Below are 55,140 nucleotides of genomic sequence, written 5' to 3'. Positions count from 1 at the left end.
AACATCACGCGCGTGGTCTCGCCCCGTGCGGGCGCCGGACGCACCGCCACGGGAGAGGCGCCGTCGCCGACGTACTCCTCCGCCGCGGTGATCTGGTCGGCCAGGGGCAGCGCCGCCAGCGTGGACCCCGCCGTGAGCTCGTGCGCGTAAAGGGCGCGCTCGATCTGCGGCGTGACCGCGTACAGCGCTCCGCTCACCGCCGCCACGAGGATGAACGGCCCGATGAGCACTCCCGCGAAGAAGTGCAGCCGTCGCAGCAGCGCGGCGAACCACCCTCGGCGGCGCGGCGGAGCGGATGCCGCCCGGTCCGGCTCCGCGGCCTCGACCCGCTCGATCACGTCGGTCATGTCAGGATCCCTTCTCCGATGAAGCCGTTCTCCGCGCATCCCGGCGGCAGGGCGAAGACCGCCGAGCCGATGGGGGTCGTCCATTCGTTCAGCAGGTCGAGCTCGTCGAGGCGCCGCTGGATGGGGACGAACTGCCGGTCGATGTCGGCCTGGAACGAGACGAACAGCAGGCCGGCATCCGAGACCAGGCCCGCCGGCGGCGTCTGGTCGTAGTTGTAGCCGCGGCGGAAGATCCGCTGCGAGGGGTCGTCCGGCCGGGACCGGCGCAGGTGCGAGAACTCCGCGATGACGGGGAAGCCGAGCGCGTCCTTCGCGTTGAAGTCCGGCTCGTCGAACTCGTCCGTCCCGGTCAGGGGCGCGCCCGTCGCCTGGGTCCGGCCGACCGCCTGGTCGCGGCCCGGACGGTCCAGGTGGTCCCACGTGTCCAGGTCCATCGCGATGCGGCGGACGACCATGCCGGTCCCGCCGGCGAGCCAGCCGTCGCGCGCCCACACGACCTCGTCGAAGTCGCGGGTGCCGGGCACGGGGTTGGCGGTGCCGTCGACCTGGCCGAAGAGGTTGCGCATGGTCGTCCCCGGCCGGACGGTGCCGTGCGCCCGCCGGAACCCCTGCTGCACCCACCGCGGGGAGGCGAAGGCGCGCGCGTCCTTCAGCAGCATCCGGGTGGCGTGGGCGACGGTGACCGGGTCGTCCGCGGCGATCTGCAGCAGCAGGTCGCCGTCGCCGTACTCAGGGCGCAGGCGGTCGATCGCGAACGCCGGGAGCGGCCGCAGCCAGTCCGGTGCCGTCGCCCCCGCCCGAACGACGAGGCCCGGTCCGAAGCCGAACGTCACCGTGAGCCGGGCCGGGGCGACGGCCAGCTCGGGCTCCGTGTCGGCGAGCGCCCCCTCCCCGCGCGACAGCCGGACGGCGTCGTCGGTGAGGGTCCGCAGCAGACGGCGCAGCCCGTCCCGGTCCACGTCGGCGGCCAGGTCCAGCGCCACGAGGGTCGCGTGCGCCTGCGCGTCGGTGTCGATGCCGGCCTGGTGGGCACCGTGGAACGGCACGACGACGTCTCCGTTCAGGGGCGTCGAGGCCGCGGCATCCGTCCCCCCGGCCGAGACGGCCGCGTCGAGGCCGACGGCGGCCACCGCCCCCGCCCCGGCGACCGCGCCGCCGAGCAGGAACTGGCGCCGGGTGGCGCCGGCGGACCGCGGTCTCACTGGTCGCCGCCCTCGTAGGTCTCGTTCGCCCCCGCGAACTCCTTGACCGGGGCGGTGATCTCGGCGGTCGAGTCGTCGGAGAAGGTCAGCGTGATGGTGACCTCCTCGCCGGCGAGCAGCGGCGCGGTGGCGCCCATGATCATGAGGTGGTCGGCACCGGGCGCGAGCTCGCGGGTGCTGTGCGCCGGGATGGTGAACCCGCCCTCCACCTCCCGCATCACGCTCTGGCCGGACTCGTTCTGCACCGTCTCGTGCAGCTCGATCATCGACGCGGCGGGACTCGTCGCCGAGACGACGGTGATGTCGTTGTCGCCGTCGTTGACGAGCTCGCCGAACGCGGCCGTCATCTCGTCGGCCGGGGCCGCCTTGACCCACGCGTCGGTGGCGTGGAAGGCGGCCGCCTCGGGGACGGGCGTGGTGGACGCCTCTCCCCCGGCGCACCCGGACAGGGCGAGCGCGGCGACGACCGAGACGGCGACGGCGGGGAGGACACGGACGGACAGGGTGCGCAGAGACATGGGGAGAGGACCTTTCACGAGCGGCGTCCGCGCGCGGCGCGGCGGACGAAGAGGAGGACGAGGAACGCGACGACGGCGACGACGGCACCGGCGGCACCGACGAGGACCGGACGCGGGATGCCGCCGGCGTCGGCGGGAACGGACGCGGCGTCGTCGGCAGCGGCGGCGGTGGGGCTCGCCGCGGTCCGTTCGAGGGGCGCGCCGTCCCCCACCGTGAACGGGATGAGGCCGGAGATCGGGTGGCCGTCGCTGGAGACGACGCGCCAGCGCACCTCGTAGCCCGCGTCGGGCATGCCTTCCTGCAGCGGGACGGAGACGACACCGGATGCCACGACGGGATCCCCCGCGACCCAGTCGGTGCCGTCGCCGTCGGCGACCACCACCTCCGCGCCCATGTCGAGCACGTCGGCGGAGTAGGTCAGGGTGATCTCCTCGGGTGGGGAGGGCAGGTTCTCACCCGCGACGGGTGAGCTGGACAGGAGTTCGTCATGGGCGGATGCCGGGGCCACGGACGTCAGGACGACGACGACGGCCACGGCCATCCCGCCCAGGAGGGGACGGAGACGGTTCATGAATTTCGCTTTCGGACGGGGTCACCCGGGGCCGCTCGTCGTCCCACGCGGAGGACCGGCGGAGCGGCCGCGCGGCGGCACGGGGACGGTCGACGGGACGGGACCGCGTCGAGCGGTCGCCGGTCCGCACCGCACCGTCACACGTACGCCGTGGTGGCGCGGACGGTCAGGACCGTCGCGGACGCGGGCGGACGAGGCCGGCGCGCCGCGCCGGCGGGTGGAGGAAGGGGGATGCGACGGCGTCACGCCGAGGAGGGATCTCCACGGTCGTGCGGCCCGGGGGACGTCGGTCCGCGGGGGGACGGACGAGCCCGCTCGGACGCGCGTCAGCGGGCGCGCGTCGTCAGTGCGCGAGCGCGGGGGGACCGCGGCGGTCCGCGGTATCGGCCAGCAGCACCGCGACGGGGCGCAGCGGGGCGACGACGTCGGCGAGGACGCGACGAGCCGGGGCGGGTCCGAACGGCACGGTGACGCGCACGCGGGCGCGGAGCCAGGCGACGGCGCGCACGGCGAGGACGCGCAGCAGCGCGAGGGTGCGCTCACCCCGGTGCAGCGCGAGAACGGTCACCGCGGCGGCGACGGCGTGGCCGAGGAGCATGGCGGCATCCATCGGTCCGCTCGCGACCACCGGGTCCGTCGACACGGCCGCGACGCCGTGGACGTGACCGGCGGCGGCGTCGAAGCTGCCGAGGACGAAGAGGGTGTGGAAGAGCACCTGGCTCACGACGACCGCGAGCGAGTGACGCCACAGCGAGAGGCGGCGGCCGGCGAGGGCGCTGCACGCGACGAACGACAGCGCCAGGGGGACGGCGATGCCGACCCAGCCCGGCATCTCGCCGCCGGCCGTCACGTGCGAGAGCAGGGCGACGAAGGTGGCGACGGCTGCCGCGACGGCACCGCGAGCGACGCTCGTGACCCGGGCCTGTCGTCGCATGCGGTCCATTGTGTCAGTCCCGGGCCGGGATCGCCGCGCGGCGGGCGCCGCACCCGCCCCTAGGGTGGGCTCATGAACCGACCTCGCGCCGTCGTCGCCGGAGCCAGCGGATTCGTCGGACGCGCGGTCGTCGAGGCCCTCCGCGCCGACGGGTACGACGTCGACACCATCGGGCGGTCCGGCCCGGTGACCTGGTCCGACCCGGCGGCGATCGCCCGCACGGTCGACGGCGCGGACGTCCTCGTGAACCTCGCCGGCAAGATCGTCGCCTGCCGCTACACCGACGCCGCCCGCGACGAGATCCTCCGCTCCCGCGTGGACACGACCCGGGCGCTGCACGACGCCGTCCGCACCGCGGAGCACCCGCCCCGCGTGTGGATGAACGCGTCCACGGCCACGATCTACCGCCACGAGACCGAGCGTCCGAACGACGAACGGGACGGCATCCTGGGTTCGGGCTTCTCGGTCGACGTCGCGACGAGCTGGGAGCGCGCGTTCTTCGCCGGCGACCTGCCGGGCACCCGCCGCGTCGCGCTGCGCATGGCGATCGTCGTCGGCGACGGCCCGGCGACGCGCATGCTGCTGGCCCTGGCGCGGACCGGTCTGGGCGGCCCGCAGATCGACGGCTGGTGGTTCCCGCACCGCCGCTATCGCGGCATCGGCGCCCACCCGACGGGCCCGGTGCGGGCGCCCTGGTACCGGACCCGCGGCCGGCAGAGGTTCAGTTGGATCCACATCGACGACGTCGTGGCATCCCTCCGCTTCCTCCGCGATCGCGACGACATCTCCGGTCCGGTCAACCTCGCCGCGCCCGAGCCCGTCGACAACCGGACGCTCATGCGCGAGCTGCGCCGGGCGGTCGGGATGCCGGTGGGCCTTCCCGCCGGACGGTTCATGCTGGAGCCGGCGCTGGCCGTGCTGGGCGCCGAGCCCGAGATGGTCCTGAAGAGCCGCTGGGTCGTGCCCGGGGTGCTGCAGGAGGCGGGGTTCGCATTCCGCTATCCGCGTCTCGGACCGGCGTTGGACGCCGTCGTCGCCGCGCGCCGTCCCCGCCTGCGCGACCTGTTCTCGATCTGACCCGACCGCGGGCGCTCCCTCGCCCCCGCCCGCCGGCCGCGGGCTCCCCCGCCCGCCGGCCGCGGGCTCCCCTGCCCGCCGGCCGCGGGCTCCCCTGCCCGCCTCGTGTCAAGGCCTCGCTCCCGGAGGGGCCGCCGGGTCTACCGTCGGAGCAGGACACACCGGGAGGTCAGCATGGACCATCACGAAGCCGACGGGCACGGAAGCCACGACGCACACGAGCACGCGCCCGAGACGGGCGCGCACGGCACCGGACCGGACGAGGGCGCCTACACGGACGTCGAGCGCCCCGACGGCACCCGCGATCACGGCACCTCCGACCTCGCCGGCGAGTACGTCGACCGGGAGAACGCCGACGGCAGCGCCTCGCGTCCGCGCACGGACGAGCCCGGCGCCTACACCGACGTCGAGCTGCCCTCCGGCGACGAGGTCCGCGAGGACGTCGGCGACCCGGGCGAGTACACCGACCGCGACCGCTGACGCGTCATCGACGCAGCGTGTGCTCCGGATCGACGCGGTACGCCGCACGGTAGGCGGTCGCGAAGGCGGCGGCATCCGTGAATCCCCATCTCAGGGCGATCTCGGTCACCGTGGTCGCCCCGGGATCCCTATCGACGAGATCGGCGTGCGCCGCGCTCATGCGGGCGAGGGCGAGATAGTCCTCGGGAGTGGATGCCAACTGGCCGTTCGCCGCGAAGGCCCGGCGCAGCCCCGCCCTCGAGGTGCCCACCGCGGCGGCGGCGTCGTCGATGGTCACGGGCAGCGACGCGTGGTCGTCCATCCAGGCGGCCGCGGCGGCGTAGACGGAGGCCTGCTCCAGGGCGGAGGCGCGGCGCTCACGCGGATCCCCGACGAGGGGGAACGCCTCGAGGGTGGCGGCCGTGAGCGACCGGCGGACGTGGGCGCGGACGAGCGGCTCGTGCAGCAGGGGGGTCTGCGTCAGAGACCACCGCAGGGTGGCCAGCCAGTAGTCGCGCAGACGGCGCGAGACCGGGTGAAGCCCGTCGAAGCGCGCCTCCAGCTCGTCGTCGCCGTAGATGACGCGGGCAGCCTCGGTCAGACGCCGCGTGTCGAACGCGAGCAGCTGGATCTCGGTCCGATCAGGTCGGCCGATCATCTCGTGCCCGGGCTGGATGAGGGCGGGCTCGACGCTGAAGTCGCCGGAGTGCCGGCCGATGCGCCAGCCGTAGCCGGGGGTGGAGGTGGCGACGTAGAAGCGGTCCGCCTCGTACACGACCTCCGCGCGGCAGTCCCACACGAGGTTCCGCAAGGCGAACTCGTCGTCACCGACCGCCCGCTCCGCGAACGAGGCGGTGTCCGCCTGGACGTCGACGTGGCCGTAGGCCTGCTGCAACCACGTCAGCGTCTCGGTCACGTCGTCGGTGCGGACGTGCGTATCGAAGAACCCGGTCATTTCCCCCGCGCTCCACCGGCGTGGAGTCCGCACCGATAGTAATGGAATTGTCCGCCCCTCCCCGACGCGAGAGCAGCTCATGACCGACGACACCGAGATCCGCCCCATCCACCCCGACGATGCGGGAGAGGTCCTCACGATCCAGCGCGCCGCTTTCGCGAGCGAGGCGCGCATCTACGACGACGCCGACATGCCGCCCCTCACTCAGACGCTCGAGGAGCTCCGCGCCGAGCTCGTGGACAACCTCGGTTGCGTCGCCCTCGTCGGCCCGCGCATCGTCGGCGCCGTCCGGGCCCGGGCGGACGGCGACCTGCTCCTCATCGGCCGCCTCGCCATCGCCCCGGACCAGCAGGGCGGGGGCCTCGGCACGCAGCTGCTCGCCGCCGTGGAGGCGCGCGGTCGCGACGAGGCGGGGGCCACGACTGCCGAGCTCTTCACCGGCGGTCTCAGCGAGGCGAACCAGCACCTGTACGAGCGCGAGGGCTACGAGCGCAGCGAGGTCACCGACGACGGCGAGATCTACTACCGCAAGTCCCTCGCCTGAGCCCGGCGCCCGCCCCCGCGCCGCACACGCTCCCGCACCAGGCGGCGCGCCCGCGACAGGCCGATCCCCGCTCGATCCGCCTGTCCCCGTGGCATCCCCTGTTCTCGCCGGGCACGCGAAAGGGCCGCCGCCCGCGAACGGACGACGGCCCCGACGGCTGCGGCTTACGGCGTGGGCATGCCGCCGTTGACGTTGAGCGTCTCGCCGATGACGTAGCTGGACTCCGCCGAGGCGAGGTACACGTACGCGGGGGCGAGCTCGGCCGGCTGACCCATGCGGCCGAGCGGCGTCTCCTCGCCGAACTCGTCGACCTTCTCGTCGGGCTGACCGTCGGTGACCTGCAGCGGCGTCCAGATCGGTCCGGGCGCGACGGCGTTCACGCGGATGCCCTTCGGCGCGAGCTGCTGGCCCAGCGCCTTCGTGAAGGTGTTGATGGTCGCCTTGGTGGAGGCGTAGTCCACGAGGATCGGCGCGGGCGAGTACGCCTGGATCGACGTGGTGTTGATGATGGTCGAGCCCGGCTTCAGGTGCGGCACGGCCTCCTTGCAGATCCAGAACATCGCGTACACGTTGGTCTTGAACGTGTCGTCGAACTGCTCGTCGGTCAGCGTGGTGACGTCCTCGTTGAAGATCTGCTTGCCGCCGTTGTTCACGACGATGTCCAGGCCGCCGAGGCCCTCGACCGCCTCCTTCACGAGGGTGCGGGCGTACTCGCGCTCGCGCAGGTCGCCGGGGATCTGGACCACGGTCGCGCCGGCCTCGCGCAGGATGCCGGCGATGCGGTCGGCATCCACCTTCTCCTCCGGCAGGTACGACATCGCGACCGAGGCGCCCTCGCGCGCGAACGCGATCGCTGTCGCCGCACCGATGCCCGAGTCGGCCCCGGTGATGAGCGCCTTGCGGCCGGTCAGGCGACCGCTGCCTTCGTAGGTGTCCTCCCCGAGGGCCGCCTTCGGCGTGAGCTCGGCGTCGAGGCCGGGCTCCGGCTGGTCCTGCGCCTTCGGGTCGATGTCGGCATACAGTTTGGCCGGGTCCGTGAAGGTGTACTGGTTGCTCATGGCGAGTCCTTTCCTGGAGGGGGATGGATGCCAGGGCGAGAAGCCCCGGACGTGGTGGGGTCAGCGGTCGCCGAGCTCGGCGGCATCCACGAGCTCGCGGATCACCAGCGCGGCGTTGATCAGGGCGAGATGGCTGAGCGCCTGCGGGAGGTTGCCCCAGAAGGCCCCGTCGGACTCGGCGATCATCTCGGAGTAGACGCCCACATCGTTGCCCTGCGCGACGAGGGCGTCCATGGCCTTGACGGCCTCTTCATGGCGGCCGACGCAGGCGAGGGCGGTCGCTCGCCAGAACGCGCACGCGACGAAGGTCTGCTCCTCCTGGTCCATGCCGGTGTACCGGTAGAGCAGGTGGTTCTCGGTGCCGAGGCGGTCGGAGACGGCGTCGAGGGTCTTGGACATCCGTTCGCCACGGTCGAAGCCGGTCGGCGCGTGCAGGAGGACGGAGGCATCCAGGTCCTCGCTCCCGGGATGGATGACGTAGGACTGCAGCTTCTCGGACCAGCAGTGCTCGCCGACCCAGGCGTGGATGCGATCGCGCTCGGCGCGCCAGCGGTCGCCGTTGTCGGGGATGTGGCCGTTCTGCGCCAGCCACTGCGCGTCGTCGAGGGCCTTCCAGCAGCCCATCTTCGACGAGGTGTAGTGGCGCAGCTCGGGCAGCTCCCACATGCCGGAGTCCTCGCGGCGCCAGAGGTCGCACGTGCGATCGGCGACGTCGGCGAGGAGGCGCCCCGTCTGCGTGTCGAGGCGGTTGCCGGCCTCGACATAGGTGCGGCACAGCGCGATGAGGTCGCCGTAGACACCGAGCTGCAGCTGCCCCTGCGCGGGGTTCCCGGTGACGACGGGCTGGCTGCCGTTCCACCCGGGCACCTCGTGCTTCTCGAGGCCGATCTCGGCGTCGCCGTCGAGGGTGTACATCACCTGCACCTCGGGGCCGTTCTTGCGGATGGTCCGCAGGAGCCACGAGATGGCCGCGTGCGTCTCCTCCCGCAGGCCGAAGCCGACCCACGCGTGCGCGGTGTAGGCGAGGTCGCGGACCCAGGCGTAGCGGTAGTCCCAGTTCTTGCCGCCGCGGGGGTTCTCGGGCAGCGAGGTCGTCGCGGCCGCCGCGATCGCGCCGGTGGGGCTGAACAGCAGAAGCTTCAGGGCCAGGGCGCTGCGCTGCACGTCGTCGGCCCACGGTCCGTCGTAGGAGAACTCGTCGGACCACATCTGCCATCCGCGGATCGTGCGGTCGATGCCGCGGTCGACGTTCTGCGCGTTCGGGACGCGCAGAGGCTCCCCCTCGGTCGCGGCGATGACCAGCAGGTGCCGGGACCCCGTCGACGTCGTGAAGCCGCCGTCGATGCTCTCGTTGCCGGCATCCGGGTCGCCGTGGAGTCCGTGCTCGTGTCCGACGACGGCGAGCGAGACGTGCCCGACGCGCATGACCGAGAAGCCGTCGATGCGTTCGGTCCAGGGCGCGGCGGAGCGCAGCATGGTGCCCGGCTGCACGCACCACTCGAACTCGACCTCGCCCGAGACGCCCTCCACGCGGCGTGCGAGCTCCGCCCAGGGCAGTCGCCCGGCGATGCCGGTGACCATCGCGTCGGTCAGCGTCGCGACGCCCGTCTCGGTGGTGAACGTCGTCTCGAGGACGTTGGTCCGCGGGATGTAGCGGCGCGAGACCTCGTAGTCGCCGACCGGTGCGAGCTGGATGCAGCCGCCGGCCGACTCGTCGACGAGGCGCGCGAACACCGGACGCGAGTGGATGTTCGGCAGCGGCAGCCAGTCCACCGACCCGTCGAGCCCGATGAGGGCGACCGTGCGCCCGTCGCCGATGGCGGCGTAGTCGCGCAGCGGTCGGGACGGCTGATCGGGCTCGATGGGCACGTCTTCACGCTAGGAACGCCGTCGCGGGCCCGGGGCGGGGTTGTCGTTTGGGTTCCGAGAGGCTACGGGGCTCCGGATGCCGCCTGGTGTGTGTGCCGTGCGCCATGCGCGTGCCGTGCGCGTGCGCCGTGCGCCGTGCGCGTGCGCCGTGTGCCGTGTGCCGTGCGCGTGCCGTGCGCGTGCGCCGTGTGGGTGCCCGCCGCCCCTGACGCACCTGCGCGTCGTGCAGTCTGCAGGACGACCGGGCGTCCCGCCGCCCCATGCGCCCCACCCGCTGCCACCAGCCCCACCGGTCCTGCACACACGCGCAGAAGCCGGTCGACGGGGCCTGCCGACCGCGAGCGACACGCCCACGGCGGCGGCTACCGCGCGTCCGCCGGTCCCGCAACCCCCGGCCCAGGGAGAGGACGGCGACCTAACGTCGTGGTCGACCGCGAAGGAAAGGAATCCGCATGTCCACCACCCAGGAGTCCCCCACCAAGAACCGCCGCCGTCCGGCCCGCGGCGGGAGCGGCGCGGAGACGACGTCGGAGCAGAACGCCGAGAGCGGTTTCCAGGCGTCCGAGCAGCTGACCGACAGCCTGCAGCGCGTTCTCATCGACCTCATCGAGCTGTCCATCCAGGGCAAGCAGGCCCACTGGAACGTCGTGGGCAAGAACTTCCGCGACACCCACCTGCAGCTGGACGAGATCATCGACGCTGCCCGCGAGTTCAGCGACACCGTCGCCGAGCGCATGCGCTCGCTGCACGCGCTGCCCGACGGCCGCAGCGACACCATCGCCGAGACGACCACCCTGCCCGAGTTCCCGCAGGGCGAGGTCGACACGGCCGAGGTCGTCGACCTCATCACCGAGCGCATCGACGCCACCGTGGGCACCGTCCGCGAGGTCCACGACGACGTCGACGACGAGGACCCCACCAGCGCCGACATCCTGCACGGCATCCTCGAGCGCCTCGAGCAGCTCTCCTGGATGGTCAGCGCCGAGAACCGCGTCGCGCGCAGCTGACCTTCACCGATTCAGATCGGATGCCGGGGCCTCAGGGTCCCGGCATCCGTCGTTCGTGCGCGTGGTCGGTTTCGCCAGGCTTCCGTCCCGCTCCGGGCGGCCGGAATCAGTGCGAGGCGATGAGCAGCGGCGGCCGCCCGCCCTCGATCCGGTCGATCGCCGCCTTGATGGCGAGAATGCTCATCTGGATGGACAGCAGCGTGGTGTCGATCTGACGCATCCGTTCGTCCATGCGGTCGAAACGCTCGTCCATGCGGTCCATCCGCGCCTCGGCGCGGTCCATGCGCCGCTCGAGCCGCTCGAAGCGCTGGTCCACCTGTTCGAAGCGCCGGTCCGTGCGCCGCTCGAGACGGTCGAGCATCCACTTCATCCCCCCGAGGATCGTGGCGGCGAAGGTCAGCAGGAGGGCGCTCAGGGCGATGACCGCCTGCGTGGCGTCGATGGTCATGGTCGTCCTCTCCCTCGGTGTGCGGATGGGTCGACGGTAGCCGCGGCGTCGCCGTGCGCTCAAGCGGATCGCGCTTTCGGTGGAGAAGATCACCCGCACCTCCCCTGTGGAGGAGAGGTGGCCGACCCTCGACCTCACCGCAGCGTCCGCCGTCGCAGCCGCGCCGTCCGCTGACGCAGCTGCACCGTCCGCCGCCGCGTCGTCGCCGGGCGTTCCGGGCCCCGTCCGATAGCGTCGAGGAACGGATGAGACGGGGGCCTCATGGAAGATCTGCACGACGCACGCGCCACGCGCCGGACACCGACCGGGTGGTTCCTGCTCTTCGGAGCGGCCGGCGGCGTCGCCGGGCTCCTCCCGTGGCTCGCATCGGGACCCTTCCTGCCGCTGCAGAACCTCGGCGAGGGACAGGACCCCTCCCGCCCGGGCCCGTTCGTGCTGCTGCCGTACAGCCAGTACTCGATCATCACGATCATCGTGCTGCTCGTAGTCGGCGGTGTGCTGGCCGGCGTCCTGGCCCGATCCCGCGGCGCGCGTCCCGGCGTCGGACGGTCGCTCGCGACGGTGGCGGGTGTCGTCGTGGTCCAGGTCGCGGCGGTCGTGCAGACGGCCGTGACCACGCGGGCCGTGCTGCAGGAGCGGGACGAGTCCGCGGTCTACCTCCTGCTGCTCACGGCTGTGGCGGTCCTCGCCGCCGTGGTCGCCGCGGTGGCGTGCCTGCTCGTCGCGGCCGCTCCGCGCGCCGGGGCCGGGATCGGGCTCATGGTCGGAGCCGCGGCCGCGGGTTCCTGGCTCGGCGTCCTCCTCTTCCCGCCGTTCTCGTACGAGTCGCCGTTCTCGGCCCTCATCCCGATGCTCACCTACGTCTCCCCCGTTCTCGTGGGGCTGGCGATCGCCTGGACGGGGGTGGCATCCGTCGGTCGGGTGATCGCGGCGCTCGTCGGCCTCGGGCTGGTGTGGCTCGTGCCCGCGCTCACCACCGCGATCGCCTCCGCCGCCGGCACCCGGGTACTGGCGCGCGACCTGCCCGGCATGGCGGAGTACGGGATCTCGGTGTTCCGGTCGGCGTCGACGATCCCCGAGATCGTCGCGCCCCCGCTCGTCACGGCGGTCGTCGTGGCGGTGGCGGGCCTCATCGTCCGGGGGCTCCTGGCCTTCCGCCGTCGGCGCGCCGCCTCGCCGGTCCCCACCGCGCACGGCTGACCCGCGCCCCCAGAGCCGGAACCCCGCACAACCGGAACCCCCATGGCCGGAACCCGGAACCCCCCACGACCGGAACCCGCAGGACCAGAACCTCCGCAGGACCAAACCCCCGCAGGACCCCCCCGGACGCCCTATAGCCGCAGCACCTCGGTGACGCGGACGACCGCCGTCCCCTCCTCCTCGGAGGCGGCGAGGTCGACCTCGGCGCGGATGCGCCAGTCGTGGTCCCCGGCCGGGTCGTCGATCGTCTGCTCCACCCGCCAGACGCCGTCGGACGCCGTTGATTCGTCGATGTCCACGAGCGCCGACGAGCGCGCGGCTCCCCCGGTCCCGATCGCGTCGTGCTCCTCGAAGTACCCGTCGAGCACGCCCGGCCAGTCGACGTCGGGGTCGAGCTCGACGAGCTCGTCGTCGCGCTGCAGCGCGGCCAGCTGCACGCGCCGGAACATCTCGTTGCGCACGAGCACGACGAACGCGCGCCGGTTGGTGAGGATCGACGGCGGGGCCGGCGGCACCACCGGCGCGTCCGGGTCGTCAGCGGGATTGATGAGCTGCTCCCACTCGTCGACGAGGCTCGAGTCGACCTGCCGCACGAGCTCGCCGAGCCACGCGATGAGGTCCAGCAGGTCGGGCGTCTGCGCATCGACGGGCACCGTCTGGCGGATGGCTCGGTACGCATCGCTGAGATAACGCAGCACCAGGCCCTCGCTGCGGGCGAGCTGATACAGCGAGACGTATTCGCCGAACGAGCACGCCCGTTCGAACATGTCGCGGACGACCGACTTCGGCGACAGCTCGAAGTCGCGCACCCACGGCTGGCTCGACGCGAACACCTCGTAGGCCTGCGCGAGCAGGTCCTCCAGCGGCTTCGGCCAGGTGATCTCCTCGAGCCGCTCCATGCGCTCGTCGTACTCGATGCCCTCGCGCTTCATCGCCGCCACGGCCTCGCCGCGGGCGCGGAACTGTTGCTGCGACAGGATCGGACGCGGGTCGTCGAGCGTCGCCTCGATGACGCTGACGACGTCGAGCGCGTAGTGCCCCGTGCCGACCGACGACGCCGGAGGCGTGGCATCCGGTCCCCGTCCGAGCTCGACCTCGGGGTCGAGCATCTCGATCGCGGCGAGCGCGAACGGCGACAGCGGCTGATTGAGGGCGAAGTTCGGCTGCAGGTCGACGGTGAGATGGATGCCGCCGGCGTCGGCCTCGACCACGCCGGCCTGCACGAGGGTGCGGAAGATCGCGAGGGCCCGACGCGCGAGCTCGTACCGGCGGGGGCGGGGCTCGTGGTTGTCGAAGACGAGGGAGCGGACGTTGCCGAAGACGTCGCCGCCGCGGGCGATGACGTTGATGAGCATCGCGGCGGTCAGCTTCATCTGCGGCTGCAGCGGCTCGGGCTCGGCGGCGACGAGGCGGTCGTAGCTCTGCTCGGTCCAGTTGACGAAGCCCTGCGGCGCCTTCTTGCGCACGATCTTCTTCTGCTTCTTGAGATCGTCGCCGGCCTTGAGGATCTGCGCCGCGTTCTCGATCTCGTGGTCCGGCGCCATGACGACGACCGTGCCCGCCGTGTCGTACCCCGCGCGGCCCGCGCGCCCGGCGATCTGGTGGAACTCGCGTGCCGTGAGCTGCCGCATGCGCTGGCCGTCGTACTTGGTGAGCGCGGTCATGAGCACGGTGCGGATGGGCACGTTGATGCCGACGCCGAGGGTGTCCGTGCCGCAGATGACCCGCAGCAGCCCGCGCTGGGCGAGCGTCTCGACGAGGCGGCGGTACCGCGGGAGCATCCCGGCGTGGTGCACGCCGATCCCCGCACGGACGTAGCGCGAGAGGGTCTTGCCGAACCCGGTGGTGAAGCGGAACCCGCCGATGGCCTCGGCGATCTCGTCGCGCTGTTCGCGCGTGATGATGCGGATGGACGACAGCGCCTGCGCCCGCTCCATCGCCGCGGCCTGCGAGAAGTGCACGACGTAGATGGGCGCCTGCTTGGTGTCGAGCAGCTCCTGCACCGTCTCGTGCACCGGCGTGCGGGCGTACTCGAAGTGCAGCGGCACGGGACGTTCGACGCCGGTGACCCGGGCGGTGGGGCGACCGGTCCGGCGGGACAGGTCGTCGGCGATGTCGGTGACGTCGCCGAGGGTCGCCGACATCAGCACGAACTGCGCGCGCGGGAGCAGCAGCAACGGCACCTGCCACGCCCAGCCGCGGTCGGGCTCGCCGTAGTAGTGGAACTCGTCCATCACCACCTGCGCCACGTCGGCGTCCGCCCCCTGGCGGAGGGCGAGGTTCGCGAGGATCTCGGCGGTGCAGCAGATGATGGGCGCGTCGGCGTTGACCGAGGAGTCGCCCGTCACCATCCCGACGTTCTCGGCGCCGAAGACGTCGACGAGCGCGAAGAACTTCTCGCTCACCAGCGCCTTGATCGGCGCCGTGTAATAGGTGCGACCGCCCCGGGCGAGGGATGCCGCGTGTGCGGCCACCGCGACCAGCGACTTGCCGGTGCCGGTCGGGGTCGACAGGATGACGTTCGCCCCTGACACGATCTCGATGACCGCCTCGTCCTGGGCGGGGTACAGCGTGAGCCCGCGCCCGGCCGCCCAGTCGACGAAGCCCAGGTAGGCGGCATCCGGATCGGCGCCGACGGGCACGTGGTCGAGGAGGGAGGTCACCGGTCCAGCCTCTCATCCACACCGCCCCTGCCGGATGCAAGCCCACCGGTCCGGACGCGCGCCATTCCTAGACTCGGCGTGTCGATCACCCCTCGACGACCGCCCGCTCCCGCGGCGGCCGTGGCCGCCGCGCGTCAGTACGGAGGCCTCATGCCGCAGACCGCTCCTGCCGACCTCGCCCTCGACACGCCCTTCGCCGACGAGGTGGACGACGTCGTCGCCGCCCTCTCGACGGGCGACGACGGTCTCACCGACGAGGAGGCCTCCGCCCGCCTCGAGGAGGTGGGCCGCAACGAGCTGCCCCCGCCCGAACGCAAGCCGGCGGTCCTGCGGTTCCTCTCGCACTTCAACGACACGCTGATCTACATCCTGCTGGCATCCGCCGTCATCAAGGCGATCATGGGCGACTGGCTGGACTTCGGCGTCATCATGGCCGTCGCGATCATCAACGCCGTCATCGGCTTCGTGCAGGAGGGGCAGGCCGAGAAGGCGCTCGCCGGCATCCGGGGCATGCTGTCCTCCGACGCCAGCGTGCGTCGCGACGGCAGATGGCGGACGGTGGATGCCGCCGAGCTCGTCCCCGGCGACGTGATCCGCCTCTCCCCCGGCGACCGCGTCCCCGCCGACGTGCGCCTGACCTCCGCGTCGCAGCTCCGCATCGACGAGGCCGCCCTGACCGGCGAGAGCGAGCCCGCCCAGAAGAGCACGTCCCCCGTCGAGAAGGACTCCGGCGTCGGCGACCGCTCGTCGATGGGCTTCTCCGGGACGATCGTGTCCGCGGGCACGGGGCGCGGCGTGGTGACCGCCACCGGGTCCGAGACGGAGATCGGCCGCATCCAGAGCCTCGTCTCCGAGGCGGGCTCACTCGACACCCCGCTCACGAAGCAGCTGAACGGCTTCGGCAAGGTCCTCACGATCGTCATCCTCGCCATGGCCGCGGTCATGATGGTCATCGGCCGCTACCTGCACGAGATGCCGTTCGACGAGCTCATCTCGGCCGCGATCGGCTTCGCGGTGGCCGCCATCCCGGAGGGCCTGCCCGCGCTCGTCACGATCACCCTGGCCCTGGGCGTCCAGCAGATGGCCCGTCGGCGCGCGATCACGCGCAAGCTGCCGTCCGTGGAGGCGCTCGGCTCCGTGACCACGGTCTGCTCCGACAAGACCGGCACGCTGACCAAGAACGAGATGACCGTGCGCACCGTCGTCACCCCCGACGGCGAGTACGCCGTGTCCGGCCTCGGCTACGCACCCGAAGGCGACATCGCCCGGGAGGGGTCCGACGGCGGGACGGACGGGGCGGACCTGGATGCCATGGCATCCGTCGCCCGTCTCTGCAACGACGCCGATGTGCACGAGGAGGACGGCTCCTGGATCCTCGTCGGCGAGCCGACCGAGGGGGCGCTGGCCGTCTTCGCGCGCAAGCACGACGCCGACGGCGTGCGCCCGGAGCGCGTGGCGGTCCTGCCGTTCTCGTCCGATGCGAAGCTCATGGCCACGCTGCACGACACGGCCGACGTCGAGGGGTCCGGCGAGGGCCGGGTGCTGCTGGTCAAGGGGGCGCCCGACCGTCTGCTGGACCGCGCCGAGACCCAGTGGGCGGCCGACGGTCCCGCGCCGCTGGACCGTGCGCACTGGGAGCGCGTCGTCGACAAGCTCAGCGCGGAGGGGCTGCGCGTCCTCGCCGCCGCCCGGCGCCACGTCGACGCCGGGACGTCCGACGTCGAGCTCGACGACGTGGGCGATCTCGAGATCCTCGGCGTCTGGGGCATCGTCGACCCGCCCCGGCCCGAGGCGATCGAGGCGATCCACGACTGCCACACCGCCGGCATCCGGGTGAAGATGATCACCGGCGACCACGCCGGGACCGCCACCGCGATCGCCCGCGAGATGGGCATCATCGACGGCGACGCGACCGTGCTCACCGGCGGCGAGCTGGAGCAGATGAGCCAGGAGCGGCTGACCGAGCGGGTGCGCGAGGTCGACGTGTACGCGCGGACGAGCCCGGAGCACAAGATCCGCATCGTCCGGGCGCTGCAGAAGCACGGCGAGGTCGTCGCGATGACCGGCGACGGCGTGAACGACGCCCCGGCGCTGAAGCGGGCCGACATCGGGGTCGCGATGGGCATCAAGGGCACGGAGGCCACCAAGGAGGCGGCCGAGATCGTGCTGGCCGACGACAACTTCGCGACCATCCGCAGCGCGATCCGCGAGGGCCGCCGCATCTACGACAACCTGCGCAAGTCGGTCGTCTTCCTGCTGCCCACCAACGGCGCGCAGTCGCTGGTCCTGCTCGTGGCGATCGTGTTCGACCTGACGCTGCCCCTCACCCCGGTGCAGGTGCTGTGGGTGAACATGGTGACCGCCGTGACCCTGTCCCTCGCCCTGGCGTACGAGCCGGCCGAGAAGGGCATCATGCAGCGGCATCCGCGCAACCCGAACGGGTCCATCATCAACGCACGCGAGCTGCTGTTCGTCCTCGCCGTGTCGCTGCTGATCGGCGGCGCGACGCTGGGCGTCTTCTACACGCTCGTGAACAGCGGGGTCGAGCACGAGTACGCCCAGACCGCCGCCGTGCTGATGCTCGCGCTGGGGCAGACGGCGTACCTGTTCAACTGCCGCTTCCTGCATCGGTCAAGCCTCACGCCGGACGTCTTCCGCGGCAACACGGCCGTGTGGATCACCGTCGGCGCCCTGCTCGTGCTGCAGCTGGCGTACACGTACGTGCCGTTCATCGGCGGCCTCTTCGACGCGCGGCCCCTGGCGCCGCTCACCTGGCTGGTGACGTTCGGCCTCGCCGTCGCGATCTTCTTCGCCGTCGAGGGCCTGAAGGCGATCCGCAACCGGCTGGACCCCGACGAGGACTGATCCTCACTCGGCGTCGCTGAACACCCCGATGCGTTCCCCGTCGAGCACGAACTGCAGGCTCGTGCCGACGGGGAACCGCTCCTGCAGCTCGGCCGGCGCGTCGTCCGAGACGACGAGCTGCGCGGTCGGGGCGAACACGCCCGCCCCGCATCCGCCGTAGACCTGTCCCCCGCGATACGAGCTGTCGGTGTCGGCGATGTCCTCCGAGGGCACGAGGTAGAGGCACAGGTTCTCGGCGTCGTCGGAGTAGACCCGCAGCGCGCCGACCACCGCGGTCAGACCGAAGAAGTCGTCGTACCCGGTGACGCCGTCGGGCGTCGGCCAGAACAGCGGCGGCGGCACGAACGACGGGTCCACCTGCAAGGTGTCGACCTGCGCGACACCGGCCGAGCGGGAGACCGGGGCGAATGTGGTCCCGACCGCCGTCGCGGCGCTGGTCACGGCCGCCACGGCCGCGATCGTCCCGGCCCACAGCCAGAGGGTCCGTTGGGAGCGCACCGCCGGACGTCGGCGCCGTCGTCGTCCGGGGGACGTGGATGCCGCCCCCTCCGCGTCCTCGTCCGGGTCGGCGTCCGCGTCGTGGGCGGGGTGCGGGGCGGGATCGGCGGGGTCGGCGGGGTCGGCGCCCGTGGTGGTCGCGCCGGCGGAGTCCGTGCCGGTCGTGTCCGCCGGGGTCCCGATCCCGGCGGCGGGCGTCTCCGCGGCGGCCGCGCCGTCTGGCGTGCCGTCATCGGGGAGGAGCCCGTCCGCGGGCCCGGAGGGGGTGGCATCCGGGGCCGTCGCCCTCCGTAGCCGCTCCTGCTCCTCGAGCTCGCTCAGGCGGGCGACCGCCGCGGGATCGGCGGTGATATCGGCGTCGGGGCCGTACGCCCGAGCGCGCAGACGGGCGAGCTCGTCGCGCACCTCGTCGTCCATGCCTCGATGCTCGCATATGTGCGCCGAGCCGGGGCCGTCTCGCTCCATTCCCGGGAATAGATGTGGGCGCGCGCTGTTGCACCGGGCATGCGTTCTTTCGGCACACTCTCGTTCGGTCATTACGGGCCGCTCGGCGGCGGGCATCACCTGTCCGCGGGCGAGTCGATGCTGCAGGCCATCGACCTGGCGCAGGGCATGGACGATCTCGGCGTCAACGGGATCTCCTTCCGCGTCCACCACTTCGCCCGGCAGCAGGCGGCGCCCATGCCCCTGCTCGCGGCCATCGCCGCCCGGACGCAGCGCATCGAGGTCGGCACCGGCGTCATCGACATGCGGTACGAGAACCCGCTCATGCTCGCCGAGGAGGCGGCATCCGTCGACCTCATCAGCGGCGGCAGACTCGCCCTCGGCGTCAGCCGCGGGTCACCCGAGACGGTCGTGCGCGGCTACGAGGCGTTCGGCTACACCGGGTCGCAGGACCCGCGCGGCGCCGACATCGCCCGCGACCACTTCGACCTCTTCCTGCGCGCCATCGACGGCGAGGGCCTGGCCGAGCGCGACCCGATGAGCCCCTTCGGCGGCGGCACCGGGATGCAGCGCATCGAGCCGCACTCCCCCGGTCTGCGCTCGCGGATCTGGTGGGGCGCCGGCACCGTCGCCACCGCCGAGTGGGCCGGCCGCACGGGCGTGAACCTCATGTCGTCCACGCTGCTCACCGAGGCCGACGGCACGCCGTTCGACATCCTGCAGGCGCAGCAGCTCGACGCGTTCCGCGACGCGTGGCGTCAGGCCGGTCACGCCGGCGAGCCCCTCACCTCGGTGAGCCGCAGCATCTTCCCGATCACGACGGACGAGGACCGCGCCTACTTCGGCGGCTCGGCCGGCTCCGACCAGATCGGCGTCATCGACGGCATGCGCTCGACCTTCGGCAAGACCTACGCCGCGGAGCCCGACGTGCTCGTCGAGCAGCTGCTGAACGACGCCGCCGTGATGAGCGCCGACACGCTGCTCCTCACGATCCCGTCGCAGCTCGGTGTCGCGTTCAACCTGCGTCTGGTCGAGGCGTTCGCGCAGCACGTCGCACCCTCGTTGGGGTGGGTACCCAACTGGGAAGGGCCTATCGCTAAGCACGCGAACGTAACCAGCTGAGGTTAGAGGACCTCCGCGACAGGACCGTCGGCTAACCAGTCCCGGACTTGGTGGGCGTCTAGAATTAGACAACGGTTCCGAGCGGGGGGGGTGCTTCGCGTGGGCACATCTGCCACTGGTGAGCTCGCCGCTCTCTCGCGACTATTCTCCCCCGCCGCCATACGCGAACTCAGCCAGAGCGGTTGTTCCCCCCTTGTTGCTCGGTTACTTCGAGACACTTCGATCCCGGCAGACCTCCCTGAGGGAGCAACGCTTCGGGATGCACTTGATCTCAGCTACTCCAAGCTGACGAAGTCTGGCAACAGGGACGACTACGTCTATCGAAGTTCGGTTGTCGAGAAGATTGCTCTTGGCCGACACAACCTTCGCACTGCGACTGTCCTGAGCGAGGTGCGTGCGCGCGGGTCCAAGGCAGACCTTGTAGTTCTTAACGGCACCGCCACGGCCTACGAGATTAAGTCAGAACGAGACTCGCTCAGTCGCCTACCTTCCCAGCTGAGCGACTACAGGTCAGTTTTCGCAAGCGTCACGGTGGTAACGAGCCTCCGTCAGATGGATGCCGTCCTTCGGCTAGCTCCGGATGACGTCGGCGTACTTGTGCTCTCTTCTCGTCTTCGACTGCAGGTCGTGCGCGAGACTCAGGACCTCCCCGGACGCATCGACCCAACGGCGCTCTTAGAGACCCTCCGCGCTAGCGAGGCAACACAAGTACTGGAACGCATCGGACTCGAAACGCCGGACGTTCCCAACACGCGCCTTTGGGCGGAGCTGCGGAACCTCTACGCGACGCTCGACCCAGCTGAGTTGCATCGGCACGCTGTGCAGGTGTTGAAGCAGAGCCGATCACGCGCAGCCCAGGAAACGCACATGCGGACGCTTCCGCCTTCCATCAGGACTGCGGCACTCTTCGGCGACCTGAACGAAAGCCAGCGCGCGAACCTTTCCTCTGCTACCGGTACGTTGATGAAGTCAGTGATGACCTGGAGTTAGGAACGACGATGTACTTTCCGTACTTTCGCGGCAAGCAGTTCGAGTTGATTGCGATCCGCGAGTGCGCGGCGGTGATCGCAGACGCCGGGTTTAATCCGATCATCGAGCCAGTTCGGGAGACCTTCAGGGGACTCCAGCGCACACTCGACGAGCTGATTCTCAAGGGTGCCAGCGCTGCGGTGATCGTGAATCCGCGACATGGTGACCACAGAGACAGCAGCGAGATTCTGGCACAGTACATGGCCGACAGCCACGGGGATAACGACGCAATCTCCCCGGCACTCCTCCTCACGAGCGACCTCACTGTAGATGATGTGCTCAGGCTCGTCGAACCCTACGCTGAACGGCCACTAACTCTTGTGCATGGCGGATTTACCGACGGTAAAGCTCTCGCGAGCAATCTTCCGTCAAGTTCTGTGACACATGTCTTCCTCGATGCACGCAACACGCTCTACCGTCGTCCATTCAAGGGCGCACAGCGCATCCTTATCGCAGACGGGTTCGAACGCAAGAAGAACGCCGACTACGACTTGATCAACCGTTTTTCAGATCTTCACGTTACCTACGAAGAACTCGGCGGTGATGGTTACGGCGACTTCCTTACTGTGGGTGACCACTACAGCGAGGGCGGCGGACCCGCGTACGCTGTCGCCATCCATTTAACATTCATCGACCCATCCAACGACGACGCAATGTTCGTTTATCACTTCAAATCCGACTCGAACGACACCCCCGTGGACCCGGCCGGCAAGTTCGCACAGGCGCTTGCCAAACTCATTTCGGCGGTCAACGATCCAGCGTCAAAGATTCTCGCCACAACAGCTGTCGAAGAGTTTCGTGACCTGCACGAGCGCAAACACTTCCCAGGTCTCGGATACGTCAAAAAGCTATCCATTAAGCATCACATTGAGACCCTTGCCGACTACCACGCGAATGCCTGAGCGACGCTGCTGCGCAACTTGCTTCAATGATCGACACATCCGCGCTCAGCTGATCGACCAATGCGAGCCGGTTGTGCAAGATTGCGATTACTGCGGCATGGCAGGCGTGCTATGCGTGATCCCATCCAAACTGAGTCAATGGTTCGCCCCGCTTATCGCGACCTACAGCGAAGACCTTGACGGAGATTTCCTGGTCCGACACCTCATCAGCGAGTGGAGGATGTTCTCAAACGGAAGGCTGAGTGAAGCGCAGGCAAAGGAGCTACTCGCGGATGTGCTGGACGATGGCGAGATCGTCCGCAAGAAATTCACGCCCATCGCTCACCCGAGTGGTGGCAATCTTCACCGGTGGGAAGAGTTGCGCGACGAACTCATGCACAGCAACCGGTGGTTCCTTGAGGAACCCATGGACATGGATCGCTTGGCGGTCCTATTGGACCAACTCATCACCACGCCCACTGCGCTTGAATTCAGCAACTGGTATCGTGCCCGCTTGATGACGGGCGACGACGCCTTCCCGCTGACGGACATGGGCGCACCTCCGCGCCACAAAGCGGGTCACGGTCGAGCCAACCCCGCGGGCATCCCCTACCTTTACTTAGGGTCAACGCAAGCAACCGCTGTCGCGGAGCTTCGCCCCCACACCGGCGAAAGGGCATGCGTCGCTCGATTCGATCTCTCAGACGCAGACAACCTCAAACTGGCCGACCTTCGAGACCCGCGATCCCTCATCTCGCCGCTCAGCGATGGTGATGAGACTCTAATCGTCGAGCTTCGAGCCGACTTGCCCCTCCTGGAACGCTTAGGCGAAGAGCTGACGCGCCCCGTCCAGCCGAGTGGCGTCGCTTACGAGTATGTTCCGACGCAGTACCTGTGCGAATACATCAAAAAGAAGGGTTTCGACGGAGTCGTGTACAGGAGTTCAGTCAGCAGCGACGATGGAGTGAACATCGCCCTCTTTTATCCAACCGTTGCGTCCGCTGCCGAACTGGATGTGGTGTCCGTCTCGCGGGTGACGGTCACTATCGACAATTAAGCAACCCGGCGAGAAATTTTCTATTCGTCGGGAACGAACTTTGGCGTTCGTGGCTTCCTTGGTTTCGCCTTGCCAGCCCGATCCGTAGCATCTGGAACTAGTTGAACGCTGACGGGCACACGCATGGCGGACAGGCTCCGCAGCGCCCGACGCAATGAGATCCTCGAGAAGATAGGCAGGTTATCCGACTTGCGCTCTGGAGTCCTCTTGTGACTCACGATGGCAATGGCCACTTCAAACTGATCAATCTCCACAGCCGCCAGTACCGAGTCAGCCGTTTGCGAGTCCGCCTTCTTCTCGACGAGCTTGTGCAACTTCTGTCTGGACTGCTTCACGGTCCTCAACAGCTCCGCCGAGTTGACGGCTTGGTTGAAAAGGTGGCTCAGATTGGCCGAACTTGTTCCAATCTTGACGTGAATCAGCTCGAACTTGTTGTCAAGAACGCGCAGGATGTCGCATGGCTCGATAGCAGTCTGGCCTTTCGGACTGACGTTTGCCTGATCAAGACAGACAGCGCTTAGATGATTGCTAACTTCCTTGTTGTATTCCGCTTCCGACGACCACCGGTGCTCAGGAAGGTTCGCGTCGATCCAATAGGGGTCGACATCTTGTCGCAAAGCAACGATCAGGTCTGAGGCCACTCTGAACCAGTAGCCGTCACTGAAATGATAGCTGTAGTCCGTCCCATCTGAGACTTCGTATACGAGCGATTTGTAGATCGACCAACGCCGTCGTTGGTTGTTGCTCCCGTCAAGCAACAACATGTAGTCATGTTTGAGAACCTCCACAGACATGTCCGCTGGCGAAACATCGTGAGCTTCCAGGTACTCCCGATAGTGCTTCACGTAGACGTCGTCGAATACTGGACTGACGCCGCGGCCGGAAAACTGAATGAAGGACTCATCCCGATAGTCAAGGATGTCTGGAACCGTTAGCACGATTGGGGCAGTAAGGTCGAAGACCGCTGCGGACAGCTTCCCATCCAGTGCCGAGATTAGAACCGGATCGGTGACAGGACGGATCTTTGCGACATCAGGGAACGTCTTGAGGAAGTCGTCGGACTTGTAGAGCTTGCGCAGGCGTGACAGCAGCTTGGGGAGATCCTCAGCTCGTGCTGGAGTTGTCACACGCAGACTGCTAGAACCAGTCACGCTTCGGACCAGGTCGTTGTACTTCGGTCGCGCTTTCCCAGTGAGGCTCTTTAGAACGGACGCATCGCCGGCAAAGCTCAGGAGCGCTAGGTCCCCGTCGTAGGGGATTTGGGTTCTGCGGCGCTGCGACGAGTCCGGGTCGAGAGTCTCCGTGCTCTTCAGCTTTCGCGGATCCACCGCGTTCAGAACTACACGCGTGCCGAAGTCATGCTCATAGGAGTCATCCCGCAGCAAGAACTGGCCCGCCCCGAAGGTCAGCACCATCATCCGTTTGCCGGACGGCACGAACGCAGCAGCCGAATTTGTCCCCTGGAGGAGGTCTTCGTCGAGATCGAGGTACTCCTTCCACCAGGGCGGGCCTTGAGAGCCTCGTTTGATGAACACACGGAGCTTCGTTATTGCACTCGAGTGGTCAATTGTCTCGGTGTAACCATGATCAGCTCGTAATGAGTCTTCGACGGACACGCCAGGCTTCAGCGCGTAGATCGACATTGATCGCGCAGTCACGTACTCCCCCAAGTCGCGGCTTTCAACACTTGGGATCCAGCCTAGTGGCTTGCATAGTGCTGATAGGAACAATGACTGTAGGTCGCGCGAGCTCCAGATCGTCACATCCTCGAGCGTGTGTCAGCTTGGCGGTGTCACATCCGTGGGGCGCGACTTTCGGTCCGACCATCATGTGGTGGCCAATCTCGCCGCTGGTGAGAGGCGGCCGTGCAAGCGTGAACGCCAGGGCTACCATCCAACGAGTACGTGGTTCGTACACCGACTTCGCTACTTTCACGAGTAATGGCCACTTATTCGACCTCGTGCTGGGCACCGCCTTCCTCGTTCGGAACGATCGCACTCCGAATACATGCGAGCACCATCCCGAACCAGCTAGGTGTCGCGTTCAACCTGCGTCTGGTCGAGGCGTTCGCGCAGCACGTCGCCCCGGCTCTCGGCTGGCGGTCGACCCTCGCCGACGCCTGAGTCGTCTCCGGACAGGACCCTGGATGCCACGGCATCCGGGGTCCTTCTGCGTTCGCGCTCCGTACGCTGGGGTCGTGGACCCCTCGTCGCCCCGCTCCCCGCAGACGCACGACCGGAGCGTCCGGCTCGTGCCGATGGATGCCGCGGGCTCCGACCGCGATGACCTGATCGGGTTCCTGTCGGCGAACTCCTTCCCCTTCCACGGCGTGCCCCGGCCGGACGCCGCGTCCGCCGCCGCGGCGATCGCCTCCGGGGTGTGGAGCGGGCCGGACACCGCGGCGTTCTGGGTCGTGCACGAGACGTGTGGCCGCGTCGGCACGCTACGGCTGGACGATCTCGCGGACCCGACCGTCATGCCCGACCTGCGGCTCGGCGAGGAGTTCCGTGGCCGCGGTCTGGCGGCGCCGATCCTGCGGGCCGCGACCGCTCACCTGTTCGAGGGCTTCCCCCATGTGCGGCGCTTCGAGGGGCAGACGCGCGAGGACAACGTCGCCATGCGCCGCGCGTTCGCCCGCTGCGGGTGGGTCCAAGAGGCCCACTACCGCGACGGCTGGCCGGTGGCGGGCGGGGAGCCGATGGCATCCATCGCCTCGTCGATCCTGCGTCGGGACGTGCGCGGGCCCGCCGTCGTCCTCACCGGGCTCCTCGTCTGCGCCGACGAGGAGCAGGCGCAGACCGTGCGCGCGCACCTGCCCGCGCACGTCGCCGCGACCCGCGCCGAGCCGGGCTGCGACCGGTTCGAGGTCGAGCCCGACGCGGACGGGCGGACGTGGCATGTCGCGGAGCGGTTCGTCGACGAGGTGTTCTTCGCCGCGCATCAGCAGCGCGCGGCGGACAGCGCGTGGGGCCGCGCGACCGCGGGGATCGAGCGGCGGTACACGGTCGAACGGACCGTCCCGCGGGACGTCGTGGCGCGCGCGTGGGCGGCGGAGGAACGGCTGCTGCGTCCGGAGGTCCGCCGGGACCCGGCCGCCGTCGGGGCGCTGCTGGCCGCGGATTTCGCGGAGGTCGGACAGTCCGGTCGCCGGTTTACACGCGACGAGATCATCGCCTCCCTCGCCGCCGCGGAGCCGGGCCCGTACGATGCCCGTCTCGACGAACGCGAGGGGCGGGTCGTCGCGCCGGACCTGGTCCTGCTGACCTATCTGCTCCGGGCCGGGGACCGCTCGAGCCGGCGGTCCGCGCTGTGGCGGTGCGACCCGGATCCGCGGTGCGTGTGGCACCAGGGGACGCCCGTCCCGTAGCGGCGTCCGGGGGTGCCGTGGACCTCACCCGCGGTGCGTCCGATCCTCGTCGGCTTTCCGCGCTCGACGGGCTCCATATCCTCGGCCCCATGTCGTCGGGAATCTCTGTCAGAACGTCGAAACGCCTCCTCGCCTGGGCGGCCGGGCTTCAGCTCGCCCAGGGCATCGTGATGGAGGGCGCGCCCCTCCTCGGCCTGCTCGTGATCCTCGTCACGGGAGGCGACCCGGCCGTCATGAGTCGCGGCTTCTCGTTCGTCGTGCCCTACTTCGACGAGAACCTCCCGTTGATGATGGCCCTCAGCGGGGTGTTCGCGACGTTGCGCGTCGTCGCGGCCATCGGTCTGCTGCGGAACAGGATGTCGGGCTACGCGTTGTCCCTCGTCATCGGGTGCGTGACGCTGGTGCTCATGGTGTTCATGCTTCCCGCCGGCATCGCGGACGGCGTGCTCTCGGGTGCCGCGCTGATGCTCCTTATGCGCGTCCGGTACGGCACCGATCCGATCGTGCGATGACCCTAGGCGGGTGCTGCGATCACGTCCGACGGGGGGACGCCCGTCTCCGGACGGCTTGTCGGCAGCGTCCTCTCCTCCACCTGTGGACAGCGCCCCCGCGATGTCGGGGGTTCATGGCAGCATGTGCACATGCCAGAGAGACCGCTGTTCGACGACCGTGAGGATGCCGTCCTGACCGACGCCATCGCCGGTCTCGTGGCTGCGGAGGCGGCCATCGCGACGCTCGAGGCGGAGAAGACGCTGCACTTCGCGGCCGCGATGCGGGTCGCCATCGACAGGTCGCGGCACCGGCCCCGGACGGTCCAGGAGCGCGAGATGGCGGTGCGCTCGATCGCGGCCGAGATCGCCGTCGCGCTGCGATGGAGCGACCGCACCGTGCAACGGCGGCTGCAGGAGGCGCTGAGCCTCGTCGACGGCTTCCCCCGCACGCTGCGCGCTCTCGACGAGGGTCTCATCAGCGCAGGTCACGCCCATGCGATCAGCGAGATCGGCGTCGTCCTGGACGACCCCGAGGTGCGCGCCGTCTTCGAGACGCGTGTCGTCGAACGTGCGACGGCCGACACCGTGGCGCGCACGCGCGCCTACGCCCGCGCGCTCGTCGAGGAACTGCGTCCCGACACGATCGAGGAGCGGTTCGCCACGGCGGAGCAGGCCCGCCGCGTCTGGATCGAGGACGAGGTCGACGGCATGGCCCGCCTCGGCGTCATCGACGGCGCCGTCAAGATCCGGGCGATGTTCGACCGGCTCACCCGGCAGGCCCGGGCGGTGCGCGACGTCGCGCGGGATGCCGCGGCCTCCCCCGACACGGCGGTCACCGACACCCGCACCCTCGACCAGACGCGCGCCGACCTGCTCTGCGACCTCGTCCTCGCGGGCCAGCCGGCCGTCGACCCCACCGGCAAGCTGCTCCCCGGCGGACTGGGCGCGATCCGCGCGCACGTCGCCGTCACCGTCCCGGTGCGGACGGCGGCCGGACTCGACGACCGCGGCGCCCTCGCGGACGGGCAGAGCCCCATCGACGCCGCCACCGCCCGCTGCCTGATGGCCGGGGCTCCCGATTGGGACCGCGTGCTCACCCACCCCGTCACCGCCACGGTGCTCGAGGTCGACCGCTACCGCCCCACCCCCGCGCTCCGTCGACGGCTGGCGGCCCGCGACGTGCGGTGCCGGTTCCCGGGATGCCGCCAGCCCGCGCACCGCTGCCAGGTGGACCACAATCACGATCACGCGAAGGGCGGCCGCACCTCGCTCGGCAACCTCGCGCACCTCTGCCTCCGCCACCACACCCTGAAGACCGAGACACCCTGGACGGCGGAGCAGAGACCCGACGGCAGCCTCCTCTGGACGAGCCCGCTGGGGCGGACGGTCACCGACCGGCCCGAGACGACCGTCGCCTTCATCCCCGACCCCGATCCGCCCCCGTTCTGATCGAGAACGGAAGGGATGCCACCGGGCCGGCCCCGGCGATCTACCGCCTGACGCGATCCCCCGCGGACCGCGGCGGCGCGACCGCGACGTCGAGCGGGTCGAGACCGCGCAGCGACGTCCAGATGAGCTCCTCGCCCTTCGCGGCGTGCTGCGACGCGCGCACAGCCCGCTCGTCGGCCCAGGAGTTCAGCACGTGCCCGTTGTGCCCGCGCACGTGCTCGAGCACGACGTCCGGGAGCCCCGCCGCGCGACGCGCATCCCGTGCGGCGATCAGCGCCTCGAGGATCCCGCGATTGGCCACCGGCTTCTTCGCGCTGGTCACCCAGCCGCGGCGGCGGTGGCCGTCCATCCACGAGGAGTACGTGTCGATCGCGTACTTCGAGTCGGCCTGCACCACGAGCTCCCGCACGTCGGAGTGGTCCGTGATCGCGTAGAGCAGCCCGAGCAGCTCGCCGATGTTGTTCGTGCCCTCGGGGATCGACCCGGCCGCCCAGTGCCCGTCCTCGCCGACCCACGCCCACCCCGCCGGGCCCGGGTTGCCCTTGCAGGCACCGTCGGTCGCGACGACGTAGCGGTCGGTACGGGAGGCGGCGGTCTCGCTCATCCCTCCAGTCTCTCCCGGCGCCGCCCCGTCAGCGAACCGCGTCGGCCGACCGGGCCAAACGGCGGGTGAATTCCTCCTCGCCGCACAGCGCGATGGCGTGCCCGCGACCGGGCGGTCCTCGGGCGACAGGTCAGGCTGACGTGGCCCACGCCCGTCGACGAAAGCGAAGCATGTCTCTTCCCGACTCCCCCGACTCGCCCGACTCCCCCGCGCCCGCCGGTCTTTCCCGCGGCGCCCGCCTCGTCCTCGTCCTGGGCGGTCTCGTCACCGCCGGCGCCCTCGTCTTCCTGGGCGCGACGCTCCTCGGCCCCCCGTCCATCGAGGACGACGACGCCGCCGCGACCGCGCAGCTTCAGGCGTGGAAGACGACGTTCGAGACCTACCGCGAGCGGAACGGCGCCTTCCCCGAGCTGCCCGACGGCGGCTACTGCCTCGGCACCGGCTACCCCGTCGGCACCGGCGGCACCGCGAACTGCCGCGACTACCAGGGGGAGTCGTTCTACACCGAGGAGGCGAGCGTCCCCCTCCGCGAGGCGCTCGGCACCGTCGGCGACCTGCCCACCGGGATCGGGCAGGTCGTCAACGGCACCGTCGGACCGTGGGTCCTGTATCAGCCGGACCGCATCGACCTCCTCACGGCGGAGCAGGACTTCTGCGCCGAGCCCGCGACGGACGTCTGGTCCGACGACGCGGGCCGTCACGTCTGCGTGATCAGCCTCGACCGCTGACGCCGCCCGTCCCCGACAGGCGGCGTCAGCGGGCCGGGATCAGCGCTCGCCGCCGCTCTCGGCCTTCTTCGACCCCGCCTCGAGCACGTCGCCGGCCGGGAGCTCCTGGTGCCCGCCGAACTGCAGGCGCATCGCCGAGAGCACCTGGTTGGCGAAGTGGTCCTCGCCGCGGGAGGCGAACCGCTCGAACAGGGATGCCGCCAGCACCGGCGCCGGGACGCCCGTGTCGACCGCCGCCTTCACCGTCCACCGGCCCTCGCCCGAGTCGGACACGCGTCCGGCCAGCCCGTCGAGGGTCGGGTTCTGCGCCAGCGCCGCGGCGGTCAGGTCCAGCAGCCAGGACGAGATGACCGAGCCCCGGCGCCACAGCTCCGACACCTTGGCCGTGTCGATGTCGAACTGATAGAACTCCGGCTCCTCCAGCGGGGCGACCTCGGCCGAGTGCTCGCCCTGCCGCAGGCCGGCATCGGCGTTGTTCAGGATGTTCAGCCCCTCGGCGAGCGCGGCCATGATCCCGTACTCGATGCCGTTGTGCACCATCTTCACGAAGTGACCGGCACCGGACGGGCCGCAGTGCAGGTATCCGCTCTCCTCGGGCGTGATCTCGCCGGTGCGGCCGGGCGTGCGCTCGACCCCGCCCGGACCGGGGGCGATGGTGCGCAGCACCGGCTCCAGGTGCGACACGGCCTCGTCGTGACCGCCGACCATCAGGCAGTACCCGCGCTCGAGGCCGAACACCCCGCCGCTCGTCCCGACGTCGACGTAATGGATGCCGCTGTCGTTCAGCGCCGCCGCGCGCCGAACGTCGTCGCGGTAGTTCGAGTTGCCGCCGTCGATGATGATGTCGCCGGCCTCGAGCACCTCCGCGACCTGGTCGACCACGGATCCGGTCAGCCCCGCAGGGATCATGAGCCACACGGCACGCGGCTTCTCCAGCTTCGCGGCGAGGTCGGCGATGCTGTCCGCACCGGTCGCCCCCTCCGCGACGAGCCCCGCCACCGCGTCGCTGTTGACGTCGTACACGACGCAGTCGTGCCCGTCCTTCATGAGTCTGCGGACGATGTTGGCGCCCATCCGTCCGAGTCCGACCATGGCGATCTGCATCCGTACCCCGTTCGTCGCTCGGGGCGGGCGTCTCCCGTCCCGCAGGCGAGTCTAGGAGCGCCGCCGAATCCCGCGGAGGGGGTGGCGCGTCACCTCTCGAAGTCCTCCGGATCCACGTCGTCGAGGAACCGCCGGAACTCCTCCACCCGCTCCTCGTCGTCGCCCTCCTCGACCTGAACGGCCTCGTCGGGCACGCCGGCCTCCGCCATGACGTCGTCGGCCACGAAGATGTCGGCCTTCACGCGCGACGCCAGGGCGATGGCATCCGAGGGCCGGGAATCGAGGACCCGGATGCCGCCCGGTGTGGCGATCGTGATCTCGGCGTAGAACGTGCTCTGGGCGATGCGCGTCACGTCCACCCGTTCGACCGTCGTCCCCACCTCGCGCAGCAGGGCCGTCATGAGGTCGTGGGCGAGCGGCCGCGGCACCTCCGTGCCCTCGACGGCGACGAGGATCGACATGGCCTCCTGCGCACCGATCCACACCGGCAGCACACGCCCCTCCCCGGGCTCGTCGTGCACGGGCTTGAGCAGGATGACGTGCTGCTGGGACGGGTCGAGGGCGACACCGACCACGCGGACCTGCACCACCGCCCACCTCCTCCGACCGCTGCGGGTGAAGTGCCAGGTTACGTCGCTCGACGGATCTCCCGCACGGGCATCTCGATCGGCGGGCCGATGTGCTTCACCCACCCGGCCGACGACCGGGGCCGCTCCGGGTTGCGACGGTGATGTGGTCCCGTGGCACCTGAAGGAGACCTCATGCACATCACCCGCACCGCTCTCGCGCTCACCGCGTCCACCGCCGCCCTCCTGCTCCTGGCCGGCTGCACGTCCGCCGCACCCGCGTCCCCGTCGGACGGGTCCGCCCCCGCGACCGCCCCGCTGGGCGCGTACCTCGACGCCATGTACGGCCTCAACGGCAGCCCCGACGAACGGAAGGCGACCGACGATGCCGAACAGGCGGAGATCGAGGGACGCATCGCGTCCTGCATGGCCCAGCAGGGCTTCACCTACCGGCCGCAGACCCGTTCCTCCCGCGACCTGGCGGGCGGCGACGCCGAATGGAAGCCGAACGACCGTGACTGGGTCGCCCAGTGGGGCTACGGCGCCGTGGACTACCCCGGCGACTCCGGCTCCGCCACCGAGAAAACGGACCCCAACGCGGCATACCTCGAGACGCTGTCCTCGTCGGAGCGCGCCGCCTGGGAGACGGCGCTGTACGGCTCGGCGTCGGGCGCGGACGGCACGATGTCGGACGAGCGCCTCGCCGAAGCCGGCGGCTGCTGGGGCCAGGCGACCGAGGAGGCGTCCTCCGACCCGCTCTCGACGGACCAGTTCGCCCCGCTGCTCGACGCCATGAACCAGTTCGAGGAGCAGCAGGCGCGCTGGCCCGGCCAGGCCCAGCTCGACGCGGAGTGGTCGGCCTGCATGGCGGAGGCGGGCCGCTCGGGCATCCCGTCGCCCCGCGATGCGCAGGACCGGATCTTCACGCAGGTCAGCGACCTGGCCAAGAAGGACAAGGGCTCCGAGAAGAGCTCCTCGACCGCGCGCACCCCCGAGATGGATGCCATGAAGAAGACCGAGGTCGAGATGGCCCTCGCGGACCTGGACTGCCGGCAGAAGACCGACTACGACGCCCGCGCCGAGAAGGTGCGCTGGACCGCCGAGGAGCAGTTCGTCGCCGACCACAAGGCGGAGCTCGACGCGGCGAAGGCGGCGGCCGAGCAGTCGCAGGCGCGCTCGTGAACGACCGGATGGAGGAGGATGCCGCCCTCCAGGACCTCGGCCTGGCGGACGGGCCCGGGGAGACGGCGGAGCCGCCGCCCCGGCACTCCGTCCGGGAGCGGGTGGCCGGGTGGCGCGGGATCGTCGGACGCAACCGGGCGTTGTGGATCACCACGGCCGTCGCCGTGGCATCCCTCGTCGCCGGTCTCGTCGTCGGGCGGTTCGTCGTCTCGCCGGCCGACGCCGCCGCGAGCGCCGCTGCCCCGCCCGCGGGCTTCGTGACGGTGCCGGTCGAGTCGGGCCCCCTCAGCAACGACGTCACGCTCCGCGCCGAGGTGGGGTACGCCGACCCCGTCCAGGTGCAGGTGGACACCTCGGGGCTGCAGGGCGCCGCGGTCGTCACCGGCCAGGTGCCGGCCGTCGGCGCCGAGCTCGGCCCGCTGGCCGTCGCCCTGGAGGTCGCGGGACGCCCGGTGATCGTGCTCCCGGGAGACCTGCCCTCGTACCGGACGCTGCGGTACGGGGTCTCCGGTCCCGACGTCGCGCAGTTCAAGCAGGCGATGCGCACCGTCGGCCTCGACGCCGGCGACCCCGCCGACCCCCGCTTCGACGAGCAGGCCGCGCAGTCGGTCGCCGCGCTCTACACGCAGGTCGGGTACCCCGCCCCCGCCACCGATGCGGAGTCGGTCTCGTCGCTGCGCAGCGCCCAGGCGGGGGTCCGCGCCGCGGAGCAGGCCGTCGCGACGGCGCAGGGCGATCTCGCCAAGGCCGGCGCCGGAACGGGCGCCGTGGACATCCGCGAGGCCGACAACGCCGTGGCCAGCGCGCGCCGCGCCGTGGACGCCGCGCGCGCGGAGTCGCCGCAGGATGCGGGACGCATCGCGGACCTCGAGGACGCCCTGGGCCTCGCGCAGCTGCGCCGCCAGCAGCTGGACGCCCACCCCGACACGACGGCGGCACGCGCGGCCGTCGATGCCGCCCAGAGCCAGCTCCGCGACGCGCGGGACGAGCTCACCCGCGCTCAGCAGGGCGCGCTGCCCGTCCTTCCCGCCGGCGAGCTGCTGTACCTGACGCAGCTGCCCCGCCGCGTCGACGCCGTGGAGGCTCGCCGCGGGGCGGAGCTCAAGGGCACGGCGATGACCGTCTCGGGCGCGACGGTGGCGCTGAACGGAGCCGCCGGCGATGCGGACGCCAAGCTCCTGCGCGTCGGCGCCGCCGCGGCGTTCGACTTGCCCGACGGCTCCTCCCACCCCGCCACCGTCGCGGCCCTGACCCCGGGCAAGACGGCGAGCGACCGCTGGGCGGTCACCCTGACGCCGGAGCCGCTGCGACCGGAGCAGCTGGCGCAGCTGCAGGGGAAGAACGTGCGGGTGAGCGTCTCGGTCGGCACGACCGACGGCGACGTGCTGCACGTTCCGGTCGCCGCCCTGTCGGCGGGACCCGGCGGCGAGAGCCGCGTCGAGGTCGTCGAGGGCGACCCGCGCTCCCCCGAGACGAGGACGCACCTCGTCGTCGTGGAGACCGGACTGGCCGCGGCGGGCGCGGTGGAGGTCCGGCCGGTCGACGGCGGCCTGTCGCGCGGCGACCTCGTGGTGGTCGGACGATGACCGCCGCCGGCGCGGTCATCGAGCTGCACGAGGTCACGCGCTCCTTCCCGGGACCGCCCGAGGTGCAGGCCCTGCGAGGGGTGAACCTGCGGGTGAACGAAGGCGACTACGTGTCGATCGTCGGCCCCAGCGGATCGGGCAAGTCGACCATGCTCAACATCCTCGGCCTGCTCGACCGCCCGACCGTGGGCGCATACGTCCTGGCCGGCGAGGACACCGGTGCACTGACGGAGGACGAGCGCGCCGCCGTCCGGGCGCGCAAGCTCGGCTTCGTGTTCCAGTCGTTCCACCTCATGCCCCGTCGCACCGTCCTCGAGAACGTCTCGCTGCCGATGCTCTACAGCGGTGCTCCGCGCGCCGAACGCGAGCCGCGGGCGAGGGAGGCCTTGCACAGGGTCGGGCTGTCGCACCGTGTGGACTTCCGCCCCGGCGTGCTCTCCGGAGGAGAGCGGCAGCGCGTCGCCGTGGCCCGCGCCGTGGTGACCCGCCCCCGCGTCCTCCTCGCGGACGAGCCGACCGGCAACCTCGACCAGCACACCACCGGGGAGATCATGACCCTCTTCGAGGAGCTGAACGCCGACGGCCTCACACTCGTCGTCATCACGCACGATCAGCACGTCGCCGACCGGGCCCGCCGGACCATCCGCATCGCCGACGGCCGCATGCAGGAGCTGACATGAGCATCGCGCCCGTTCCCCGCGCCGACCGGTTCGGCGTCGGCGACCTCCTCGCCGAGGCCACCGCCGACATCGGCGCCCGGCCGGGGCGTCTGCTCATGACCCTCGCCGGCACCGTCCTCGGCATCGGCGCGCTCGTGGCCACGGCCGGGTTCTCCCAGACGGCGTCGGGCCAGATCGCCCGTCAGTTCGACGCGGTCGCGGCCACGCAGATCGTCGTCAAGCCCGCCACCGCGGCGACCGGCGGCGGCAGGTCGGTGGCCACGACGAAGCTGCCGTGGGACGCGGCCGACCGTCTCGAACGCCTCGCGGGCGTCGAGGCGGCGAGCCTGCTGACGCGCATCGACCGGGACAAGGGCACGATCACCGCCGTGTCGGTCATGGACCCGTCCGCCCCGGTCACCGTGCCGCCGCCGCTCTACGCCGCGTCCGGGGAGCTGCTGCAGACGGTCGGCGGGCACCTCCTCACGGGGCGCTCGTTCGACGAGGGCCACGACGCCCGGCACGACCGCGTCGCGCTGCTCGGCGCTCACGCCGCCGAGTCGCTCGGCGTCACGCGGATCGACACGCAGCCGTCGATCTTCATCGACGGCATCAGCTACGCCGTGGTGGGCGTCTTCGACAAGGTCGAACGGTCGGGAGAGCTGCTGGACGGCGTCGTCGTCCCCACCGGCACCGCTCGCGCGGACTTCGCCCTGAGCGCCCCGGGTGACGTGCGCGCCAGGATCGCGGTCGGCGCCGGACCGCAGCTGCGCGCGCAGGTCCCCCTGGCCATCGCCCCCGACGATCCGGGGTCGATCGAGGTGGGCGCCCCCGCCGGCCGCAGCGACCTCAGCAGCAGCGTGCAGTCCGACCTCGGCGTGGTCTTCTTCGTCCTGGGACTGATCGTCCTCCTCGCCGGCGGCCTCGGCATCGCCAACGTCACGATGCTGTCGGTCATGGAACGGGTGGGCGAGATCGGCCTCCGCCGGGCCCTCGGCGCCACCCGTCGGCAGATCGGCGGCCAGTTCGTCGTCGAGTCGGTGGTGATCGGCCTGCTGGGCGGTCTCATCGGGTCCTCGGTCGGCGTCTTCGCCGTGGTGGCGCTGTCGATCGCGCAGGGCTGGACACCGGTGCTCGACCCGCTGGTCGCCGTGGGCGGCGCACTGCTGGGCGCCCTCGTGGGGCTGGGGGCGGGCGGCATCCCGAGCCGTCGAGCCGCGCGCATCGAACCGGTGGTCGCCCTGCGGGGCGCGTGAATCACCAGCCGTGGGCGTTGAACCACGCGCGTCGGCGGTCCGCGTCGGCGCGCGTGGCGTCGCCGCGCCAGGAGTCGTGCTCCGCCAGCCGTCCGTCGTCGGTCAGCGGGGCGAACGCCCAGCACACCGGGCAGAGGGCGCGGCCGTCCGGGAACCCGTCCTCCAGTCGCGCAGCCGGCTCCGCCGGGGAACCGGAGCCGGGGCACAGCGGCGGGTCCGCCTGGACGTCGCTCCACATGAGCGATCCGCCGCGGCGGTGGTGCAGGCCGCGGTGGTCCTTCTCGCGGGTGCAGATCTCTCCGCGACGCCGGCTGAGGCACAGGCGGCGGGCGGCACCGGGCAGAGCGGCGAGAGAACGCGTCACAAAACGATTCTCTCCTCCCGGGGGCTACGCGGCGCCGGCCTCGCGACGGGGCGCAGCGTCGGACGCCGGGCGCTCGACCGCGGGTGCGGACGTGTCCACCACGGGCGGCCGACGGCGGCGGGGCCGCAGCGGCGGCAGGTGCGCGATGCGCACGGGACGGTTGGGTCCGGTGGGGGTGGGGTCGGCGGTCATCTCCGACCACCACCGGTGCGACTGTGCAGCATGTCGTCCTCCTGGTCTTCCGACCATGCGTCATGGACCGGCTGCGGCCGAGGGGGTTGACAAGCGGATCCACACGATCCGTCGCATACCCTCCGGGGGTATCATGGATGCCATGCACGGGTACGAGGGACGCAAGGACGAGCTGCTCAAGCGCCTGCGCCGCGCCGAAGGTCAGGTGCGCGGGATCGCGCGCATGATCGAGGAGGACCAGTACTGCATCGACGTGCTGACGCAGGTCTCGGCGGCGACCAAGGCGCTCGAGACCGTCGCCCTGTCCCTGCTCGACGACCACCTGTCGCACTGCGTCGCCGAGGCGGCCGCCCAGGGCGGGCCGGTCGCCGAGGAGAAGCTGCGCGAGGCGAACCAGGCCATCGCCCGCCTCGTCCGTTCCTGACCCCCGAGGAGAATCCCATGACCGAGACGACCCGTGAACTCCGCGTCGAGGGGATGACGTGCGATCACTGCGTCCGCGCGGTCACCGCCGAATTGTCCGCGGTCGAGAACGTCGCCGCCGTCGCAGTGGACCTCCGGGCCGGAGCGACCTCCGTCGTGCGTGTCACGACCTCCGGACCCGTCGACGACGAGACCTTGGCGGCCGCGGTCGACGAGGCCGGCTACACCCTGGCCTGAGACCTCCGCCGGGGCGTCAGACGCGCCGGCGCAGGACGGCGTCCACGGCCGCGTGGAACGTGAGGTGCTGCGCGACCTCGACCGCACGGTCGTAGCGCGGACCCCCGAGGGCGACGAAGATCGAGCCGACGACCTCGACGTACCCGACGATGTAGCCCCCGCTGGCCACCTCGTAGAGGTCCAGATCGACGCGCGTCCAGGGGATCTCCGTGATGGCCGGGCCGATCGGCGCCGACGCGGCGGCCTTGCGCGAGACCTTCGAACCCTGACGACTGAGCGGGGCTTCCATGACCATGTGAGGACTCCTTGCGTCAGGGGGTGACCTCAGGATGCGCGGGAAACGTGCGCACCGCTCCGGGCTTGACGGCCGGGGGCTCAGGCGGTAGCGCGCACCGGACGGCCCCGCCGGGGACGCTCGTCCGAGACCCCGAACGGCTCCGCGCCGGCCGCGAGCTCGCCGACCTCCGCCAGCCACCGCAGATCGGCCTCGAGCCGGGCACGCCGCGCCGCCCGCACGATCGCCACCGTCGAGGCATCCCCCTCCGCCTCCTCGGCGACCCGGGCGAGCTCCGCCTCGACCGCCGCCCGTTGCGCGGACAGGATGCCGCCCACGTCGGCACCGGGGAGGGTGACGGCCAGCGCGATCTTCAGGGCCGTCTCATCGCGCCCCTCGGGCAGCGAGGGCGTCGCGAGCCAGTCGCGCACGACGGTGGAGCCGGCGGGGGTGAGGCCCCACAGCACATGGCCCTCGTCGTCGATCCCGCGCCCCTCGGCCAGCCCGTCGCGCTCGAGTCGCTCGAGGGTGGTGTACACCTGCCCCACGTTCACCGCGCTTCCGGTGCGCCGCGTGTACTCGGCGCGCAGCTGCGACCCGTAGCAGGGCGCGAGCTCGAGGATCGCGAGCAGGCTCTGGCGCACCGTCATGCGGCCTCCGGTCCGGTCGGGAAAAGACTCACCGAGTATATGGTTCCTCTCCCCTGCGTCCCCCGCGACGCGCCCCGGGGGTTGTCTCGACGCCGAGAAAGCCCTCGCCGAGCGTCTCCGGGCCCGGCGTAGCATGTGGTCTGACCACACAACGGACGGGCGAACGGAGACGACACGTGGAGTGGCTGGACCCTCTTCTCCTGGCACGGTGGCAGTTCGGACTGACCACCCTGTACCACTTCCTCTTCGTGCCCCTCACGCTGGGGATGTCGCTCATCGTCGCCGTGTTCCAGACGGTCTGGTACCGCACCGGCGACGTGCGCTGGCTCCACCTGACGCGATTCTTCGGGAAGATCTTCCTCATCAACTTCGCGATGGGCGTCGTCACCGGCATCGTGCAGGAGTTCCAGTTCGGCATGAACTGGTCGTCCTACTCCCGCTTCGTCGGCGACGTGTTCGGCGCCCCACTGGCCTTCGAGGGCCTGATGGCGTTCTTCCTCGAGGCGACGTTCATCGGGCTGTGGATCTTCGGCTGGGACAAGCTCCCCCGCCTCGCCCACCTCGCGAGCATCTGGATCGCCGCCCTGGGCGCGACGTTCTCCGCGTACTTCATCCTCGCGGCGAACGCCTTCATGCAGAACCCGGTCGGCTACGACATGTCGGCGGACGGATCGCGCGCCCAGCTCGTCGACTTCTGGGCGATGCTGACCAACCCCGTCGCCCTCGCCGCGTTCCCCCACACGATCTTCGCGGGCTGGATGTTCGCCGCCATGGTGGTCGTCGCCGTCTCGGCATGGCACCTCGCCCGCAACCAGAACGTCGAGCTCATGCGCAAGACGCTGCGCTTCGGCCTGTGGTCGACGGTCGTGTCGTTCGTGCTCGTCGCCCTCGCCGGCGACCAGCTCAGCCTCGTCATGGTGGCGACCCAGCCGATGAAGATGGCGGCCGCCGAGGCGACCTTCAACACGGTGTGCGGTCAGGACGCCTCGTTCTCGATCTTCACCCTCGGCACGCCGGACGGCACGAGCGAGCTGTTCTCGATCCGCGTGCCCTTCCTCCTCAGCATCCTGTCGACGCACTCCCTCGACGGCTGCGTCGAGGGCATCAACGACCTCAACACGATGTACGCGCAGGAGATGTTCCCGCAGTTCGCCGATCAGGTGGACGGCAACTTCGCCCCGGTGCTGTGGGTCACCTACTGGGCCTTCCGCTGGATGATCGCCCTCGGCGGCCTCGCCGCCCTCGTCTGCGTCGTCGGCCTGTGGGTGACGCGCAAGAAGGCGACCCGCCCGGTCGCCCCGTGGATGTGGCGCGTCGCGATCTGGGCCGCCCCGCTGCCGATGATGGCGAGCCTCGTCGGGTGGGTGTTCACCGAGATGGGCCGTCAGCCGTGGATCGTCTTCGGACTCATGCTCACCGAGGACGGCGTCTCGCCGAGCGTCCCGGGCTGGACCGTCCTGCTCTCGCTCGTCGCCTTCACCCTCGTCTACCTCACGCTCGCGATCGTCGAGTTCGGCCTCATCAAGAAGATGGCCCAGAAGGGCCCCGACCCGCTCCCGGACCCGGATGCCGCGCGCGAGCCGGACTCCATCGAGAACACCCCGACGACGGTCTACTAGGAGGACGCCATGGATCTCGCTCAGCTCTGGTTCTGGATCGTCGCGTTCCTATTCGTCGGCTACTTCGTGCTCGACGGCTTCGACTTCGGCGTCGGCATGTCGCTGCCCTTCCTCGGCAAGGACGACATCGCGCGCCGCCAGGTCATCAACACCATCGGCCCCGTCTGGGACCTCAACGAGACGTGGGTCATCGTCGCGGGCGCGGCCCTGTTCGCCTCGTTCCCCGAGTGGTACGCGACGCTGTTCAGCGGCTTCTACCTGCCGCTGCTGGTGATCCTCCTCGCGCTCATCGCCCGCGGCGTCTCGTTCGAGTACCGGCACCAGCGGGACTCCCTCCGGTGGAAGCGCACGTTCGACCGCATGATCGTCGCCGGCTCCGCGCTCCCCGCCTTTCTCTGGGGCGTCGCCTTCGCGAACATCGTGCAGGGGGTCCCCCTGGATGCCGACCACGAGTACGCCGGCACAGTGCTGACCCTGCTGAACCCCTACGCGCTGCTGGGCGGCCTGACGACGCTCCTGCTGTTCTTCGTCCACGGCGTGTACTTCGTCGCGTTGAAGACCGACGGCGAGGTGCGGACCGCCGCCCGCGCCCTGGCCAAGCGGGCGGGCGTCGTCACCGTCCTCGTCGCCGCGGGATTCCTGCTCTGGACCGTGGCGCGCGCCGCGGGCGCCGAGGCGCCCCTGCTGCCGGCCGTCGCCGGCGCGGCCGGGCTCGCCGCCCTCGCCCTGATCGGGTCGGTCCTGGCCAACCTGCGCGACCGCGAGGGGACGGCCTTCACGCTCGGCGCGATCACGATCGTCGCCGCGGTCGCGACGCTCTTCTTCGCGCTGTTCCCGAACGTCATGCCCTCCACCCTCGCCCCCGGGTCGGGCCTGACGATCGACAACGCCTCCAGCTCGGACTACACCCTGACGATCATGAGCTGGGCGGCGCTCGTCTTCCTGCCGCTCATTCTCGGCTACCAGGCGTGGACCTACTGGGTCTTCCGCAAGCGCGTCACCCGCGCGCGCATCGAGAAGGCCGCGCTCGTCGCCCACTGAGGGGCGGGGCGTCTGAGAGGATCGACGGCGTGACGGGCGCGGGTGCGGAGGTGGATGCCGCCGACGCACCGCCCCGCGAGCGGATGCGTCCCGTCGATCCCCGTCTCGTGCGGTACGCCACGGCGGCGCGCGGGTTCCTCGCGACGACCGCCGCCATCGTCCTGGCCCAGACCGGTGTCGTCGTCGGCGTGGCCTGGGCCCTGACTACCGCCCTGGTCGGCGCGATCGACGGACGACCGCCGGCGGAGCTGGGCGGATACATCGGGATGGCGGCATCCCTGGTCCTGGTGCGCGGCCTGCTCATCGTCGCGTCCGAGCGCGTCGCGGCCCGAGGGGCGGCCGCCGCGTCGCTGCAGCTGCGCGCCCGCCTGACCGAGGCGGTCGCCGTCCTGGGGCCGCGGTGGCTGAGCGGCCGGAACGCCGCGTCGCTCTCCGTGACCGCCGGGCACGGGCTGGACGCCCTGGACGCCTATTTCGGGCGTTACTTCCCGCAGCTCGTGGCCACGGCGATCACGATGCCGATCCTCATCGGCGCGATCGCCCTCGCCGATCCCCTGTCGGGCCTGACGGTGGTGCTGACCGTCCCGCTCATCCCGATCTTCATGGTGCTGATCGGCCTGGCCACCCGCGCGGTGCAGCAGCGGCAGTACCGGACGCTCGGGCGGCTCGCCGCGCGGTTCTCCGACACGGTCGAGGGGCTCGGCACGCTGAAGGCGTTCGGCCGGCAGCATCGCGCGGCCGACGCGATCGAGACCGTCACGCGGGACTACAAGCGCGAGACGATGACCGTGCTGCGGGTGTCGTTCCTCTCCGGCTTCGCCCTCGAGTTCCTGGCATCCATCTCGGTCGCCATCATCGCCGTGACGATCGGCTTCCGGCTGTTGTCGGGCGACCTCGACCTCCTGGTGGGGCTGTTCGTGCTGCTGCTCGCCCCCGAGGCCTACCTCCCCCTGCGTCAGGTCGGGGTGCAGTTCCACGCGGCGAGCGAGGGCGTCGCGGCCACCGACGAGATCTTCGACGCGCTCGACGCGGCGCGCGCCACGACGGCCCCGGATGCCGCGGCCCCGACGACCGGCCGGACGCTCTCGCTGCACGACGTCCGCGTGCAGCGCGGGGCGCACCCTCTGCGGCCGGTGTCGCTGACGGTCGGGCCGGGAGAGGTCGTCCTGTTGAGCGGGCCGAGCGGCGCGGGCAAGTCCAGCCTGCTCGCCGCGGTGCTCGGCTATGCGGCCTACGACGGCGAGATGCGCCTGGACGGGACGCCGGTCGCGCACGCGCGGGCGAGCGTGGCCTGGGCGGGGCAGCGTCCGGGCCTGGTGACCGGGACGGTCGCGGACAACGTCGCCCTGGGCGCCGCCGCCCCCGACGACGCCGCCGTGCGCTCGGCGCTGGCCGACGCCGGAGCGGCCGACGTGCCCCCGGCGACACCGCTCGGCGCCGGCGGCGCGGGACTGTCCGGCGGACAGGCGCAGCGGGTCGCCGTCGCCCGCGCCCTCTACCGCGCCCGCACCACCCCGGCGCGAATCCTCCTCCTCGACGAGCCCTCCAGCGCCCTGGATGCCGCCACCGAAGCGCACCTGTGGGCGACCCTGCGGCGCGAGTCCGACGCCGGCGCCGCCGTCCTGCTGGTGTCCCACCGCCGCAGCGCCCGCGCCGTCGCCGACCGCGTGGTGGAGGTGGTCCCGTGAACGCGCGGGTCCGCGGCATCCTGAGGTCCGCCCTGCCCTCCCGTCGCCGGTTCGCCCCCGCCGTCCTGTCCGGCTTCGGCACGGCCGCGAGCGCCGTCGCACTCCTCGCGGCGAGCGCGTGGCTCATCGCGCGCGCGGCGGAGCAGCCGCTGGTCATCTACCTGTCGATGGCGGTCGTGGGCGTCCGGGCGTTCGCCCTGTCGCGCGGGGTCTTCCGCTACCTCGAACGACTGACCTCGCACGATGCGGCCCTGCACCAGCTCGCGGGGGTGCGCGCCGACCTCGTGCGCACCCTCGTGCCCGTCGCCCCGGACGGCCTCGCCCGCTCCCGGCGGGGCGGACTGCTGTCGAGCGTCGTCGACGATGTCGAGGAGCTGCAGAACCTGCCGCTGCGCGTCGTGCTGCCGCTCGTGACCGCGGCCGTCACCGCCCTGGGCGCCGTCGTGTTCACCGCGTTCGTGTCCGTCCCGGCGGCCCTGGTGCTGCTCGGCTGCCTCGCCGCGGCCTTCGCCGTGGCCGTCGCGCTCGGCTGGGCGGCGGGAGCCCGGGCGGAACGTGCCGTGGCGCCGCTGCGGGCCGCCGTCGCGGACGCCGTGCACGACCTGCTGACGGGCCTCGACGTGCTCACCGCCTACGACGCGCTGGACGCCGCCCGCGCCCGCGTGGCCGACGCCGACGCCGCGCTCCGCCGGGCACTCGTCCGACGCGGCACCGCGCAGGGCCTCACCGCCGGCGGGGTGTCGGTCCTCGCGGGGGCGGCGTCGCTCCTGGCGCTCCTCGTCGCCGCGCCGGGCGTGACCGGCGGGACGCTCACGGGGCCCGGACTGGCGGTCGTCGTGCTGCTGCCGATGGCCGTGTTCGAGGTGTTCGGACCGGTACCGCTCGCGCTGGCATCCTGGCGCCAGGTCCGCGCGTCGGCCGAGCGGATCGCCGCCGCCGTCCCGGAGGACGTGCCGGAGGGGCTCCCCCGCGACGAGCCCGCGCCCACCGGCGAGGCTGCCCCGCTGGGGGCGGGGCTGGAGCTGCGCGACGTCCGGGCGCACTGGCCCGCGCGCGGCGCCGGCGACGCCGACGACACGGGGCGCATCGTGGACGTGTCCCTGCGGGTCGGCCCGGGCGAGCGGGTGCTGGTGACCGGTCCGAGCGGCGCGGGCAAGACGACGCTCGCCCACGTGCTGGTCCGCTTCCTCGACTACCGCGGCTCGTACACGGTCGGCGGCGTGGAGGCGCGGGACCTGTCCGGCGACGATCTGCGCCGCACGGTCGGCCTCGTCGAGCAGACGCCGTTCCTCTTCGACGAGACGATCCGTCAGAACCTCCTCTTCGCCCGCGAGGACGCCGACGACGCCGACCTGACCGCGGTGCTGTCCCGGGTCGGACTGGACGCCTGGGTCGCCGAGCGCGGGGGGCTCGACTCGCGGGTGGGCGACCGCGGCGCGCTCGTCTCCGGCGGGCAGGCGCAGCGCCTCGCCCTCGCGCGGGCCGTGCTGCGCGGCTTCCCCGTGCTCGTGCTCGACGAGCCGACGGCGGGAGTGGATGCCGCCGCCTCCGACGCCCTGCTGCGCGACCTGCTCGGCGCGGTCTCGCGGGAGCAGGCGGTGGTGCTCGTGTCGCACGTCGACGTGCCCGCGGGCCTCATCGACCGCGAGGTGCGGCTGGAGGCCGGCCGCCTCGCCTGAACCCCCCTCGAGCCCTCGGGATCTTCACGTGAGAAGTAGCAGCGAGACTCCGCCGGCCACGATGCCGCCGACGGCCCCAGCGATCCACGCCCCACGGCGCGGACGTCCTTCTGGCCGCAGAGCGACGACCAACAGAGCTGTCACCAGCGCACCACCGCACGCCCACAGCCACATCGCAAGAAAAGGCGGAGCCGTACTGGCGAGGGCGATCGTGCTGTAGCCGGTGAAGGCGGTGGCGATCAACCGGAGCACGGCACGGTGCTGCACGAGCGTCAGCACCGTGGCCGCTGCGCCGGTGAGGTGCAGCGCGAACGGCAGCACGTTCTGGGGCCCGACGGATGCCACGATCACGGGCAACAGCCCGAGCACGGCTCCCAGGCGCGTGCACGCCAGCACGACGGCGAGCGACGTGAGCGTGTCGTGCCGCAGCCGCGAGATCACGTCCCCGCTCACGGGTACGGCAGCGGTTCTGTGAGCAAACCCTCGCCGATGGGTTCGGCTCGGAACCCGGCGTCAACCGGCACGGTCTGATACCGCGGATGCCCGAGGGCCGGGGTCTGCGGCGGATACGGCTGCGCGAGCTCAGGGATGTAGCTTTTCCAAATTCGCGTCTGCGTGAGGTCGCGGTGGCTGAAATCGAACATGATTGGGTCGATCCCCCGCTTCTGCAAGGAGAAATGCAGACGTGCGACGGGATCGGGGTCGGCCCCGTCGACGATGTCGTACAACTCGCTGAGAAGCACCTTCCCGCCACCGCGGAAGTACCAGTCGGTGCGGCGGGCGTTCTGGGGGTAGCCGTAGAACGTGATCGCCTGAACGAAGCGCAGGAACTCATGCGGCTCGGCATCCGGGTGGATGCCGAAGAGCCGCTCGAATGAGGCGCGGAATTGCCAGTTGTCGGTCTGCTGACAGATTCGGAGGGTGCGCTCGGACTGCGAGTACTCCCCCAGGGCCGAACGCATCGCGGCATCCGGACTCGGTCCGATTCCTCCCCCGGCGTTGTAGGTCATCTCGGGCAGCCACTCGTCGAACTGCACCGCGGTAATCACTGGGAACTCGCGGAAGTCCAGGTTCTGCAGGAAGAACTTCGGGGCTCCGACACCATCGTGGAGTCGGTCGACGGCGCGTTGGAGGCGGCGGTCGCGCAGGGGCACGTCGAGCACGATCTCGTCGAGCGGCACCCGAGCGTGCCACCGGAGATTGACCGCGTCGCGCTCAATCAGTTCGTCGAGGGCGTGAAACACGGCCTTGTCAGTCGAGACATGGCACGCGAGCCCACCGCTGGGGGCGAGCCCGATGAGCGGTTCCCCGGGCTGCCGATAGTAGGTGAACAGCACGAGCTGCGCAGGCACCCACACCTCGTCGCACGTGTACAGCCGCCGGCCGGGGATCCACCCGAGGTGATCATCGTCGCCCCACCGATCGAAGAGGAAGTGCGGGTCGGCATACTGCGCCTCGGAGAAGAGCGGGATGTCGTCGGCACCGAGGCACACACGCCCTTGACGCTGCATCTCGCGGCGGGTGCCGTAGGCGAGGCGGTCGGCCCACTGCAGGAACGCGAACGATCCGAGGACCCGTTCGACGCCCTCGCCCATCGCCGATACATACGCATTCGGGAGGTCGAGACCCTTGCCGCCGCCGTAGACCTGCGAGCTGTATCCCGAGTTGAGACCCGCCACCCCGAGCACCCGGCTGACGATGTGATCGAAATCGAAGTACTGCCCGTGCGCGGTATGTAGGTGGGCACCCGACGCCGCGCGGAAGTACGTCGTCAGCAGCCGGATGAACCCGTCAGGCGAATGGAGCGACTCGATCTCCGCCAGCGACCGTTCCTCGTCGCGCGTCAACGTGGCCGCGGCCACGGGCCGGCGACGGTTCCAATGCGTCTCTTCGAGGCGTACGGATGTCATGAACTGCGTCCTTCCCAATCGAATGTGAGCGTTGTCGCGACGACGACGACAACGGTGGAGAGGGCCAGGGCGATGAGTCGGGCGGGGCCGACCTCGCCGTAGCCGCTGTAGGTGAAGACGAGTAGGTCGTTGGCGATCGCGAGGGGATTCCACTGGACAATCGCCTGCAGCCAGTCGGGGAAGGACTGTCGGGGCAGGGCTGCTCCGCTCGAAAAGAACATCACGAAGAACACCGCCGCGGACACCACCTGTACGCTGCGCATCGGTAGACGGAGACCGCCGAGGAACATCCCCCACGCCACCGTTACCACGAGTACTCCGAGCGCCGACGCCAGAAACATCGGCCAACTCGCCGTCGACGACAAACCATAGAGTGCGAGAGTGACGACGACGAGGCCCACGAGCGAGACGGCCAGAGTGGCCGCGGCCGTGACGAACTGAGCCCCGAAGAACACCGCCGGGTGGAGAGGAGAGAGTCGATACCGCTTGAGCGCGCCGCGGGAGCGATTCTCGGCGACGTGGATGGACAGCCCCATGATGCCGACATTGGCCGCGGTGACAGCGACCATCGAAGCCATGTAGGTGTCGATGAACCGGACGCCCGACGCCACCTCGTCGGTCGCGCCTATGGAGCCGACGAACAGCAGCAGGATCAGAGGGAAGGCGAGCGAGAAGAACATCGCCGTCGGCTCGCGTGCGAAAAGGCGTAGTTCAACGCCGACGAGGGCCCGAAGTGAGCGGATGAGAGACGTCATGCGGGTGTTCCTTCGTCGGTCGCGACGCCCCCCAAAAAGGCGATGTCGCTAAGATCCGTGCGTCGCAGCGTGGCGCGGACCCGCTGAGCGGATGTCAGCGCCTCGTACGCGGCGCGCAGTTCGTCGACCGGCCCGTAGATTCGCGCGCTGCGGCCATCGCTGACCGCAGACGCCGTCGGCAGCGACGAAATAGCGTCGATACCCGTGAGGCACCATTCGTGCGGGAGTGCTGCCAAAAGGTCCGCCGGGGTGCCGGCGGCGATCGTGCGCCCGCGCGACATCACGACAACGCGGTGCGCAACCTCGGCGGCGACCTGCATGTCGTGGGTGGTCACCAGCATCCCGACTCCGGTCGATGCCCGGTCGGTGAGCAGCCGAAGGATCTCACCGTGACCCTCGGGGTCGAGCCCGGCGGACGGCTCGTCGAGGATCACGAGGCGCGGGTCGTGGATGAACGCGAGAGCGAGAGCCGTACGACGCTTCTGGCCACCGCTCAACGTTTCAAAAGGCCGGCGAGAGAACTCCTCGAGTCCGAGCCGTGCGATGAGGTCGCCATCCGGAGTCCCGACACCGTAAATCGCTGCGTAGAGGAGCACCGCTTCGGCTACGCGGATGCGACCGGGAAGCCCCTCCTCCTGCAACTGCACCCCGAGCATCTTGGCGCGTTCCCGGCGCGACCCTCCGGTGTGGCCGAAGAGCTCGATCCGGCCGGCATCGGGCAGCCGCAGGCCCTCGACGCACTCGATTAGCGTGGTCTTGCCCGATCCATTCGGGCCGACGAGACACACGATTTCTCCGGCGCACCTGGAGCGAAGCGTCGAGCACGGCATGCACCGACCCGTACGTCTTGCCCAGGCCGCGGACCGCCAGCAGTGGGACGTCGCTCATCCTGTGGTTCCTCTCATCGCGAGACCCTCTCCGAAGCGGCCCTCAGTGCCGCTAACGCCGCACTCTCGTCGAGCGCAGCCGCCCCGGGCGCGCAGCCCGCCCCGGGAGCCCCCGACCCCGCGCGAAGGTCGTGGCCACGGGCATACAGCTCGTGTATCGCTTCGCGGCATCGTTCGAGCCCCGCGGCGGCCTCGCGTTCGCCCGCGCGATCGAGCACAGGAATGCCGAGGTGCAGGGCCGCCTCCCGCCCGCCCATCCGCAGAGCGCCCGGTGCGCGCAGTGATAGCAGCCGATCGTGGTAGGGCAGAGCGATCGCCGCCGCGCTCAGCTGTGGCGACCATACGAGCGCGCGCAGACCCGCCTGCCGTTCAGCCGCGGTCAGCAGGGGGACGACGGGGATGCCGAGGGCGGAGACCCGATCGACCGCTCGGGCCACGTCACTCAGACTCGCTCGGCCGACGGCGCGAAGGACTTCGGCCATCGATTCCGGCGGGTCGTCAGCCCTGTCGCCCGCCACGAGAACCTTCAGCAGGGTGGGCAGCGACTCCCAGGTCGCTTCGGCGGACGGATGGGCGGCGGCGAACCGCACCGCCGAGTGCGACGGACGAAGCGCCAGCCCCAGCCCACGATCGCGGGCGAGGCCGGCGATTCGGTGCAGGTGATCGCCGACCGAGGCGCCGAGGCAAACCCATCGCAGCCCTAACCGGGCGAGACCATCGAAGACGTCGCCGTCGCACCGAGATGCCGGCCACCACCCCTGCGGTCCGCGTGGCTTGGTCTCGATCCACTCCCCGCCCCACTCGGTCGAGCCGGGGCGGGCGCTCTCACCGACGCTGTGACTCTGCTCGTCGTACTCTCCCGCAAACAGCCACCAATCGAGAGAGACACCCAGCCGGCGGGCGACGACAACCCCGGCTTCGCGCTCAGCGGTGATCGTGCTCGTGACGACATCACGCAGCGAGCCGTGCCGTGGTGATCGGAGGTACCCCTCCCCCGTGGCGTGGACGTCAACAGGCAAGACGCACCCTCCGTCTCCGACGAAGTCGGTGGAAGACCAGCGCCTGAAACACCAAGTGCGTCGCGATGGCAGGGACGATCGAGCCGCAGACGACGGTCTGCACACCGAGGAGGATTCCGCCCGCCGTTTTCGACACCACCGACGGCGCGCCGAACGAGATGTGGTGCAGGCCGAAGAGCGCGGCCGACAGCGCCACGGCTGCGAGGACTCCCCACGCAGCGGCGAGGCTGCCGAGCAGCATCCCGCGGAAGATCAGCTCTTCGGTCACCGCTGAGGCGATCGCCAACGACCACCACAGGACCGGTCGGCGAACGACCCCGGCCACCTCGTCCACGACGGAGCTGGCGCGGCTCCCGGGGCGCTCCATCGCCTGCGCGCGCACATGCGCCGAGGAGATCGCCAACTCGATGACGTACCAGGTCATGGCCGCCGGGATCGCGATCAGCGAGGCGAGCGCCACCGATGGCACGGCGTCGATGCGCAGCGCAGCGAACGGGTCGAGGAAACCAGCGGACGTCAGCGCGACGGTCGCGACGAGCAGCACACCCACGTAGACAACGGCTCCGTGCTCCTCGACCACCGGCCTCAGCCACCACACCCCGCCACGGGCGATGAGGTCGAGCACCATCATCACAATTCCGAACACAGCGAGCACGCCGACGGTCGCGCCGATCGACTCAAGCGGGCCCGTCATCTCGGACGACGCCCGGGAGCCGTACCGATGGGAATGAGCAACTGTGCGAACCGGTCCTTGCCGTCCAGCCGCAGCAGCCGGTTGAGGGAGTCATCGGCGAAAGCGGCGAGAGCGTTGACGCTCACCCCGAGAGCCGTGGCGGCGAGGTAGAGGTGCGCGGCGACGATCCCGGCATCCAGCCCCATGTACCGGTATCCGCGGGTGCCGTACTTCCACGCGACGCGAGGAAAGTCTCCGGTCAGGGCGATCACCGCCTGCGCGAACAGGAGGAAGTCCGACTCGATCGCTGCGTCGCGGAGCGGGAGACGGAAGTCGCCGGCCTCCTCGAGCACCAGTTCGTGTCCGACCGGATCGTACGAATACCTTCCCGGTTCGAGGCCCTCGACATTGTTCACGATTACCTGGCAGTCATAGGACTGCAGTCCCCCCGCCGATGCCCCGACGCGCTTGGGGATGTCGCGGCGCTGGTACCCCAGCGTGGAGCCTTTCGTCCCGAGCGACTGACTTAAGATGCCGGCGAGGTGCGACAAGGGCAGAGGGTCGCTGCCGTACATCGGCGTCGACCGGCGTTCGGCGACCAGGTCGGCGAAGGGCTGCAGAATGTCAGGGACCTCTGCGGGCAAACTCACACGTCGGTCGCCGGGCCGACGGACCGCAAGGTCGGGCGCGCGCATGGTGGCGATCCGCGAGACCGGGGGTCCGTCTTTGCTGGCTTCGGCGCGGAGCGACCGGTGGATGAGGTGGGCGACGAAGACGTCGTCATCGCCGACCAACGGAACGCCCTCGCGAACGAGATCGAGAGCAGCTGCCGCCCACGACGGATGACATAGCCCCCCGGCCGCAGCGCGCTCGAAAAGGACAGCGAGCTCGTCGATCAGATCGGACACAGTCGGGTGTCCGGCCGGGGTGGTCGCGTGATCGGGATTCATCCTTCGTCCTCCTCTCGGTCCGCCGTTTCGGCCGCGGCAGGTGCCGTACCGTCGACGGCTGACACGGGTCCGGCCCCCGCGGACACGGCCACGAGGGCAGTCGTGAAGCGCTCGACCCCGTCTTGGTCGAACACCGTGTCGACCTCGACGTCGGCGAACTCCGTCGTAACGACCGCGGCGGCACCCGCGCGAGCGACGGTCTGCATCAGGGCGGTGAGGAGCAGTCCCGACTGTTGGAGGGCCGCGCGGTAGCCGCGCGGGCCCTGCAGAATCTCGATGCGCCAGGGCACCGTCGTCACCGACAGGATTGCCGAAGCTGTCTCGAAAGCCACTCGCTTGTCAGTCGGCACGGCCCGCAAAAGTCGGCGCTGGAGCGCTGCTCCCACAGTGCGCATAAGCACGAGGTGAGACGATGAGGCTGGCAGCAACCACGTCACGCCACGCCAGAGCACGACCACATCGGAGGCGTACAGCAGTCCCGATTCTCCCCCTAGGCGTGCCAGGGCCACCAACGCGGGACCGAGCGGCGGCGGAACGTCTGCAAGCGCGAGCTGCACCCCTGAGGAGTTCCCCTCGACGGTCGAGTAAGTGCGACCGGATGAGAGGAACCATGCACGCAACTGCTGCGCCTCGCTCTCGCTCGGTGCCGAATCGAGATCAGCGAGGCGCCAGCGGGCGTTGGCCTGATACACCTCGGCAATGGAGCCGTCGACGTCGTGCAGACGGTGCTGGTAGAGGTCGCGCGGTGTGGGCGCGAGAAGTTGCAGACCAGGCCCGGAAAGCACCGTCTGCTCGACCCCGTGCTCATAACCGGGTTCGACCGTCTCGAAGACGATGCGGTTCTGCTTCTGAAAGTCGTTGAGAGTGGCCATGCGCTTAGAGGAAGGTGTGTTGGAGCTCGGGCCGAGTCGTGGCGCACGCGGGGCATCGGGGAATGGTGAGGATGCGGTGACTCATGACCTCCATTCGGCTCGTCTCGACGCGCAGGACTCGTTGATCGAGGAAGCCGGTCGACGACGGATCACGCCGCGCGAGAGCCATTCGCGCCCACGCGGCCGCCAGGTCGATGACGGCAGGGTCGCTGCCGGGGCCGGGAACGCCACGGCTCAAGCTGTCTTTGTAGACGAGGTACTCATCGCGAAGATGCCGGGCACCTTCGTCTTGCAGATCGTGACACAGGTAGCAAGCGGTCTCGCCGGGGACTACGAGGGGTCCGATCACGGCTTCCGGACCGTCTGTATGGACGTAGATAGCGGGGATGCCGAATTCCAGCGAGAACGTATTGGCTTCGAGGAACTGCACGGGGTTGAGCACGTCCGAGACAATCGCGAGAACGACGTCCCCGGACTCGACGCCCTCCGAGGCGAACAGCTCGAGCACATCGTCGAGTTGATCGAGTGCGCGCAGATCGAGGCGGGCGTCACGCCGCAAGAGACCAGTCAGAGCATCGGCGAGAAGGCCCTCCCCGTGAAGGGCGACGACCGTTGTGCCGACGGGCTCCGCGCTTCGCGTCAGCACCCCGGCGTCGGCGAGCTGCGCCGCGATCTCCTCGATGTCGGAGCAGGCCGCTCCCCAGCGATCGGCCAATTCGGACGCGGATACGGGATCGGTCGCGGCCTGCACTATTCGAGCGAGCAGGCGGCGACGCGCAGGGTCGCGCACAATTTTCGAGAATGCGGCGCGACTGCCCTCACGGACGAATACCTCGTCATCACCATGCGGAAGCACGTACAGGCCGGTCCTCACGCGATAGGTCGTCGCTTCGGACTCGGCGGGCTCCCGCGGCGGAAGCAAGCCCGGAGTGGTCATAACAGTGATCTCCTCGTCGTCATGGGGTGGGGAGGGAGACAGACGGGTCGGCCTTGAATCTTGGTCGGACCCGCCTGTCGGCTGGTCACCCGAGGCTGAAGTTGATGCTGCAGCAGCACCAGCACCAGCAGCACCAGCCGCCCGGGGCGACTGACGCCTCCTCGGCGAAGAACTTGTCCTCTACCCGATCGAGCACGTTGAGCATCGGGATTTCCTCTCTCTTCCTGCCAGCGGAGCGCGAGCAATTGCTCACGTCAGCAACCAAACACACGTCGAGGGGCCGAACCAGAGTCAGAGGAATGGATGCCAAAGGCGGTCTTCAGTCCGCAGCATGCCGCAGCGGGCCACGACAGCACTGGCACTCCGGGAGGTTCGTTGTGGCAGCTTTCTGCCAAGCCACAAGAAACGGTCGCGACGTGAGATGACCCCACGAACGCGACAGATGGAGGTTCAGCGCCGCATCGCCAACCTCGGTGAGAGCGAAGACTTTGCGAGCCGCGCCTGGACCCCGGTGCTCGTAACGCGCGCAGATCACCAGACCCAGTCGATCGAGACGCCGTAGCATGCGATGCAGGGTTTGAAGGTCAGGCTGAAAGGCGTCACCCGTCATCTCCCGCAAGCTCTGCTGCAACTCGCCGGCCCATTGCGGTTGCATGCGCAGGGCGAGCATCGCGAATACAGCCAAGCTGGCCTTGGCATGAGTCTCAGCCCAGGTCTTGCAGACATAGTCGAGAAGGCGGTGCTCTTCAGAGGTCAGCATCCGCGTACCCACCACGGGCGAGCGAGGCGAAGGCGTGCACGAGCAAGCCGGCGCTCCAGAAGGCGATCATCCAACCCACACCGCCCCCACGGGCGCCCACCCAATCCGTCAGGAATGCGTGCAGCGAGACCGATCCCGCCACGGTGAGGTAGCTGATGACATGGAAGACGAAAAAGGCGAACGGAGCTCGAGTGAGCCAGCGTCGTAGAAGCAGGGCCTCAATGGCGACAGTCGCCGCCGCGAGGCCCAGGACCACCAGAGCTACAGCGTCAATGCCACCGGCACGCGCGGCCAACAAATGAAACCCGCCCATGATCGAGGCGAGAATCACAGAGTAAATCAACAATGCTCGCATCCGTTGCGGTGCCGGTGTCGTCATAGGTCGCTCCCTTGCCGCCCAAAGGGCAGTTCGAATCAGACGGACGACGGCAGTGAAGCAGTTCGGACGCCCCCGCCCAAGCTCGTCGATCAGACTTCACCAACCGGGTGAAGGCCTCACGTCGGCGATCTCGCCTCGCACGAGAGTCGCTATAGCTCTCTCGGTCCGTCACACCACGGGGACGAACCGCACGAGATCCGGCGCGAGACGCAGGACGACCTCCGTGCCGGGGGCGAGGGTCGCGGCCTGCGCGGCCGCGATCTCGGCGGCGCCGGTGTCGGTCAAGGCCCGCACCCCCGTCGGCGTCGGCACCAGGTGGGTCACGGTCGCGCGCCACACGTTGTCGGCCGTGGCGGCGAGCCGGGCACCCGGCAGCGTCAGGCGGACGTCCGCCGCCCGGAACACCGCCGCCAGCGGCACGCCGTCGGTCCGCGCGAGCGCCAGGGAGGCGGCATCCGTCGTCCGCAGTCGCGCCTCGCCGCCGAGCCAGCCTCCGTCCGAGGCGGTCCCGACGAGACGCTCGAGCCCGGCGATGCGGGCGGCGACATCGGTCGCGGGGGCCGCGAGCACCTCGCGCACCGGACCGGACTGCGTCACCCGTCCCTGCTCGATGATCATGAGCCGGTCCGCGAGCGCGGCCGCATCGACCGCGTCGTGCGTGACCGCCACCGTCGTCACCCCGGCGAGCCGTTCGCCGAGCATCGTCCGGATCTCCGAGGCCGTCACCGGGTCGAGGGCGACGAGCGGCTCGTCCAGCAGCACGACCCGCGGCTCGGCGGCGAGCGCGCGGGCGACGGCGACACGCTGCCTCTCGCCCCCGGAGAGCTCCGACGGACGGCGGTCGCCGGCGTCGGGCAGTCCGACGCGGGCCAGCCAGTCGTCCGCGGCGGACCGGGCGAGGGATGCCGCGACCCCCGAGCCCCGCGGACCGAACGCGACGTTCTCCCGCGCCGACAGGTGCGGGAAGAGGCGGGCGTCCTGTCCCAGGAGGACGATGCCCCGCGACATCGGCGGTGTGCGCACCCGCGGTCCCGAGGAGCGGTCGATGACCCTCCCGTCCACGGTGATCTCGCCCTCCTTCAGGCTCAGCAGCCCGGCCAGGACCTCGAGGATCGTCGACTTGCCCGCACCGCTGCGTCCCATCACCGCGAGGGTCTCCCCGGGGGCCACCTCGAACGCGACGTCGACGTCGAAGTCCCGACGACGGACGCGGAGGCGCGCGCGCAGCGCGGCGGCATCCCTCCCGCCCCTGCCCGCGGCGCGCTCCCCGCTCACCGGGCCGCCCCCGGACGCCAGCCGCGGACGAGCAGCAGCACGGCCACGGCGGTCACGAGCAGGAGCAGCGACAGCGCCACCGCGGTGCCCTGCGAGACGCCCGCCCCGTTGAACGCGGTGTAGATGGCGAGGGGCATGGTCTGCGTCACCCCCGGACGGTTGCCGGCGAACAGGGCCGTCGCCCCGAACTCGCCGATCGCCCGCGCGAAGCTCAGCACGATGCCGGCGACGATGCCCGGGGCGGCCAGCGGCAGGGTGATCCGGCGCAGGATCGTCAGGCGGCTCGCCCCGAGGGCCGCGGCCGTGCGCTCGTAGCCGACGCCGGTGCTGCGCAGCGATCCTTCGACGGCGAGCACGAGGAACGGCAGGGCGACGAACACCTGCGCCAGGACGACGGCGGGGGTCGTGAACGGCAGCCCCAGCGCCCCGAACCATCCGGAGCGGCCGAAGAGGTACAGCAGCGCCACCCCGCCCACCATGGGAGGGAGGACGAGCGGCACGGTCACGAGCGCGCGCAGCACCGCCGCGGTCCGGGGCGTGCTGCGCGCGATGACGATCGCCAGCGGCACCCCGACGAGCGCGCAGACGGCGGTGGCGACCGCGCCGGTGCCGAGCGAGAGCGCGAGGGCGGCCCGGGAGGTCTCGGAGGTGACGTCCTGCCACAGCGTGGCCCACTCCACCCGGGCCACGAGAGCGGTCAGCGGGACGAGGAGGAACACGAGCCCGACCGCGGCCGGGACGATGAGCGAGCGCGGGATGTACCCGCCGCGTCCGTCCGTCACGGCGCTCGGAAGCCCGCGGCGGAGAGGATCTCC

At 70.6% G+C, this 55,140-nt stretch carries 57 protein-coding genes and 1 pseudogene (2 of these 58 only partly in view); 25 read left to right on the top strand and 33 right to left on the bottom strand.

The features are described from left to right. The 5 genes from MRBLMI1_RS13295 to MRBLMI1_RS13275 form a co-directional block, all read right to left on the bottom strand. Positions 1 to 347, bottom strand: partial view of a PepSY-associated TM helix domain-containing protein gene (locus MRBLMI1_RS13295; protein ID WP_367733645.1) — the beginning only. 1,120 nt of this gene lie to the left of the window's left edge; the window shows 347 of its 1,467 coding nt (coding positions 1–347); it begins with the start codon at positions 345 to 347; its stop codon lies beyond the left edge, outside the window. Beyond that, positions 344 to 1,549: a Dyp-type peroxidase gene (locus MRBLMI1_RS13290; RefSeq protein ID WP_367733643.1), complete on the bottom strand. Its 1,206-nt coding sequence runs from the start codon at positions 1,547 to 1,549 to the stop codon at positions 344 to 346. The genes MRBLMI1_RS13295 and MRBLMI1_RS13290 overlap by 4 nt, the downstream gene beginning before the upstream one ends. Beyond that, positions 1,546 to 2,067: a copper chaperone PCu(A)C gene (locus MRBLMI1_RS13285; protein WP_367733641.1), complete on the bottom strand. Its 522-nt coding sequence runs from the start codon at positions 2,065 to 2,067 to the stop codon at positions 1,546 to 1,548. Before MRBLMI1_RS13285 ends, MRBLMI1_RS13290 begins: the two co-directional genes overlap by 4 nt. Positions 2,068 to 2,081: 14 nt before the next feature. Further along, a complete protein-coding gene (locus tag MRBLMI1_RS13280; protein WP_367733639.1) occupies positions 2,082 to 2,639 on the bottom strand; it encodes a copper resistance CopC family protein in 558 nt (185 codons plus the stop codon). Between the two features lie 343 nt (positions 2,640 to 2,982). Then, positions 2,983 to 3,573, bottom strand: coding sequence for a hypothetical protein (locus tag MRBLMI1_RS13275; RefSeq protein WP_367733638.1), 591 nt, complete (start codon positions 3,571 to 3,573; stop codon positions 2,983 to 2,985). A 72-nt stretch (positions 3,574 to 3,645) separates the two neighbouring features. Between MRBLMI1_RS13275 and MRBLMI1_RS13270 the strand changes: the two genes are divergently transcribed. Next, complete coding sequence (locus MRBLMI1_RS13270) at positions 3,646 to 4,650, top strand: epimerase (RefSeq protein WP_367733637.1); 1,005 nt, start codon at positions 3,646 to 3,648, stop codon at positions 4,648 to 4,650. A gap of 174 nt (positions 4,651 to 4,824) precedes the next feature. After that, complete coding sequence (locus MRBLMI1_RS13265; protein ID WP_367733636.1) at positions 4,825 to 5,130, top strand: hypothetical protein; 306 nt, start codon at positions 4,825 to 4,827, stop codon at positions 5,128 to 5,130. Between the two features lie 4 nt (positions 5,131 to 5,134). Here MRBLMI1_RS13265 and MRBLMI1_RS13260 read toward each other — a convergent pair whose 3' ends face one another. Continuing rightward, positions 5,135 to 6,064, bottom strand: a complete 930-nt coding sequence (locus tag MRBLMI1_RS13260) for a helix-turn-helix transcriptional regulator (protein ID WP_367733635.1) — start codon at positions 6,062 to 6,064, stop codon at positions 5,135 to 5,137. Between the two features lie 79 nt (positions 6,065 to 6,143). Here MRBLMI1_RS13260 and MRBLMI1_RS13255 point away from each other — a divergent pair, with 79 nt between their 5' ends. Next, positions 6,144 to 6,608, top strand: coding sequence for a GNAT family N-acetyltransferase (locus tag MRBLMI1_RS13255; RefSeq protein ID WP_367733634.1), 465 nt, complete (start codon positions 6,144 to 6,146; stop codon positions 6,606 to 6,608). A gap of 164 nt (positions 6,609 to 6,772) precedes the next feature. Here MRBLMI1_RS13255 and MRBLMI1_RS13250 read toward each other — a convergent pair whose 3' ends face one another. Both MRBLMI1_RS13250 and MRBLMI1_RS13245 read right to left on the bottom strand, forming a co-directional pair. Continuing rightward, entirely contained in the window at positions 6,773 to 7,666 is an 894-nt protein-coding gene (locus MRBLMI1_RS13250; RefSeq protein ID WP_367733633.1) for an SDR family oxidoreductase, read from the bottom strand. Positions 7,667 to 7,726: 60 nt separating this feature from the next. After that, complete coding sequence (locus tag MRBLMI1_RS13245) at positions 7,727 to 9,535, bottom strand: glycoside hydrolase family 15 protein (protein WP_367733632.1); 1,809 nt, start codon at positions 9,533 to 9,535, stop codon at positions 7,727 to 7,729. Positions 9,536 to 9,987: 452 nt separating this feature from the next. Between MRBLMI1_RS13245 and MRBLMI1_RS13240 the strand changes: the two genes are divergently transcribed. Beyond that, the gene (locus tag MRBLMI1_RS13240) at positions 9,988 to 10,542 is read left to right on the top strand and encodes a Dps family protein (protein WP_367733631.1); all 555 of its coding nucleotides are present in this window, start codon (positions 9,988 to 9,990) and stop codon (positions 10,540 to 10,542) included. A 106-nt stretch (positions 10,543 to 10,648) separates the two neighbouring features. On the opposite strand, the gene MRBLMI1_RS13235 is transcribed toward MRBLMI1_RS13240, so the two are convergent. Further along, positions 10,649 to 10,990, bottom strand: a complete 342-nt coding sequence (locus tag MRBLMI1_RS13235; RefSeq protein ID WP_367733630.1) for a hypothetical protein — start codon at positions 10,988 to 10,990, stop codon at positions 10,649 to 10,651. A 261-nt stretch (positions 10,991 to 11,251) separates the two neighbouring features. Between MRBLMI1_RS13235 and MRBLMI1_RS13230 the strand changes: the two genes are divergently transcribed. Continuing rightward, positions 11,252 to 12,190 (top strand): hypothetical protein, encoded by a 939-nt coding sequence (locus tag MRBLMI1_RS13230; RefSeq protein ID WP_367733629.1) that lies wholly within the window; start codon positions 11,252 to 11,254, stop codon positions 12,188 to 12,190. Positions 12,191 to 12,321: 131 nt separating this feature from the next. Here the strand turns inward: MRBLMI1_RS13230 and MRBLMI1_RS13225 are convergent, their stop codons facing one another. After that, positions 12,322 to 14,853, bottom strand: a complete 2,532-nt coding sequence (locus tag MRBLMI1_RS13225; RefSeq protein ID WP_367733628.1) for a DEAD/DEAH box helicase — start codon at positions 14,851 to 14,853, stop codon at positions 12,322 to 12,324. A 150-nt stretch (positions 14,854 to 15,003) separates the two neighbouring features. Between MRBLMI1_RS13225 and MRBLMI1_RS13220 the strand changes: the two genes are divergently transcribed. After that, positions 15,004 to 17,718 (top strand): cation-translocating P-type ATPase, encoded by a 2,715-nt coding sequence (locus MRBLMI1_RS13220; protein WP_367733698.1) that lies wholly within the window; start codon positions 15,004 to 15,006, stop codon positions 17,716 to 17,718. 3 nt (positions 17,719 to 17,721) lie between these two features. Here MRBLMI1_RS13220 and MRBLMI1_RS13215 read toward each other — a convergent pair whose 3' ends face one another. Next, complete coding sequence (locus MRBLMI1_RS13215) at positions 17,722 to 18,633, bottom strand: hypothetical protein (protein WP_367733627.1); 912 nt, start codon at positions 18,631 to 18,633, stop codon at positions 17,722 to 17,724. A gap of 87 nt (positions 18,634 to 18,720) precedes the next feature. On the opposite strand from MRBLMI1_RS13215, the gene MRBLMI1_RS13210 reads away from it, so the two are divergent. From MRBLMI1_RS13210 to MRBLMI1_RS13195, 4 genes are all read left to right on the top strand, one after another. Then, entirely contained in the window at positions 18,721 to 19,782 is a 1,062-nt protein-coding gene (locus MRBLMI1_RS13210) for an LLM class flavin-dependent oxidoreductase (protein WP_367733625.1), read from the top strand. Between the two features lie 90 nt (positions 19,783 to 19,872). Further along, positions 19,873 to 20,772, top strand: coding sequence for a sce7726 family protein (locus MRBLMI1_RS13205; RefSeq protein ID WP_367733624.1), 900 nt, complete (start codon positions 19,873 to 19,875; stop codon positions 20,770 to 20,772). Between the two features lie 8 nt (positions 20,773 to 20,780). Further along, positions 20,781 to 21,713, top strand: coding sequence for a sce7725 family protein (locus MRBLMI1_RS13200; protein ID WP_367733623.1), 933 nt, complete (start codon positions 20,781 to 20,783; stop codon positions 21,711 to 21,713). Beyond that, complete coding sequence (locus tag MRBLMI1_RS13195; protein ID WP_367733622.1) at positions 21,706 to 22,749, top strand: RES family NAD+ phosphorylase; 1,044 nt, start codon at positions 21,706 to 21,708, stop codon at positions 22,747 to 22,749. Before MRBLMI1_RS13200 ends, MRBLMI1_RS13195 begins: the two co-directional genes overlap by 8 nt. A 20-nt stretch (positions 22,750 to 22,769) precedes the next feature. On the opposite strand, the gene MRBLMI1_RS13190 is transcribed toward MRBLMI1_RS13195, so the two are convergent. Beyond that, entirely contained in the window at positions 22,770 to 24,392 is a 1,623-nt protein-coding gene (locus MRBLMI1_RS13190; RefSeq protein WP_367733621.1) for a DUF6119 family protein, read from the bottom strand. Between the two features lie 372 nt (positions 24,393 to 24,764). On the opposite strand from MRBLMI1_RS13190, the pseudogene MRBLMI1_RS13185 reads away from it, so the two are divergent. The 4 genes and pseudogenes from MRBLMI1_RS13185 to MRBLMI1_RS13170 form a co-directional block, all read left to right on the top strand. Next, positions 24,765 to 24,872: pseudogene (locus MRBLMI1_RS13185) on the top strand (alkane 1-monooxygenase); the annotation flags it as partial. A gap of 74 nt (positions 24,873 to 24,946) precedes the next feature. Continuing rightward, on the top strand, positions 24,947 to 26,116 hold the full coding sequence (locus MRBLMI1_RS13180) for a GNAT family N-acetyltransferase (protein WP_367733620.1): 1,170 nt from the start codon (positions 24,947 to 24,949) through the stop codon (positions 26,114 to 26,116). An 89-nt stretch (positions 26,117 to 26,205) separates the two neighbouring features. Continuing rightward, positions 26,206 to 26,628 (top strand): hypothetical protein, encoded by a 423-nt coding sequence (locus MRBLMI1_RS13175; protein ID WP_367733619.1) that lies wholly within the window; start codon positions 26,206 to 26,208, stop codon positions 26,626 to 26,628. A 129-nt stretch (positions 26,629 to 26,757) separates the two neighbouring features. Further along, positions 26,758 to 28,056: an HNH endonuclease signature motif containing protein gene (locus MRBLMI1_RS13170; protein WP_367733617.1), complete on the top strand. Its 1,299-nt coding sequence runs from the start codon at positions 26,758 to 26,760 to the stop codon at positions 28,054 to 28,056. Between the two features lie 40 nt (positions 28,057 to 28,096). On the opposite strand, the gene MRBLMI1_RS13165 is transcribed toward MRBLMI1_RS13170, so the two are convergent. After that, positions 28,097 to 28,660: a ribonuclease H family protein gene (locus MRBLMI1_RS13165; RefSeq protein ID WP_367733616.1), complete on the bottom strand. Its 564-nt coding sequence runs from the start codon at positions 28,658 to 28,660 to the stop codon at positions 28,097 to 28,099. Between the two features lie 170 nt (positions 28,661 to 28,830). Here MRBLMI1_RS13165 and MRBLMI1_RS13160 point away from each other — a divergent pair, with 170 nt between their 5' ends. Next, entirely contained in the window at positions 28,831 to 29,388 is a 558-nt protein-coding gene (locus MRBLMI1_RS13160; protein WP_367733615.1) for a hypothetical protein, read from the top strand. A 39-nt stretch (positions 29,389 to 29,427) separates the two neighbouring features. On the opposite strand, the gene gnd is transcribed toward MRBLMI1_RS13160, so the two are convergent. Together gnd and MRBLMI1_RS13150 are read right to left on the bottom strand one after the other, a co-directional pair. Then, a complete protein-coding gene (gene gnd, locus MRBLMI1_RS13155) occupies positions 29,428 to 30,492 on the bottom strand; it encodes a phosphogluconate dehydrogenase (NAD(+)-dependent, decarboxylating) (RefSeq protein ID WP_367733614.1) in 1,065 nt (354 codons plus the stop codon). Between the two features lie 89 nt (positions 30,493 to 30,581). After that, on the bottom strand, positions 30,582 to 31,082 hold the full coding sequence (locus MRBLMI1_RS13150) for a bifunctional nuclease family protein (protein WP_367733613.1): 501 nt from the start codon (positions 31,080 to 31,082) through the stop codon (positions 30,582 to 30,584). Positions 31,083 to 31,253: 171 nt separating this feature from the next. Between MRBLMI1_RS13150 and MRBLMI1_RS13145 the strand changes: the two genes are divergently transcribed. From MRBLMI1_RS13145 to MRBLMI1_RS13130, 4 genes are read left to right on the top strand one after another with little or no spacing between them, the layout of a single operon-like run. Further along, positions 31,254 to 32,240, top strand: a complete 987-nt coding sequence (locus MRBLMI1_RS13145) for a hypothetical protein (protein WP_367733612.1) — start codon at positions 31,254 to 31,256, stop codon at positions 32,238 to 32,240. Beyond that, positions 32,237 to 33,826 (top strand): hypothetical protein, encoded by a 1,590-nt coding sequence (locus MRBLMI1_RS13140; protein ID WP_367733611.1) that lies wholly within the window; start codon positions 32,237 to 32,239, stop codon positions 33,824 to 33,826. Before MRBLMI1_RS13145 ends, MRBLMI1_RS13140 begins: the two co-directional genes overlap by 4 nt. Then, on the top strand, positions 33,823 to 34,506 hold the full coding sequence (locus tag MRBLMI1_RS13135) for an ABC transporter ATP-binding protein (protein WP_367733610.1): 684 nt from the start codon (positions 33,823 to 33,825) through the stop codon (positions 34,504 to 34,506). Before MRBLMI1_RS13140 ends, MRBLMI1_RS13135 begins: the two co-directional genes overlap by 4 nt. Further along, positions 34,503 to 35,741 (top strand): ABC transporter permease, encoded by a 1,239-nt coding sequence (locus tag MRBLMI1_RS13130; RefSeq protein ID WP_367733608.1) that lies wholly within the window; start codon positions 34,503 to 34,505, stop codon positions 35,739 to 35,741. Before MRBLMI1_RS13135 ends, MRBLMI1_RS13130 begins: the two co-directional genes overlap by 4 nt. A gap of 1 nt (position 35,742) precedes the next feature. On the opposite strand, the gene MRBLMI1_RS13125 is transcribed toward MRBLMI1_RS13130, so the two are convergent. Beyond that, on the bottom strand, positions 35,743 to 36,105 hold the full coding sequence (locus tag MRBLMI1_RS13125) for a hypothetical protein (RefSeq protein WP_367733607.1): 363 nt from the start codon (positions 36,103 to 36,105) through the stop codon (positions 35,743 to 35,745). A 24-nt stretch (positions 36,106 to 36,129) separates the two neighbouring features. Further along, on the bottom strand, positions 36,130 to 36,297 hold the full coding sequence (locus MRBLMI1_RS13120) for a hypothetical protein (RefSeq protein WP_367733606.1): 168 nt from the start codon (positions 36,295 to 36,297) through the stop codon (positions 36,130 to 36,132). A gap of 142 nt (positions 36,298 to 36,439) precedes the next feature. Here MRBLMI1_RS13120 and MRBLMI1_RS13115 point away from each other — a divergent pair, with 142 nt between their 5' ends. Together MRBLMI1_RS13115 and MRBLMI1_RS13110 are read left to right on the top strand one after the other, a co-directional pair. Next, complete coding sequence (locus tag MRBLMI1_RS13115) at positions 36,440 to 36,721, top strand: metal-sensitive transcriptional regulator (RefSeq protein ID WP_367733605.1); 282 nt, start codon at positions 36,440 to 36,442, stop codon at positions 36,719 to 36,721. Between the two features lie 17 nt (positions 36,722 to 36,738). Next, positions 36,739 to 36,957: a heavy-metal-associated domain-containing protein gene (locus tag MRBLMI1_RS13110; RefSeq protein WP_367733604.1), complete on the top strand. Its 219-nt coding sequence runs from the start codon at positions 36,739 to 36,741 to the stop codon at positions 36,955 to 36,957. A gap of 16 nt (positions 36,958 to 36,973) precedes the next feature. On the opposite strand, the gene MRBLMI1_RS13105 is transcribed toward MRBLMI1_RS13110, so the two are convergent. Continuing rightward, the gene (locus MRBLMI1_RS13105; RefSeq protein WP_367733603.1) at positions 36,974 to 37,252 is read right to left on the bottom strand and encodes a hypothetical protein; all 279 of its coding nucleotides are present in this window, start codon (positions 37,250 to 37,252) and stop codon (positions 36,974 to 36,976) included. An 80-nt stretch (positions 37,253 to 37,332) separates the two neighbouring features. Continuing rightward, on the bottom strand, positions 37,333 to 37,881 hold the full coding sequence (locus MRBLMI1_RS13100; protein ID WP_367733602.1) for a PadR family transcriptional regulator: 549 nt from the start codon (positions 37,879 to 37,881) through the stop codon (positions 37,333 to 37,335). A gap of 176 nt (positions 37,882 to 38,057) precedes the next feature. On the opposite strand from MRBLMI1_RS13100, the gene MRBLMI1_RS13095 reads away from it, so the two are divergent. From MRBLMI1_RS13095 to cydC, 4 genes are all read left to right on the top strand, one after another. Then, positions 38,058 to 39,500 (top strand): cytochrome ubiquinol oxidase subunit I, encoded by a 1,443-nt coding sequence (locus MRBLMI1_RS13095; RefSeq protein WP_367733601.1) that lies wholly within the window; start codon positions 38,058 to 38,060, stop codon positions 39,498 to 39,500. Between the two features lie 9 nt (positions 39,501 to 39,509). Further along, positions 39,510 to 40,541, top strand: coding sequence for a cytochrome d ubiquinol oxidase subunit II (cydB, locus tag MRBLMI1_RS13090; protein WP_367733600.1), 1,032 nt, complete (start codon positions 39,510 to 39,512; stop codon positions 40,539 to 40,541). An 83-nt stretch (positions 40,542 to 40,624) separates the two neighbouring features. Continuing rightward, positions 40,625 to 42,229: a thiol reductant ABC exporter subunit CydD gene (gene cydD, locus MRBLMI1_RS13085; RefSeq protein ID WP_367733693.1), complete on the top strand. Its 1,605-nt coding sequence runs from the start codon at positions 40,625 to 40,627 to the stop codon at positions 42,227 to 42,229. Beyond that, entirely contained in the window at positions 42,226 to 43,908 is a 1,683-nt protein-coding gene (cydC, locus tag MRBLMI1_RS13080) for a thiol reductant ABC exporter subunit CydC (RefSeq protein ID WP_367733599.1), read from the top strand. Before cydD ends, cydC begins: the two co-directional genes overlap by 4 nt. Positions 43,909 to 43,932: 24 nt before the next feature. On the opposite strand, the gene MRBLMI1_RS13075 is transcribed toward cydC, so the two are convergent. The 14 genes from MRBLMI1_RS13075 to modA form a co-directional block, all read right to left on the bottom strand. Further along, positions 43,933 to 44,361: a hypothetical protein gene (locus MRBLMI1_RS13075; protein WP_367733598.1), complete on the bottom strand. Its 429-nt coding sequence runs from the start codon at positions 44,359 to 44,361 to the stop codon at positions 43,933 to 43,935. After that, the gene (locus MRBLMI1_RS13070; protein WP_367733597.1) at positions 44,358 to 45,818 is read right to left on the bottom strand and encodes a YcaO-like family protein; all 1,461 of its coding nucleotides are present in this window, start codon (positions 45,816 to 45,818) and stop codon (positions 44,358 to 44,360) included. Before MRBLMI1_RS13070 ends, MRBLMI1_RS13075 begins: the two co-directional genes overlap by 4 nt. After that, positions 45,815 to 46,573 carry an ABC transporter permease gene (locus tag MRBLMI1_RS13065; protein WP_367733596.1) on the bottom strand — a complete coding sequence of 253 codons (759 nt, stop codon included), beginning with the start codon at positions 46,571 to 46,573 and terminating at the stop codon, positions 45,815 to 45,817. The genes MRBLMI1_RS13070 and MRBLMI1_RS13065 overlap by 4 nt, the downstream gene beginning before the upstream one ends. Beyond that, positions 46,570 to 47,361: an ABC transporter ATP-binding protein gene (locus tag MRBLMI1_RS13060; RefSeq protein WP_367733595.1), complete on the bottom strand. Its 792-nt coding sequence runs from the start codon at positions 47,359 to 47,361 to the stop codon at positions 46,570 to 46,572. The genes MRBLMI1_RS13065 and MRBLMI1_RS13060 overlap by 4 nt, the downstream gene beginning before the upstream one ends. 113 nt (positions 47,362 to 47,474) lie before the next feature. Beyond that, positions 47,475 to 48,479, bottom strand: a complete 1,005-nt coding sequence (locus MRBLMI1_RS13055) for a hypothetical protein (protein ID WP_367733594.1) — start codon at positions 48,477 to 48,479, stop codon at positions 47,475 to 47,477. After that, positions 48,469 to 49,134: a CPBP family intramembrane glutamic endopeptidase gene (locus MRBLMI1_RS13050; RefSeq protein WP_367733593.1), complete on the bottom strand. Its 666-nt coding sequence runs from the start codon at positions 49,132 to 49,134 to the stop codon at positions 48,469 to 48,471. The genes MRBLMI1_RS13055 and MRBLMI1_RS13050 overlap by 11 nt, the downstream gene beginning before the upstream one ends. A 35-nt stretch (positions 49,135 to 49,169) precedes the next feature. Then, entirely contained in the window at positions 49,170 to 50,102 is a 933-nt protein-coding gene (locus tag MRBLMI1_RS13045) for a SagB/ThcOx family dehydrogenase (RefSeq protein ID WP_367733592.1), read from the bottom strand. Continuing rightward, complete coding sequence (locus tag MRBLMI1_RS13040) at positions 50,099 to 50,974, bottom strand: hypothetical protein (RefSeq protein ID WP_367733591.1); 876 nt, start codon at positions 50,972 to 50,974, stop codon at positions 50,099 to 50,101. The genes MRBLMI1_RS13045 and MRBLMI1_RS13040 overlap by 4 nt, the downstream gene beginning before the upstream one ends. A gap of 4 nt (positions 50,975 to 50,978) precedes the next feature. After that, positions 50,979 to 51,911 (bottom strand): TOMM precursor leader peptide-binding protein, encoded by a 933-nt coding sequence (locus MRBLMI1_RS13035; protein ID WP_367733590.1) that lies wholly within the window; start codon positions 51,909 to 51,911, stop codon positions 50,979 to 50,981. Between the two features lie 319 nt (positions 51,912 to 52,230). Next, positions 52,231 to 52,671 (bottom strand): PadR family transcriptional regulator, encoded by a 441-nt coding sequence (locus MRBLMI1_RS13030; RefSeq protein ID WP_367733588.1) that lies wholly within the window; start codon positions 52,669 to 52,671, stop codon positions 52,231 to 52,233. Continuing rightward, positions 52,658 to 53,050, bottom strand: a complete 393-nt coding sequence (locus MRBLMI1_RS13025) for a hypothetical protein (RefSeq protein WP_367733587.1) — start codon at positions 53,048 to 53,050, stop codon at positions 52,658 to 52,660. The genes MRBLMI1_RS13030 and MRBLMI1_RS13025 overlap by 14 nt, the downstream gene beginning before the upstream one ends. A 168-nt stretch (positions 53,051 to 53,218) precedes the next feature. Continuing rightward, positions 53,219 to 54,325 (bottom strand): ATP-binding cassette domain-containing protein, encoded by a 1,107-nt coding sequence (locus MRBLMI1_RS13020; protein WP_367733586.1) that lies wholly within the window; start codon positions 54,323 to 54,325, stop codon positions 53,219 to 53,221. Next, a complete protein-coding gene (gene modB / locus MRBLMI1_RS13015) occupies positions 54,322 to 55,107 on the bottom strand; it encodes a molybdate ABC transporter permease subunit (RefSeq protein WP_367733585.1) in 786 nt (261 codons plus the stop codon). The genes MRBLMI1_RS13020 and modB overlap by 4 nt, the downstream gene beginning before the upstream one ends. Continuing rightward, positions 55,104 to 55,140: the final stretch of a molybdate ABC transporter substrate-binding protein gene (modA, locus tag MRBLMI1_RS13010; RefSeq protein ID WP_367733584.1), read on the bottom strand. 728 nt of this gene lie beyond the right edge of the window; only the last 37 of its 765 coding nucleotides appear in the window; the start codon falls outside the window, past its right edge; its stop codon occupies positions 55,104 to 55,106. Before modA ends, modB begins: the two co-directional genes overlap by 4 nt.

Source organism: Microbacterium sp. LMI1-1-1.1, from assembly GCF_040815675.1.
Classification (GTDB): Bacteria; Actinomycetota; Actinomycetes; order Actinomycetales; family Microbacteriaceae; genus Microbacterium.
This window is presented reverse-complemented; position numbering and strand designations above follow the sequence as displayed.

Coding starts and splice junctions, on each gene's coding strand:
- MRBLMI1_RS13285 (WP_367733641.1), bottom strand. CDS start 2,067: ATGTCTCTGCGCACCCTGTCCGTCCGTGTCCTCCCCGCCGTCGCCGTC.
- MRBLMI1_RS13280 (WP_367733639.1), bottom strand. CDS start 2,639: ATGAACCGTCTCCGTCCCCTCCTGGGCGGGATGGCCGTGGCCGTCGTC.
- MRBLMI1_RS13275 (WP_367733638.1), bottom strand. CDS start 3,573: ATGCGACGACAGGCCCGGGTCACGAGCGTCGCTCGCGGTGCCGTCGCG.
- MRBLMI1_RS13270 (WP_367733637.1), top strand. CDS start 3,646: ATGAACCGACCTCGCGCCGTCGTCGCCGGAGCCAGCGGATTCGTCGGA.
- MRBLMI1_RS13265 (WP_367733636.1), top strand. CDS start 4,825: ATGGACCATCACGAAGCCGACGGGCACGGAAGCCACGACGCACACGAG.
- MRBLMI1_RS13260 (WP_367733635.1), bottom strand. CDS start 6,064: ATGACCGGGTTCTTCGATACGCACGTCCGCACCGACGACGTGACCGAG.
- MRBLMI1_RS13255 (WP_367733634.1), top strand. CDS start 6,144: ATGACCGACGACACCGAGATCCGCCCCATCCACCCCGACGATGCGGGA.
- MRBLMI1_RS13250 (WP_367733633.1), bottom strand. CDS start 7,666: ATGAGCAACCAGTACACCTTCACGGACCCGGCCAAACTGTATGCCGAC.
- MRBLMI1_RS13240 (WP_367733631.1), top strand. CDS start 9,988: ATGTCCACCACCCAGGAGTCCCCCACCAAGAACCGCCGCCGTCCGGCC.
- MRBLMI1_RS13235 (WP_367733630.1), bottom strand. CDS start 10,990: ATGACCATCGACGCCACGCAGGCGGTCATCGCCCTGAGCGCCCTCCTG.
- MRBLMI1_RS13230 (WP_367733629.1), top strand. CDS start 11,252: ATGGAAGATCTGCACGACGCACGCGCCACGCGCCGGACACCGACCGGG.
- MRBLMI1_RS13220 (WP_367733698.1), top strand. CDS start 15,004: ATGCCGCAGACCGCTCCTGCCGACCTCGCCCTCGACACGCCCTTCGCC.
- MRBLMI1_RS13215 (WP_367733627.1), bottom strand. CDS start 18,633: ATGGACGACGAGGTGCGCGACGAGCTCGCCCGTCTGCGCGCTCGGGCG.
- MRBLMI1_RS13210 (WP_367733625.1), top strand. CDS start 18,721: ATGCGTTCTTTCGGCACACTCTCGTTCGGTCATTACGGGCCGCTCGGC.
- MRBLMI1_RS13200 (WP_367733623.1), top strand. CDS start 20,781: ATGTACTTTCCGTACTTTCGCGGCAAGCAGTTCGAGTTGATTGCGATC.
- MRBLMI1_RS13195 (WP_367733622.1), top strand. CDS start 21,706: ATGCCTGAGCGACGCTGCTGCGCAACTTGCTTCAATGATCGACACATC.
- MRBLMI1_RS13190 (WP_367733621.1), bottom strand. CDS start 24,392: ATGTCGATCTACGCGCTGAAGCCTGGCGTGTCCGTCGAAGACTCATTA.
- MRBLMI1_RS13175 (WP_367733619.1), top strand. CDS start 26,206: ATGTCGTCGGGAATCTCTGTCAGAACGTCGAAACGCCTCCTCGCCTGG.
- MRBLMI1_RS13170 (WP_367733617.1), top strand. CDS start 26,758: ATGCCAGAGAGACCGCTGTTCGACGACCGTGAGGATGCCGTCCTGACC.
- MRBLMI1_RS13165 (WP_367733616.1), bottom strand. CDS start 28,660: ATGAGCGAGACCGCCGCCTCCCGTACCGACCGCTACGTCGTCGCGACC.
- MRBLMI1_RS13160 (WP_367733615.1), top strand. CDS start 28,831: ATGTCTCTTCCCGACTCCCCCGACTCGCCCGACTCCCCCGCGCCCGCC.
- gnd (WP_367733614.1), bottom strand. CDS start 30,492: ATGCAGATCGCCATGGTCGGACTCGGACGGATGGGCGCCAACATCGTC.
- MRBLMI1_RS13145 (WP_367733612.1), top strand. CDS start 31,254: ATGCACATCACCCGCACCGCTCTCGCGCTCACCGCGTCCACCGCCGCC.
- MRBLMI1_RS13135 (WP_367733610.1), top strand. CDS start 33,823: ATGACCGCCGCCGGCGCGGTCATCGAGCTGCACGAGGTCACGCGCTCC.
- MRBLMI1_RS13130 (WP_367733608.1), top strand. CDS start 34,503: ATGAGCATCGCGCCCGTTCCCCGCGCCGACCGGTTCGGCGTCGGCGAC.
- MRBLMI1_RS13120 (WP_367733606.1), bottom strand. CDS start 36,297: ATGACCGCCGACCCCACCCCCACCGGACCCAACCGTCCCGTGCGCATC.
- MRBLMI1_RS13115 (WP_367733605.1), top strand. CDS start 36,440: ATGCACGGGTACGAGGGACGCAAGGACGAGCTGCTCAAGCGCCTGCGC.
- MRBLMI1_RS13110 (WP_367733604.1), top strand. CDS start 36,739: ATGACCGAGACGACCCGTGAACTCCGCGTCGAGGGGATGACGTGCGAT.
- MRBLMI1_RS13105 (WP_367733603.1), bottom strand. CDS start 37,252: ATGGTCATGGAAGCCCCGCTCAGTCGTCAGGGTTCGAAGGTCTCGCGC.
- MRBLMI1_RS13100 (WP_367733602.1), bottom strand. CDS start 37,881: ATGACGGTGCGCCAGAGCCTGCTCGCGATCCTCGAGCTCGCGCCCTGC.
- cydB (WP_367733600.1), top strand. CDS start 39,510: ATGGATCTCGCTCAGCTCTGGTTCTGGATCGTCGCGTTCCTATTCGTC.
- cydD (WP_367733693.1), top strand. CDS start 40,625: ATGCGTCCCGTCGATCCCCGTCTCGTGCGGTACGCCACGGCGGCGCGC.
- MRBLMI1_RS13070 (WP_367733597.1), bottom strand. CDS start 45,818: ATGACATCCGTACGCCTCGAAGAGACGCATTGGAACCGTCGCCGGCCC.
- MRBLMI1_RS13065 (WP_367733596.1), bottom strand. CDS start 46,573: ATGACGTCTCTCATCCGCTCACTTCGGGCCCTCGTCGGCGTTGAACTA.
- MRBLMI1_RS13045 (WP_367733592.1), bottom strand. CDS start 50,102: ATGAATCCCGATCACGCGACCACCCCGGCCGGACACCCGACTGTGTCC.
- MRBLMI1_RS13040 (WP_367733591.1), bottom strand. CDS start 50,974: ATGGCCACTCTCAACGACTTTCAGAAGCAGAACCGCATCGTCTTCGAG.
- MRBLMI1_RS13035 (WP_367733590.1), bottom strand. CDS start 51,911: ATGACCACTCCGGGCTTGCTTCCGCCGCGGGAGCCCGCCGAGTCCGAA.
- MRBLMI1_RS13030 (WP_367733588.1), bottom strand. CDS start 52,671: ATGCTGACCTCTGAAGAGCACCGCCTTCTCGACTATGTCTGCAAGACC.
- MRBLMI1_RS13025 (WP_367733587.1), bottom strand. CDS start 53,050: ATGACGACACCGGCACCGCAACGGATGCGAGCATTGTTGATTTACTCT.